The 55934-nt window shown below is 71.9% G+C and carries 55 protein-coding genes, 1 pseudogene and 3 CRISPR repeat arrays (1 of these 59 running past the window's edge); of the genes and pseudogenes, 32 read left to right on the forward strand and 24 right to left on the reverse strand.

Annotation, left to right across the window (positions count from 1 at the left end; genetic code table 11):
- The 3 genes from ACFV04_RS09450 to ACFV04_RS09460 all read right to left on the reverse strand — a co-directional run.
- The coding region (locus ACFV04_RS09450) for a Ku protein (protein WP_380527910.1) at nucleotides 1-947 on the reverse strand (947 nt) is incomplete at its 3' end.
- 222 nt (nucleotides 948-1169) lie between these two features.
- On the reverse strand, nucleotides 1170-2279 hold the full coding sequence (locus ACFV04_RS09455) for a hypothetical protein (protein WP_380527913.1): 1110 nt from the start codon (nucleotides 2277-2279) through the stop codon (nucleotides 1170-1172).
- 309 nt (nucleotides 2280-2588) lie between these two features.
- Nucleotides 2589-4109, reverse strand: coding sequence for a PIN domain-containing protein (locus ACFV04_RS09460; RefSeq protein ID WP_380527915.1), 1521 nt, complete (start codon nucleotides 4107-4109; stop codon nucleotides 2589-2591).
- Nucleotides 4110-4286: 177 nt separating this feature from the next.
- On the opposite strand from ACFV04_RS09460, the gene ACFV04_RS09465 reads away from it, so the two are divergent.
- The 6 genes from ACFV04_RS09465 (at nucleotide 4287) to ACFV04_RS09490 (ending at nucleotide 9847) form a co-directional block, all read left to right on the forward strand.
- Complete coding sequence (locus ACFV04_RS09465) at nucleotides 4287-5396, forward strand: YaaC family protein (protein WP_380527917.1); 1110 nt, start codon at nucleotides 4287-4289, stop codon at nucleotides 5394-5396.
- A 667-nt stretch (nucleotides 5397-6063) separates the two neighbouring features.
- A complete protein-coding gene (locus ACFV04_RS09470; RefSeq protein ID WP_380527920.1) occupies nucleotides 6064-6510 on the forward strand; it encodes a hypothetical protein in 447 nt (148 codons plus the stop codon).
- 466 nt (nucleotides 6511-6976) lie between these two features.
- Nucleotides 6977-7555, forward strand: a complete 579-nt coding sequence (locus tag ACFV04_RS09475) for a hypothetical protein (RefSeq protein ID WP_380527923.1) — start codon at nucleotides 6977-6979, stop codon at nucleotides 7553-7555.
- Nucleotides 7552-8043, forward strand: coding sequence for a hypothetical protein (locus tag ACFV04_RS09480; protein WP_380527925.1), 492 nt, complete (start codon nucleotides 7552-7554; stop codon nucleotides 8041-8043). The genes ACFV04_RS09475 and ACFV04_RS09480 overlap by 4 nt, the downstream gene beginning before the upstream one ends.
- A 403-nt stretch (nucleotides 8044-8446) precedes the next feature.
- Nucleotides 8447-9154 carry a hypothetical protein gene (locus ACFV04_RS09485; protein ID WP_380527928.1) on the forward strand — a complete coding sequence of 236 codons (708 nt, stop codon included), beginning with the start codon at nucleotides 8447-8449 and terminating at the stop codon, nucleotides 9152-9154.
- Between the two features lie 546 nt (nucleotides 9155-9700).
- Entirely contained in the window at nucleotides 9701-9847 is a 147-nt protein-coding gene (locus ACFV04_RS09490; protein ID WP_380527931.1) for a hypothetical protein, read from the forward strand.
- Nucleotides 9848-9859: 12 nt separating this feature from the next.
- Here the strand turns inward: ACFV04_RS09490 and ACFV04_RS09495 are convergent, their stop codons facing one another.
- Together ACFV04_RS09495 and ACFV04_RS09500 are read right to left on the reverse strand one after the other, a co-directional pair.
- Nucleotides 9860-10330, reverse strand: coding sequence for a hypothetical protein (locus tag ACFV04_RS09495; protein WP_380527934.1), 471 nt, complete (start codon nucleotides 10328-10330; stop codon nucleotides 9860-9862).
- Nucleotides 10331-10384: 54 nt separating this feature from the next.
- Complete coding sequence (locus tag ACFV04_RS09500) at nucleotides 10385-10588, reverse strand: hypothetical protein (protein ID WP_380527936.1); 204 nt, start codon at nucleotides 10586-10588, stop codon at nucleotides 10385-10387.
- Nucleotides 10589-11174: 586 nt separating this feature from the next.
- On the opposite strand from ACFV04_RS09500, the gene ACFV04_RS09505 reads away from it, so the two are divergent.
- Both ACFV04_RS09505 and ACFV04_RS09510 read left to right on the forward strand, forming a co-directional pair.
- A complete protein-coding gene (locus tag ACFV04_RS09505) occupies nucleotides 11175-13655 on the forward strand; it encodes a hypothetical protein (protein ID WP_380527938.1) in 2481 nt (826 codons plus the stop codon).
- On the forward strand, nucleotides 13652-14110 hold the full coding sequence (locus ACFV04_RS09510) for a hypothetical protein (RefSeq protein ID WP_380527941.1): 459 nt from the start codon (nucleotides 13652-13654) through the stop codon (nucleotides 14108-14110). Before ACFV04_RS09505 ends, ACFV04_RS09510 begins: the two co-directional genes overlap by 4 nt.
- Nucleotides 14111-14204: 94 nt before the next feature.
- On the opposite strand, the gene ACFV04_RS09515 is transcribed toward ACFV04_RS09510, so the two are convergent.
- The 3 genes from ACFV04_RS09515 to ACFV04_RS09525 form a co-directional block, all read right to left on the reverse strand.
- Complete coding sequence (locus ACFV04_RS09515; protein ID WP_380527944.1) at nucleotides 14205-14408, reverse strand: hypothetical protein; 204 nt, start codon at nucleotides 14406-14408, stop codon at nucleotides 14205-14207.
- Nucleotides 14329-15201, reverse strand: a complete 873-nt coding sequence (locus ACFV04_RS09520; protein ID WP_380527947.1) for a helicase associated domain-containing protein — start codon at nucleotides 15199-15201, stop codon at nucleotides 14329-14331. The genes ACFV04_RS09515 and ACFV04_RS09520 overlap by 80 nt, the downstream gene beginning before the upstream one ends.
- Before the next feature lie 284 nt (nucleotides 15202-15485).
- A complete protein-coding gene (locus ACFV04_RS09525; protein ID WP_380527950.1) occupies nucleotides 15486-15875 on the reverse strand; it encodes a hypothetical protein in 390 nt (129 codons plus the stop codon).
- A 466-nt stretch (nucleotides 15876-16341) separates the two neighbouring features.
- On the opposite strand from ACFV04_RS09525, the gene ACFV04_RS09530 reads away from it, so the two are divergent.
- The 3 genes from ACFV04_RS09530 to ACFV04_RS09540 all read left to right on the forward strand — a co-directional run bounded on the left by ACFV04_RS09530 (nucleotide 16342) and on the right by ACFV04_RS09540 (nucleotide 17855).
- The gene (locus ACFV04_RS09530) at nucleotides 16342-16815 is read left to right on the forward strand and encodes a hypothetical protein (RefSeq protein ID WP_380527952.1); all 474 of its coding nucleotides are present in this window, start codon (nucleotides 16342-16344) and stop codon (nucleotides 16813-16815) included.
- Between the two features lie 48 nt (nucleotides 16816-16863).
- Nucleotides 16864-17256, forward strand: coding sequence for a hypothetical protein (locus ACFV04_RS09535; protein ID WP_380527954.1), 393 nt, complete (start codon nucleotides 16864-16866; stop codon nucleotides 17254-17256).
- A 299-nt stretch (nucleotides 17257-17555) separates the two neighbouring features.
- On the forward strand, nucleotides 17556-17855 hold the full coding sequence (locus tag ACFV04_RS09540) for an STAS domain-containing protein (protein WP_380527957.1): 300 nt from the start codon (nucleotides 17556-17558) through the stop codon (nucleotides 17853-17855).
- Nucleotides 17856-18143: 288 nt separating this feature from the next.
- Here the strand turns inward: ACFV04_RS09540 and ACFV04_RS09545 are convergent, their stop codons facing one another.
- Both ACFV04_RS09545 and ACFV04_RS09550 read right to left on the reverse strand, forming a co-directional pair.
- Complete coding sequence (locus ACFV04_RS09545) at nucleotides 18144-18767, reverse strand: 2'-5' RNA ligase family protein (RefSeq protein WP_380527960.1); 624 nt, start codon at nucleotides 18765-18767, stop codon at nucleotides 18144-18146.
- The gene (locus ACFV04_RS09550; protein ID WP_380527963.1) at nucleotides 18760-20163 is read right to left on the reverse strand and encodes an XRE family transcriptional regulator; all 1404 of its coding nucleotides are present in this window, start codon (nucleotides 20161-20163) and stop codon (nucleotides 18760-18762) included. The genes ACFV04_RS09545 and ACFV04_RS09550 overlap by 8 nt, the downstream gene beginning before the upstream one ends.
- Nucleotides 20164-20515: 352 nt before the next feature.
- On the opposite strand from ACFV04_RS09550, the gene ACFV04_RS09555 reads away from it, so the two are divergent.
- The 6 genes from ACFV04_RS09555 to ACFV04_RS09580 all read left to right on the forward strand — a co-directional run bounded on the left by ACFV04_RS09555 (nucleotide 20516) and on the right by ACFV04_RS09580 (nucleotide 25024).
- Complete coding sequence (locus tag ACFV04_RS09555; protein ID WP_380527966.1) at nucleotides 20516-21052, forward strand: hypothetical protein; 537 nt, start codon at nucleotides 20516-20518, stop codon at nucleotides 21050-21052.
- 287 nt (nucleotides 21053-21339) lie between these two features.
- Nucleotides 21340-21840: a methyltransferase domain-containing protein gene (locus ACFV04_RS09560; RefSeq protein WP_380527968.1), complete on the forward strand. Its 501-nt coding sequence runs from the start codon at nucleotides 21340-21342 to the stop codon at nucleotides 21838-21840.
- 11 nt (nucleotides 21841-21851) lie between these two features.
- Nucleotides 21852-22103 (forward strand): hypothetical protein, encoded by a 252-nt coding sequence (locus ACFV04_RS09565; RefSeq protein WP_380527971.1) that lies wholly within the window; start codon nucleotides 21852-21854, stop codon nucleotides 22101-22103.
- Nucleotides 22104-22203: 100 nt separating this feature from the next.
- A complete protein-coding gene (gene rfbB / locus ACFV04_RS09570) occupies nucleotides 22204-23214 on the forward strand; it encodes a dTDP-glucose 4,6-dehydratase (RefSeq protein WP_380527973.1) in 1011 nt (336 codons plus the stop codon).
- A 35-nt stretch (nucleotides 23215-23249) separates the two neighbouring features.
- Nucleotides 23250-24377: a DegT/DnrJ/EryC1/StrS family aminotransferase gene (locus ACFV04_RS09575; protein WP_380527976.1), complete on the forward strand. Its 1128-nt coding sequence runs from the start codon at nucleotides 23250-23252 to the stop codon at nucleotides 24375-24377.
- A complete protein-coding gene (locus tag ACFV04_RS09580; protein WP_380527978.1) occupies nucleotides 24374-25024 on the forward strand; it encodes a formyltransferase family protein in 651 nt (216 codons plus the stop codon). Before ACFV04_RS09575 ends, ACFV04_RS09580 begins: the two co-directional genes overlap by 4 nt.
- Nucleotides 25025-25079: 55 nt before the next feature.
- On the opposite strand, the gene ACFV04_RS09585 is transcribed toward ACFV04_RS09580, so the two are convergent.
- A complete protein-coding gene (locus tag ACFV04_RS09585; RefSeq protein ID WP_380527981.1) occupies nucleotides 25080-26264 on the reverse strand; it encodes a glycosyltransferase in 1185 nt (394 codons plus the stop codon).
- A gap of 202 nt (nucleotides 26265-26466) precedes the next feature.
- Between ACFV04_RS09585 and ACFV04_RS09590 the strand changes: the two genes are divergently transcribed.
- Entirely contained in the window at nucleotides 26467-27351 is an 885-nt protein-coding gene (locus ACFV04_RS09590) for a hypothetical protein (protein ID WP_380527983.1), read from the forward strand.
- A 551-nt stretch (nucleotides 27352-27902) separates the two neighbouring features.
- On the opposite strand, the pseudogene ACFV04_RS09595 reads toward ACFV04_RS09590, so the two are convergent.
- The 8 genes and pseudogenes from ACFV04_RS09595 to ACFV04_RS09630 all read right to left on the reverse strand — a co-directional run.
- Nucleotides 27903-29375: pseudogene (locus ACFV04_RS09595) on the reverse strand (NF041680 family putative transposase); the annotation flags it as partial.
- 113 nt (nucleotides 29376-29488) lie between these two features.
- Nucleotides 29489-30205: a hypothetical protein gene (locus ACFV04_RS09600; RefSeq protein ID WP_380527985.1), complete on the reverse strand. Its 717-nt coding sequence runs from the start codon at nucleotides 30203-30205 to the stop codon at nucleotides 29489-29491.
- A gap of 30 nt (nucleotides 30206-30235) precedes the next feature.
- Nucleotides 30236-30424 carry a hypothetical protein gene (locus ACFV04_RS09605; protein WP_380527988.1) on the reverse strand — a complete coding sequence of 63 codons (189 nt, stop codon included), beginning with the start codon at nucleotides 30422-30424 and terminating at the stop codon, nucleotides 30236-30238.
- Nucleotides 30425-30516: 92 nt separating this feature from the next.
- Nucleotides 30517-31041 carry a GNAT family N-acetyltransferase gene (locus tag ACFV04_RS09610; RefSeq protein WP_380527990.1) on the reverse strand — a complete coding sequence of 175 codons (525 nt, stop codon included), beginning with the start codon at nucleotides 31039-31041 and terminating at the stop codon, nucleotides 30517-30519.
- Nucleotides 31042-31114: 73 nt separating this feature from the next.
- Nucleotides 31115-31669, reverse strand: a complete 555-nt coding sequence (locus ACFV04_RS09615; protein ID WP_380527992.1) for a GNAT family N-acetyltransferase — start codon at nucleotides 31667-31669, stop codon at nucleotides 31115-31117.
- A 9-nt stretch (nucleotides 31670-31678) separates the two neighbouring features.
- Entirely contained in the window at nucleotides 31679-32926 is a 1248-nt protein-coding gene (locus ACFV04_RS09620) for a hypothetical protein (protein ID WP_380527995.1), read from the reverse strand.
- A 386-nt stretch (nucleotides 32927-33312) separates the two neighbouring features.
- Complete coding sequence (locus ACFV04_RS09625) at nucleotides 33313-33525, reverse strand: hypothetical protein (RefSeq protein ID WP_380527997.1); 213 nt, start codon at nucleotides 33523-33525, stop codon at nucleotides 33313-33315.
- Between the two features lie 406 nt (nucleotides 33526-33931).
- Nucleotides 33932-34846, reverse strand: coding sequence for a hypothetical protein (locus ACFV04_RS09630; protein ID WP_380527999.1), 915 nt, complete (start codon nucleotides 34844-34846; stop codon nucleotides 33932-33934).
- Between the two features lie 522 nt (nucleotides 34847-35368).
- On the opposite strand from ACFV04_RS09630, the gene ACFV04_RS09635 reads away from it, so the two are divergent.
- From ACFV04_RS09635 to ACFV04_RS09695, 13 genes are all read left to right on the forward strand, one after another.
- Nucleotides 35369-35800: a 6-pyruvoyl tetrahydropterin synthase family protein gene (locus ACFV04_RS09635; protein WP_380528001.1), complete on the forward strand. Its 432-nt coding sequence runs from the start codon at nucleotides 35369-35371 to the stop codon at nucleotides 35798-35800.
- The gene (locus ACFV04_RS09640; protein ID WP_380528003.1) at nucleotides 35797-36516 is read left to right on the forward strand and encodes a 7-carboxy-7-deazaguanine synthase QueE; all 720 of its coding nucleotides are present in this window, start codon (nucleotides 35797-35799) and stop codon (nucleotides 36514-36516) included. Before ACFV04_RS09635 ends, ACFV04_RS09640 begins: the two co-directional genes overlap by 4 nt.
- A gap of 47 nt (nucleotides 36517-36563) precedes the next feature.
- Nucleotides 36564-37184 carry a GTP cyclohydrolase I gene (gene folE / locus ACFV04_RS09645; protein WP_380528005.1) on the forward strand — a complete coding sequence of 207 codons (621 nt, stop codon included), beginning with the start codon at nucleotides 36564-36566 and terminating at the stop codon, nucleotides 37182-37184.
- 36 nt (nucleotides 37185-37220) lie between these two features.
- Complete coding sequence (locus tag ACFV04_RS09650) at nucleotides 37221-37745, forward strand: phosphoribosyltransferase (RefSeq protein ID WP_380528007.1); 525 nt, start codon at nucleotides 37221-37223, stop codon at nucleotides 37743-37745.
- Entirely contained in the window at nucleotides 37742-38560 is an 819-nt protein-coding gene (locus ACFV04_RS09655) for a class I SAM-dependent methyltransferase (RefSeq protein ID WP_380528009.1), read from the forward strand. The genes ACFV04_RS09650 and ACFV04_RS09655 overlap by 4 nt, the downstream gene beginning before the upstream one ends.
- Entirely contained in the window at nucleotides 38557-39282 is a 726-nt protein-coding gene (locus tag ACFV04_RS09660) for a thymidylate kinase (protein ID WP_380528011.1), read from the forward strand. The genes ACFV04_RS09655 and ACFV04_RS09660 overlap by 4 nt, the downstream gene beginning before the upstream one ends.
- Nucleotides 39272-40336 carry a radical SAM protein gene (locus ACFV04_RS09665; protein ID WP_380528014.1) on the forward strand — a complete coding sequence of 355 codons (1065 nt, stop codon included), beginning with the start codon at nucleotides 39272-39274 and terminating at the stop codon, nucleotides 40334-40336. The genes ACFV04_RS09660 and ACFV04_RS09665 overlap by 11 nt, the downstream gene beginning before the upstream one ends.
- Nucleotides 40333-41445 carry a DegT/DnrJ/EryC1/StrS family aminotransferase gene (locus tag ACFV04_RS09670; RefSeq protein ID WP_380528016.1) on the forward strand — a complete coding sequence of 371 codons (1113 nt, stop codon included), beginning with the start codon at nucleotides 40333-40335 and terminating at the stop codon, nucleotides 41443-41445. The genes ACFV04_RS09665 and ACFV04_RS09670 overlap by 4 nt, the downstream gene beginning before the upstream one ends.
- Before the next feature lie 73 nt (nucleotides 41446-41518).
- Nucleotides 41519-42292: a dTMP kinase gene (locus ACFV04_RS09675; protein WP_380528019.1), complete on the forward strand. Its 774-nt coding sequence runs from the start codon at nucleotides 41519-41521 to the stop codon at nucleotides 42290-42292.
- Nucleotides 42289-43008 carry an HAD family hydrolase gene (locus tag ACFV04_RS09680; protein ID WP_380528021.1) on the forward strand — a complete coding sequence of 240 codons (720 nt, stop codon included), beginning with the start codon at nucleotides 42289-42291 and terminating at the stop codon, nucleotides 43006-43008. Before ACFV04_RS09675 ends, ACFV04_RS09680 begins: the two co-directional genes overlap by 4 nt.
- A 67-nt stretch (nucleotides 43009-43075) precedes the next feature.
- Complete coding sequence (locus ACFV04_RS09685) at nucleotides 43076-44005, forward strand: phosphoribosylaminoimidazolesuccinocarboxamide synthase (RefSeq protein WP_380528024.1); 930 nt, start codon at nucleotides 43076-43078, stop codon at nucleotides 44003-44005.
- A gap of 97 nt (nucleotides 44006-44102) precedes the next feature.
- A complete protein-coding gene (locus tag ACFV04_RS09690; protein ID WP_380528026.1) occupies nucleotides 44103-44768 on the forward strand; it encodes a PolC-type DNA polymerase III in 666 nt (221 codons plus the stop codon).
- A gap of 51 nt (nucleotides 44769-44819) precedes the next feature.
- Entirely contained in the window at nucleotides 44820-45455 is a 636-nt protein-coding gene (locus ACFV04_RS09695) for a disulfide bond formation protein DsbA (protein ID WP_380528029.1), read from the forward strand.
- Nucleotides 45456-45607: 152 nt separating this feature from the next.
- Here ACFV04_RS09695 and ACFV04_RS09700 read toward each other — a convergent pair whose 3' ends face one another.
- The 5 genes from ACFV04_RS09700 to ACFV04_RS09720 form a co-directional block, all read right to left on the reverse strand.
- Nucleotides 45608-46165: an NUDIX hydrolase gene (locus tag ACFV04_RS09700; protein WP_380528031.1), complete on the reverse strand. Its 558-nt coding sequence runs from the start codon at nucleotides 46163-46165 to the stop codon at nucleotides 45608-45610.
- Between the two features lie 579 nt (nucleotides 46166-46744).
- Nucleotides 46745-48235: a hypothetical protein gene (locus ACFV04_RS09705; RefSeq protein ID WP_380528034.1), complete on the reverse strand. Its 1491-nt coding sequence runs from the start codon at nucleotides 48233-48235 to the stop codon at nucleotides 46745-46747.
- A gap of 91 nt (nucleotides 48236-48326) precedes the next feature.
- Nucleotides 48327-48866, reverse strand: coding sequence for a transposase (locus tag ACFV04_RS09710; protein ID WP_380528035.1), 540 nt, complete (start codon nucleotides 48864-48866; stop codon nucleotides 48327-48329).
- 58 nt (nucleotides 48867-48924) lie between these two features.
- Complete coding sequence (locus ACFV04_RS09715; RefSeq protein WP_380528038.1) at nucleotides 48925-49368, reverse strand: winged helix-turn-helix domain-containing protein; 444 nt, start codon at nucleotides 49366-49368, stop codon at nucleotides 48925-48927.
- 87 nt (nucleotides 49369-49455) lie between these two features.
- Nucleotides 49456-49818: a hypothetical protein gene (locus ACFV04_RS09720; protein ID WP_380528041.1), complete on the reverse strand. Its 363-nt coding sequence runs from the start codon at nucleotides 49816-49818 to the stop codon at nucleotides 49456-49458.
- Nucleotides 49819-49898: 80 nt separating this feature from the next.
- A CRISPR array of direct repeats spans nucleotides 49899-50782; the repeat unit is 28 nt; unit sequence GGCTGACCCCCGCGCCTGCGGGGAGGAC.
- A 197-nt stretch (nucleotides 50783-50979) separates the two neighbouring features.
- A CRISPR array of direct repeats spans nucleotides 50980-52837; the repeat unit is 28 nt; unit sequence GGCTGACCCCCGCGCCCGCGGGGAGGAG.
- Nucleotides 52838-53036: 199 nt separating this feature from the next.
- Nucleotides 53037-54899: direct repeats of the CRISPR family, unit length 29 nt; unit sequence CGGCTGACCCCCGCGGGTGCGGGGAGGAC.
- A 304-nt stretch (nucleotides 54900-55203) separates the two neighbouring features.
- On the opposite strand from ACFV04_RS09720, the gene cas3 reads away from it, so the two are divergent.
- Nucleotides 55204-55934, forward strand: partial view of a CRISPR-associated helicase Cas3' gene (gene cas3, locus ACFV04_RS09725; protein ID WP_380528043.1) — the start only. 2092 nt of this gene lie beyond the right edge of the window; the window shows 731 of its 2823 coding nt (coding positions 1-731); it begins with the start codon at nucleotides 55204-55206; its stop codon lies beyond the right edge, outside the window.

Raw genomic sequence — 55934 nt, forward strand, 5'->3', positions numbered from 1 at the left:
GTGCCGGTGCCGGTGCCGGTGCTGGTGCTGGTGCTGGTGGCGGTGGTCTTGGTGGAGGTGCTCTTCTTGCCGCCGGTCTGCTTGGGGGAGTGGCCAGCGCGGGCGGAGGGGGCCTGACGGGCGGGCTCGGCCTGGGCGGGTTCGTCGGCGCCCTGGTCCTGGTCCTTGCGGGCGGAGTCGAGGCTGCGGCGCAGGGCGTCCATGAGGTCGATGACGTTGGTGGCCTCGGGGGCGGGGCCGGTGGAGACGGCGATCTCGCGGCCGGCGAGCTTGTCCTCGACGAGTTTCCTCACCTGTTCCTCGTAGGTGTCGTGCCACTGTTCGGGCTGCCAGTCGAGGGCGAGCATGCCGATCAGCTGCTCGGCGGTCCTGACCTCCTGCGCGGAGAGCGTGACCTTCTGCGGCAGGTTGTCGACCTCGCGGTGCGGGTCGCGGACCTCGTCGGCGAAGTGCATGGTGTGCAGTTCCAGGATGCCGTTCTCGGAGCGCACCGCGGTGAGGTACTCCTTGCCGCGCATGGCGAACATGGCCAGCCCGGCCTTCCCTGCGTGTTCCAGGGCCTTGACCAGCAGGGCGTAGACCTTCTGGTACTCCTGGCCGCGCGGGCCGAGGTAGTAGGTGCGGTCGAAGAAGATCGGGTCGACGTCGGCGAGGTCGACGAAGCCGGCGATGTCGATAGTGCGGGAGCGGCCGGGGGAGATCTGTTCGAGTTCGTCGGGTTCGACGATCACGTACTCGCCGTCGGTGACCTCGTAGCCCTTCACGATGTCCGCGAATTCCACCTCCTTGTCGGTGCGCTCGTTGACCCGCTTGTTGCGCACCCGGTCGGATGTGCCGCGCTGCAGCTGGTGGAAACGGACGTCGTGGGACTGCGTGGCGGTGTAGAGGGCCACGGGCACGGTGACCAGGCCGAACGTGAGCACTCCGGTCCACATGGGTCGGGCCATCGCAGGGCCTCCTTCGCCGAACCGGTACCTGCCACCGCTCGCCGGGGACGGGTCACCGCCAGCGTCGCCGTGCCGGAGGCGGACCGCACCCGGGGATGGGCCAGCGGGCGTCGCCGCCCTACCGGGCCACTCGGAGCCACACGGCGACGCCCTACCGGGCGCCTGTACGGCTGCCCGGTTGGCCAAACCACACAGTCCCCCGCTGCGGCCGCGGGCGGTCGGTCAGCCGGCCCGGCCGCCGTGGCCGTCGTCCTCCAGCTGCCGCAGCCGCTCGGCCGTCTTCTGCAGGGCCTGGTGTGCCTGGGCGGCCTGGGTGCGGGCGCAGTCGTGGTCGGTTTCGGCGGTGCGGAGCCGGTTGTCGGCTTGGTCGAGGGTGTCGCGGGCTTGGTCGTGGCGTTGCTGGGCGTGGAGGAGTTCGCCGGCGGTCTGGTCGGCCTCGCTCTGGGCGCTCTGGCGGGCCGATCGGGCGGTGCGTAGTTCCCTGTCGGCGGCGTCGGCCCGCTCGGCGGCTTCCCGTTCGGCTCTTTCCGCCGCGGTCACCGCCGCTTGGGCTTCTTTCCGTTCGCGTGCCCGTGCCCGTGCCCGCTCGCGTTCGGCGCGGGCACGGGCGGGCGCCGGGTCCCGGTCGTCCGGGGGCGCGGCGCAGGTGCGGTCCGGGCGCCGTTGCGCCGCCGGGCGTGCGCGACGCGCTGTCGTATCCGGGCCGGCTGCGGCGCCGGGCGGGACATCTGTCTGTCCGGCCGCTGTGCCGCCGGCCTCGCCGAGCCCCGCTGTGCCGCCGGGCCCGGTTGCGTCGGTGATGGTGCCCGGCCACAGCGGCGGGTCGAGGGCGGTGGTCAGCCGGCCCTCGGACAGGGCTCGGGCGGCGTCCGGGTCGGCGAGGGCGGCGGACAGCGTGCGGTCCAGGTCGGCGGTGGCGTTCGCGCCGAGTGGGTGACCGGCGGCTCCCGCGTCCTGGCGGGCCTGTTCGGTGAGTGCCTGCACCAGGCGGCGGCGTTGGTCGGCGAGGGCGTGCAGCTGGTCGCCGACGAGGTGGTCCTGGGCGTCGCGCAGGGCCTGGCCGAGGTCGAGGAGCTGTTCGACGGGCTCGCGGTGCTGGTGGGCGAGGAGGTTGGCGGCCCAGGCGGCGAGGGTGGGCCGGTGCAGGGCGCGGATGCGCTTGGCCAGGGGCGGGTCGGTCTTCTTGACCTCGTGGGCGCGCGCGTTGCGGGCGGCGGTGAAGTCCGGCGGCGCGAGGGCGTAGAGCGCGTCGGCGATCTCGTCGACTCGGGCGGGCTGGCCACGTTCGGACTCTACGACGTTCCCGGCCCCACGGCCCCCGCCGGCAGACACCTCGGGACGGAGCGGTGACGAGCAGCGGACCCGCTGCCCCGACGGCCGCTGCTGGACCAGCCGCCACTTCGGCCTCGCACCCCGGGCGCACGCGCTGCGCGTGGTGTGCTCCTGCGGGTGGAACGGCCCCGCCCAGCGAGTCGACCTGGACGGGACCGGGAGGTGGCCACGAGCGCAACCGCCTGCACGGAGCCCCAGCACAGCTCAGCTGCCAGATGATCGTCCTGCCGGACCCGTAAGGCCTTCCGGCTGGGCCGCTCCTTCGAGCGGCCCAGCCGCGCCCTGTCGCATGGCCGGGTCGTAGGCCGGTCAGCTCTCGCTGTCGTCCAGCGTGTGCGGTTCGTCCCGGTCGCTACCCGGCTCGGGTTCCTCGGGAGCGGCGACAGGGGCGAGTGCGGCGTGGTTGCACGCCCAGGCCTGCGGGGTCAGGGCCGAGGCCAGGTCGGTGTAGTCGGGCAGGGCAGAGGCGACGTCGATGCGGGCCCGGGCCGCCGCCCGGGAGGCAGCCAGGAACGCCTGGAGGTCGAAGCCCGGTGTCGTCCTGGCCATGTTGGCCAGCGTCCACACGGCATCAGCCCGGGCTTGCGTGGTCGCCCTGGAAGCGGCCAGGACCGCGGCGAGGTCGACGGTGGGGTGCGCGGCTGCCCTCGCGGCGTCCGCGAGCACCGAGGAGGCGTCGAACCCCGACACGGTGGCGACATCCGTCGAGCTTGCAGGCCTGCCCTGCTGCCCGGCGTTGTCGGCGGTGCCGCGCCTACCCTGGGAGACGAGTTCGCTCAGGACCTCCTTGTGGAGCGCTGCCAGGGCGTCAGCCGTGGGCTGGTCCTGCAGATCGGGAGCGGATGGATCCCCGGAGGACAGCAGCGTCGGCACGCCCTGGTCCCCGTCCCCGCCGCTGGAGAACAACAGCTTGATGTGCCAGACACAGGCGACGCCTTCCAGCCCTCGCCCGGCAGCCGCCGCGAGGCCGTACAGCAGCCAGGTCGTCTCGGCGGTGTACCAGACCTCCTGGCCGATGCGGTGGCCGACCGCCTTGCCGGTGCTCAGCAGCGTGGTGCGCGGGGCCGTGGTCCAGGCGTTCCACTCCACGGGGTCGCCGCTCGTGGTGATCCCGGCAAACCCCGGCGCGGCGCGGTGCGAGCCGAGCGCGAGGCTCCCGATCGTGGTGGCCATCGATTCCGAGCCCAGGTAGCGCTTCGCGTCCGCGTCGGCGGCTGAACCGTTGACGGGCGTGGTGAAGGCGGTCACGACCGCGTCGAAGTCCTTCAGACGCTTCAGACGGTCGGCACAGTCCCCCAGGTCCTGGTCCATGGGAAAGCGGTAGGCGGTGCCGTCACCGAAGTCCTTGGTGTTGTTCGTGACGAAGTGCACCTCCTCGTCCGCAAACTCCCGCAGGAACCCAAGGACCGTGAACCAGATCGCGGCGTCCCGCGCACCCTCCGCCCGCTTCTCGCCCTGCTTCGCCGGCGGCAGCGCAAGCGCCTCCCGGGACAACGCCTTCAACGCAGCCCCACCCGAGGTCGGCACCACCTCGAAGAGCTCCGAATACAGCGCCCGCCAGTGCTCCTGGCACGCCTCCAGCTCCAGCACCGGCTCCCCGAACGCATCCGCCGGCCGCCACGGGGCCATCTCCCGCAACGACTTGAGCGCCGACACGGTCGCCTCACGCTGCGCCATGTAGTCCTTCGCCTTGTGGGCGACAAGTTCTTCCAGGACCGTTCCCGGGATGCCGACCCTGTGCTGTCCCGATGCGCGCAGGGCGCGCACGATGTCCGCCCGCGGGCTCCTCGGATCGATGCGGTTGACGGCGTTCGTATCGAAGATGATCATGTGGGTCCCCTCCCGCTTCCTACCGGGCGACATCCTTCCGCATGTCCGCCTGCCTGCCCACAGGCCAGCCAGCAATGCCCAGTGATGGCGACCGCTGTCAGGTTCTCTGCCCGGACGACGTCGGCGGGCTGATGCACACCCGTTCCCCCTGCAGACCACGGGGAGTAGCGTCCGGCCATGGTCACCTACACCTCCTCCCAGGACGCGTGGAACGCGCTGCGCGGGGCCCGCTCAGCGCCGCCAGGTCTGGCAGTCGATCTTCTGCCGGACGGCGATTGCGGCCCGTCGCGGCGCGAGGTCTTCCGCGCGGCGCTGGAACAGGCCCAGCAGTTCTTTCAGGCGGCGGACGCGGTCGGGCCCGCGACACAGCCGCTGCCGCTGTTCTATGGCCTGAGCCAGGCAGGGCGGGCGATCGCGGCAGCCGCACGGAGCCTGCCGGGCGAGGAGTGGAAGCTCAACACACACGGCATCAGTACGGAGAACGAAGCCGCACCGCTCCTTGAGGTCCGGTCGACCACCAGCCGCCCCGACAGCCGGGGAAGTTTCACGCGTCTCTCCCGCGCTCTCAAGTCCCCGGTGTGGTGGAAGCCGAAGCAGAAGGCGGACGGGGAGGGGGGAGAAGCGAGGGAACGAGGAGACGGGGCGATGGCCTTCGCCGATTTGTGGACTTTCCTGCCCGTCAGCAGGGACATTCCGCTCTTCGATGGCGCAGCGGAGCAGTTGGCGCCGCTCATCGTCGACCACCGCAACCTGCACCCGGAACCGCACCTCCAAGGAGGCATCCGCATTGGAGGACTTCCGGCCCGAGTTCTCGACGCCCCCGACAGTGAGGCCGCACTCGATGCCTACCTTGCCCGCTTCCCCGGCACGCGAGGCCCGGACATCAGCTGGTGGCCCCGCGAGGGCGAGCAGCGCCTTGTCCGGTCCTACGAGAGGGAGGCGGACGGGTCCGGCTCGATGGCAGTGGCGTTCCACGCGCCCGACGGCCGCGCCCTCACCCGGGACGGGTACCTCGACCGCCTGCGGCCGATCACCCGGCGCCACGACGGCGACTGGTACTTCACCCCCGCGATCGGGGAATCGACGCGCGGCATCCACCCACTGATGGCCTGGTGGGCGGTCATGCACGCCCTTTCCAACCTCGTCCGGTACCAGCCGGCCGAGTGGGCCCGCCACATCGACGTCGACGAGAGCGTCCACGCGGTGCCCATCGAGCGGCTCCTGGTGGAAGCCCGACGGGTCCTGCCCATCGTGATCGCCGAGACCCTCGACGAGGTCGCCACCTGACCGGTTCGGCCCTGGCTCCTCTGTCGCCGACCGCGGAGGCCGAGCCCGCCCGCCAGGCCCGGCAGACCGCCGTCGCTGCCCGTCCGTCAGGCCCAGGATCGGAGCAGGCCGGGGATGATGAGGCGCGGTTGATCGACGCGGGTCGGCTGGGGCGCGGCGGTCATGGTGGCCGTGCTGCCTGCCGCTGCTGTGGTTCAGTGGCTGGGGGCGGCGGTGCGGCCGGTGGTGAGGGCATCGTTCATGGTCTGGGCGAGGGGTCCCGCTGACCGTCACACGCCGGGCTGCGGCGCCCGCGGATCGCGGCCCCGCAGCCCGGAGTGCTTCCTCGGCAGATTCCGTCGCCCCGGCCGTCCGGAGACGGCCGGTGGCGCCGGCAGGATCCCGGATGGCCCCGGGGAGTTGCCGGATCGGCCACCCGGGCGTTGTCCGGGTGGGTACGGTCCCAACGGGATGGCCACGCGGACGGGGTAGGACATGGGCGAGAACAGGCACGGCGCTGAGCGGATCGGCGCGCTGATCGCCGCTCGCCGCCGGGAGCTGGGACTGTCGGAGGAGGACGTCGCGCAGCGCCTGGCCGCGCGCCGGCTGCGCCCCGACGCGCACCGACGTGTGGCGCTGGGAGACGGAATACCAGGGCCGTACCCCCGGCCCCTATTACCTGCCGCACGTGGCCGCCGTCCTGGATCTGGACGAGGGTCGGCTGCGCCGCGCCCGCGCCGCCTCGAAGGCGGCCCGCGCCGCCCGGTCTACCGCCGCTGCGGCGCGGCCGGCTGCCGACGTGGTCGCCGAGTACCTTCCGCCGGACACCGCGTTCGCGCCATGCGGGACCACGACGGGGCGCACCGTCGGCCGGGCGGATGCGGAGGCCCTGCTGGCCCGGGTGCACGGCCTGCGCCTCGCGGATGACGTCCTCGCCGGACGCGATCTGGCGTCGATCGTCGCCGCCGAACTGGACGCCGCCATCACGCTGCACAACTCGACCTGCCACACCGAGGCGGTCGGCCGGCGCCTGCTCGTCGCCGTCGGCGAACTCGCCCAACTCGCCGGATGGGCCGCCAGAAGGGGCCTCCGTGATAGCCGGGTATCCGTGTGGGATGTGCGTCCGCGTCCTTGATCACGTGGGTCATCATGCCGCGTTGCCCTCTGGCTGACGGACCAGATGGCCGTCGACCTGGCGGCGACGCCCGCGAAGTGGTTCACCACCGGGGCGGCCGCCTGTCGTCCGTGACGCTCGTTCAGGTGGCTGCCCGGCCCGGCCGGTGACCGGCGGCGGGCCATTCGAAGCTGCTGTCAGGCAGGGCACTCCCCGTCGATCGCCACGAGGGCGGTGCCCTGTCCGTACGTTGCCTGCGCTGACTCATTCGGGTTCTGCGGATGCGTCAACTCCTGTGCTGGGAAGGCACTAGCATGAGCCGCCTTAGCACCGAGGAAGGGGCCGCGTGCAGGGGATCGGAGGTTTGTGGCGGATGCTTCGGGCTCCGTTCGCGAGGCGTTCGAAGCCGCTGCCGGAGCCGGCCGGCACGGACCGGGCCGCCTGGACGGACCCTGAAGCACGGCAGGCAGACTGGGACACCGAGCTCGTGAACAAGCTGTTCCACGAGGCGATAGGAGGGGACACCGCCAGGGCGGTGAGCTTGGCCCGCCAGGCTGTCCGCGAAGGCCAGGAAGGTGCCGTGGCACAACTGGCCGTGTACCTGGCCAGGGCAATCGATCTCTCCTATGCGGAGCGTCTTGCGATGGTGGCATTGGAAGCCGGTGCGACCGAGTGCCTGGACGCTGTTGTGGACGTCTTCGAAGAGCTTGGTCACAGCGATAGAGCCCAATTTCTTCTTCGCGAGAAGGCCCGACGTGTGGATTACCCGTCACCGGAGGCCTTGCTGGAGGAGTTGGAGGAGTTGGACAAGCTCCCGAGCGTGCGGGACGTGATTCTGCGCGCGGCGGACCAGGACAGGGCAAGTCCGGAGGTGCTGGCGGTAGCGAGCCCGGCCCAGGCCGACGAAGCCATCGACGAGGCTGTCGCGCCTGATCTTGCCGTGACAGCCGGAATGAGTGTGGATCTCGCCATGGCCAAACTGTTCCTCCGTCTTGGGTCGCCACCTGAGCCGACAGCGCTCGAATACGCGCCCTCATCGAGCGGCGGAGGGGGTACGACGTCGTGAGCACGGACGAGCACGACCGTTTCCGAGTCCGGCCTGCGAATAGCGAGGACGCCATGATCTCCGCGGCCATGGGGATCGCCGCACGGTGGGGCGAGGTACTCGGGCCGGAGAAGCTGGAAGTTGCCCTGAAGGCTCTCGAACCGCAGCTCAAGCGCGAGCACGCCATTGCCCTGAAGCGACTGGACATGCAGCAGGCTGACCTCGACCGGCAGGCGCAGGAGGCACGCGAGCAGCGTGCCGACCGTCGGTACTTCGCCGGGCTCATCGTCGGCGCGACCGTGGCTGTCGCGATGCTCGGCGCGGGCGTGTACGTGGCCAAGGACGCCTGGTGGCTCGCCGCTCTCCTGTGTGGGCCGAGCCTCCTGGCGCTGGCGAAGATCTTCGTGCTTCGTCGTAGCGATGCCGGGGACATGAGCGCGGTGGCCCTCACCGCACGGGGCGCGACACAGGCGGCCCAGCAAGGGCAGGCAGTTCCACCCACTCAGTAACCACCGGTGCTCCCATCCTCGCCTGGGCCGCAGCGAGCCGCGGCCCGCCGGTGCAGAGTGCCGGCGACACCGAGAAACAGCTCGTCGCAGTCCTCGACGCCCTAGCCACCGCCGAGCACCTCGTGTACCGCCCCGGTCCCGCCGCGCCGGGTCGGGACCGGCGCCCGCGTCACCACGGGGCGGAGCCGTCGCATTCGTCGTCATGACCGTTGAATCCGGCTGCTCCTGCCCGGTTACACGCCCAAGTCCGAGCCCTTGAAGACGACCTCGCCGCAGCCCGTACGAGCCTGCGCAACATGATCCGCAACGAGAACCGCACCCGGTGACCACCCACCGCAACGAGACACCGCCGAGGCCGTTAGCCTGTTGCGGGGACGCACCAATGTCGAGGGAGGGCGACCATTTGGGGACCACACTGCAGCAGCAGCTCGACGGCCTTCTGGACCGTGCGCTGCCCGACCAGAACCCGGGCCCATGCCCGGCCGATGCCACCCCACAGGCACGCTATGAACACCTGGAGGCCACCAGGCTGCACCTGAGCCAGGCCCTGGCCGCCGACCTGGCCCTGACCATGCGCATGGCCGATGATCTCCTGCCACTGCTCGCCCTCGACGACAACCTCACCAGCCAGCTCGCCTTTCCCCTGATAGCGGCGCTCGGACGCCGCCCGGTCCTGACCCACCTCATCGACCACGCCCGCACCGGCAGCTGGCCGACCCGCGCAGGCGCCTGCGCGGCCGCCTACTGGGTCAGCGTGTGGCGCCCGACCACCCGGCGCGACGAGATCATCGCCACCGCGCGCAGCGGCACTCTGCCCGTCGAACAAGCCCGCACCCTTCTACTCCAGGACCAGCAGCACCCCAACTGGCGCCCCAACGACCACATCAGCGACCTGTGGCCCCACCTCTGGAAGGCAGCAGCCGAGACCTTCGTGCACTGCCAGGACGACGAGCTGCGCCAGCGGCTCCAGACTGCCTTTCCGCTGGACGCGGACCGCTACCCGCCCGAACATAGTCCGCTGCTGGGCCAAGCCCGTCTGATCGCCGAGGACAGGTCCCACCTCTTCGACCGCCTGCTGACGCACCGCACCGGCTACGGCATCGCCATCTGATCCGCGCTGACAGCTCACTTCCAGAGCGAACCCGCAAGGCGAGGCCATGTGTGCTGCGGGTCAGGGCGGACGAGTCGCTACCGTGGCGCCGACCTCGGACACCGGAGCGGGCCCGGGTCCGGGGCCGGTTCTACAAGGCCACCCCAAGGGCCTCCAACTGCCCTGTCCAGGAGCGTTCTTTCTGATCAGGGTGGGATGGTGTGAGCTGGGTTGATCAGTTTGGCGTTCGCGGCGGATGCTCGCCTGCAAGGGGGCGGATTGCCGGGGACATGGTCAATCACCCGGCTGCGGTACGGCCGTGAGCTGGGGGTTTGTCGGGTGGGCGGGATGGGTGATCAGGTCTGGTCACGTGTAGTGAGTGGTGGTCAGGTTCGTTGAGTATTGGAATGTGCTGAGCCGGACCGGGGCTCACCAGTTGCGGGACCGCGCCGCCGCCTACCGGCGCTTCCTCGATGCCGCCGTGCTGGCTGGCCTCCACATCACCTGGCTGTCACGAGCCTGTCCGTGCCGACGCTGGGCCTCTCCGCGGAGCAGATGGACCAGGCAATGGACTTTTTCACTACCGCGCAGCGCGCCTTCGTCATCGCCGTCCGGGAAGACCTCGGCTACACCGCCCGCTGGTGGCAGCTGCTGCGCAAGCGCAAGGAGAAGCGCTACCGCCAGCGCGGGGAGTTCGAGGCCGGCCTCCGCTGACCGGGACGCGGGTCAGAAGATCGGGGCGGGGCCGTCCGGGGCGATGAACCGCGCGCCCATGTTGTCGTTCGGGTTCAGGTAGACCAGTGCGGTGAACCACAGCGCCGCCGCCTTCGGGTCGCGGCGCCGCAGCAGGTCGGCGTAGGCGAACAGCAAGCGGTGCGCGGGGCGGTTGTCGAGCTCGCTGTAGAGCAGCACGTCGGTGAACGGGAAGGGCAGCGACTGCTGGAGCACGCACACCCCGGCCCGCGCCCACTCCAGCGCGGCGTCCAGGCCCTCGGGGTCGACGTCGCCCTGGTCGTCCTCGTTGTCGCCGAAGTCGCCATCCCCTTCGCGCAGGCCCGCCAGCTCGTAGGCGATCGTGGCGTAGGCGACCAGATCCCTGGGGCGCAGCTGGCGGTCGCTGATCGTCACCGACACCTTCTCGTACGCCGCCTCGTACGCCTCGCTGCTCTCCTCGTCCGGGGTCCAGACCCGTTTCATCCGCCAGGACTGGCGCACCGGCAGCTTGGCGATCCGCTTCTCCAGCTTCGACAGCTAGTCGCCGGCCTCGCGGTGCTCGGCGTAGAAGTCGGCGGAGTCGAACTCGTTGTACTCCGGGTCCTGGATCCAGGCCAGCAGCGGCCGGTCCAGCTGCGCGAGTGCCTCGGCTGCCAGGCCGGACGGCACCAGCCACGGCAACGTGCCCTCCAGGCTCTTCTCCACGGTCTTCGGGTCCTGGCCCACGGTCCTGTCGTCCATGCCGGGGAGTCTTCAGGACGGCGCCGCACCGCGTGCCCGAAGCAGCAGAATTCACCGCCACGGAGAGCGCGGCGGTGTAGGAGAAGGCTGCCGGCCGCCACCCGCAGGTGACGGCTTCCAGCGCTTTCTCAGGGCCCCGGCAGCCTACCGCCGACCAACGCGCCAGCCCGGCCGGGACGGCCCGCTACGCCCACTCCATCCCCCGCTTCAACCCGGCTCGTAGGGTGCCTGAACAGCGAACTTGACACCCCATCAGCCGGTCCTACTAGAGTTTCCCTGCACGTCTGTAGCCCACAATCTGGGCCGCCCTGCCCCGTGCCGCCTCCGGCGGCGGGATCATGTCACTCCAGTAGGCAGCCGCCCCGGCTCAAAGGGGCGTTGGACTGCGCGGTGAGTACTTGCAGACGGCTCTTCCTGGGCGGACGACCGATCGACTGGATGCCCACAGGGGCCCCTCTTGTTTCGGTGACCTTGCGCATCCCCCGTGGAAAGGGTGGCTGCGTGTTCCGGGTGCGTGCCGCGTCCCGCTTCAGCCGGGCACGACCAGACGTACCCGGCTCTCCTGCCGGGGGAGAGACAGTGCATCATGGCACCCCGCAACCGCCCCGACGGCCCCTACCCCTACCCCACCCACCCCGACTGGGTGGCCAAGCTCTGCGAAGCGGTCGCCAACACCTGCAAGGCCGAAGGCCTGATCCCGCTTCCCGAGGCCGCCGTCAAGTACGGCCTGGCCCCCGCCCTCGGAGCCGGCGAAGCGCGGCGCGTCGTGGAGACCCAGAAGTCCGGCCTCCGGGTGCTGCGCCAGGCCGCCTTCCACATCGAGGGACGCGACACCCCCCAGGCGATGCTCTTCCTCAACGTCGAGCTACACGGCGCCGGCTCTGTGCAGTGGCTGCTCAACGACCGCACGCGCAGCAGCTGGGTCCGCCCAACCCCGGAAACCACCACCTTGCAGGCCCAGCTCGTCGCGGCCGAGATCAGCCTCACCCGTGCCAAGGCCGGCCTGGAACGCGCCAAGGAAGCCGTCCGCGGCACGAGGTCTGCCGACCAGGCCGACAAGGACGCCGCCGACACCGCGCTCAAAGCCGCCGAGCAGCACCACCAGCACGCCGACGATCAGCACAAGCAGGCCGAGCGCGCCCTCAACTACCGCCGGCCCCTGCCCCGCATCAGCGCCCACCACGAAGCCGACCGCCCCACCGCGGCCCTGACCACCGAGGTGCTCCCCACCGAGGTCGTGGCCTCCGTGCAGCAGTACGCCACCACGAAGCTTCGCGAGCGCGGACGGCTGCGCCCGTACGACCTGGAAGAGTCACTCGTCCAGGAAGGCCAGCGCGACCGCGCCACCGTCGTACTGCAGCGGATCTCGATGACGGACCCGGACGGCACCCTCAACGAAGCCTGGCGTGCGGTGCGGGTCACCGGCAACAACCGCGCCGAGTGCTGCCTGCGGATCTTCGGGCTGGAGGCCCACCAGATCATCACCGGCGTGCCCCAGCCGATGCTGCTCCTGGACGGCGAGAAGGAAGACTCCGCCCTCATCCTGCGAGGCCTCGGCGAGATCCTCCGGCGCCTTAGCGCCCGCCTGAACACCGAGTACGCCAACGAGGACCGGAACATCGACGGGATCGCCGAGCGGGCAAAGAAGATCGCCCAGGTACCGGTGAGGGTAGTCATCGGAGCCGCCGAGCCCGAGCGCCTGGAAGCATCCCTGCGAGACCTCAACGCCCACGACCACCTGCGGGGCCAACTAGCCTTCGTCGACGACGAGCGCGCCCTCGCGCTCTGGTCCAGCATCGTCAAGGCGTACCAGGACAGCGGGCTCCTCGGTCACCTCCTCCTCGACCACGCGGCCCAGGACGGCTGCCCGCCCGACGCCCAGCTCGACACGGACGCCGTCGCCGACGCACTGCTGGGATCGGGCCTACTCGACCCCCTCACCCCGCTCCTGCCCGCCACGGAGCCCGTCACTACGCAGGCACTGCGCGACGCGGCCATCCGCTGCACCACCGTCATGATGTTCCCGCCGGTCCCGCCCAGGCCCGCCAACCACATCGCCGGCACGCATCGCCAAACCGGCCGCTACTGGCCCATTGTCAGGAAGTGCCTCATGGAGGCACCGTGGAGCGTCGGCAACGGCAAGGACGGACAGAAGGTCAGGCGCCGCACCGAGGTCTGGGCGGCCGCCATCGGCCAGCTCTTCGTCCACCGCGGCAACCTCCTCGCCGTCCGGGCCGTCTTCGCGCCCAGCGACGTCCAGGAGGGCGTGCGCCCCGACCGGCGCAGCCTTGCCGACATCCTCCGTGACTGCGAGAACGGCGACCGCCAGGCATGGTCAACCCTGGTCCGCCACCACCTGCTCGCCGGCCTCGTCAACGCCCCCGAGAAGTTCATCACCTCCGGCCAAGGCTCCGAAGCAGGCGACAACCGCAAGGGAGTGCGCCGAACACCTCTCAACGCCATCGCTGCGCTCACCCGCGCCTTCGACAAGCCCGACCACCCGCACGTCACCCGCCAGCTGCTGCTGTCCTTCGCCCGCTCGGTGCTGCACGCCCCGGACGCTCCCGAGGGCGTCCTGGCCTCCCCTGCCGGCACCTTTCTCGCCCCTGACGCCCACGGCCAAGCCCGGCCGGACACGCTGGCCGACAAGGAATGGTTCGACGACCTGTTCCCCAAGTTCGCCACGACCACCGGCGAGGAGGAGGAGGCCCCGAACCTCGACGAGGACGAGGAGGAGGACGACCTCGACGAGGGCGAAGGCCCCGAATCCTCCACCTACACCCGCGACCAGTACGAGAACCAGAACGCCAGGATGGCGCGCTTGCGGCTGGAACTCATCAGCCAGCTGAAGGCCACCCGGGCCGCCTTCGACGGTGTTGCCGAGCAGACCCGGTCCCTTACGAGCGTGGCGGAGGACGCCCGGAGCGCACGGATCCTGGCAGGGGCCGAAACCGCACCGGTGGACACCATCATGCTCCACCTCCAGGACATCAAAGCCATGGACGACATGACGAAGGCATTGTCGGAGTCCCTCATGGACGCGTTCAAGGTGGTGATGGAGCTGTGAAACCGGACTGCTGCCCGGAGCCTCTCGTCGGCCCGGCTGTTGGTGAGCGGACTCTCGTCTACGCCCACGCGAGCCTGGGACCGCTGGCCATCGGCGAGTGGCCCCAGCGAATGAGCCTCCACTACCAAGAGCGGGACATCACACTCAGCGTCCTCAACGACATACTGGCCGGCCTCTACCTTGCTGTGGACCACCAGGGCCGAATCCGCTGGCTCGGCAAGGCCCACCGCAACGGAGGCGTAGCCCAACGCCTCCGAGAACACCTCGCCCACCCGGAACGCGAGCGGGTCTTTGCTCACCTCTACGTCTTCGAGACCAAGTCTGACTGCCCCACCACGGCACTCGCGTGCGCCGAAGGCATGGCCGCCGACCTTCTGGAACTCCGAGGCCGCCTCGGCCCCAGGACCTGGCCAGCAGCTACCCGGTGGAATCAGCTTGTAGCCGCAGCTGCGTAGGGTGAAACCGCTGGTCGGCCCCGCACTCCCTGCAGGGCTGACCAGCGGCGCCCCTTTGCCAGAGCGATGCCGGTCGCCGCGTGCCCGTAACCTGCTACGCCCACTCCACGCCGTGCTCGGCGAGCTGCGCGAGCTGGCCCTCGGTCAGCCCCACCCGCCTGCTTTTCTGATTGTTGAGCCAGGTGCCCAGCGCGAAATGCGACACCACCACCCGCTCCTCACCGCCAGGACCGGCCTCCACGGTCTCCAACGGCTCCTTGTGCGGGCGCCTGACGGCCGCATGCCCTTCCCGCGCCACGAACTGCGCCAGCGCCGCCAGACCCCTGGGCAAACCGGTCCGTGCGGGACACCTTCGGCTTCGCCTCGGCCGCGGCCTTCGCGGCCACCAGCTCCGGGTCGGCCTCGATGCCGATCGCCGACAGCAGGTCCCGCTGCTCCTCCTCCAGACCGGGCCAGCTGGCCCGCTGCGCCTTCACCCACCGGCCGAGCTGCTCACCCTCGAACACCGTGTCCTCGGGCATCCGGGTCCAGTCGACCAGGCCGTCGGTGTCCAGCCACCACATGCGGGCGGTGGCGTACGCGCGCTGCCAGGTGACCGGCCAGGTGGGGCACCACCACGGGTCGATCTCCTCCAACGCCCGCCGCCGCTCCGGCGCCAGCGCCCCCTGCTCGCCCGCCGGCACCTGCGCCGCGGCCCGCAGCTCCGACAACCACGTGCCGATCGCGTACCCGCCAACCGAGGCCCGCGCCGGCGCCGCCAACGACCCGCCGTGGCCCTTCGCCCAGACCCGCGCCCAGTCCAGCCCGGCCTCGAACCGGGCATCGCTCACGGACCAGATCATGCCGAGCGCGTCGAGCATCTCCACCCGGTATGGCGCCAGTTCGCCATTCGTATTCTCGCCGCGCCGGTCCGACAGCCACTTTCCGAGCGGGTAATTCCCGTTCTCCCCGACAAGTGCCGAATAGGGAACGTCAAGGCCGCCGGTCTCCTCGAACCATTTCCGCGCATGCCCGATCCCCTCACGCCACAGCTGCGTCTCGCCGACCAGCACCCGGGAGGCGATGAACAGGGCGAGCACGTTCTCGTCCACCGGCGACTGGAACCGCACCGGCAGCGTGAACGCCCCCGACCCGCCACCCCCACCAACCATGCTCTCACCAGGGCCGGAAGCAGCCTCGGCGCTGCGCCCCTAGGTCCGCTTGCCTGACTTCTGCGGCACCGCGAGGGCCGGGGCTCCTGGCCGTGACCAGCTCTAGTGGAACCGGGGCTGCACGGGCCCCCTACAGTCGGTGCATTGGCCCCAACGGGTCGTGACCCGCGCAGTCAAGATTCAGTGGCAGAAAACGACGTTGGTCAAAGTTCGGTGGCAAACGGTCAAGGTTCAGCGGCAGAGGACACGGCCGACACGGCGGCGTCCATCCTGGACAGCTCACGTTCCAGGTCGCAGAGCACCGTGCGGGGCATCGCCGCGGCCAGTGCGCAGACCGAGACCAGCGCGATCCGCTCGCCCGTCGCCAGCAGCAGCCGGCCGCCAGAGTAGGGGTTGCCGGTCACCAGGCCGGCGGTCAGGGCGTAGCGCAGCTCGTCGTCCGGCTGTCCCTCGCCGCCGGGGACGATCTCCCGGCCTGCGGTCTGTTCGATGGCGTCGGCGGCCTGTTCCAGCACCGCGCGGTGGCCCTCCGCGCTCTGCCGTTCGGCGAGTTCCCGCACCCACGCGGCGGCCCGTCGGCCCGTCTCGCCCGCCGCGGCGATCGCGTCGTTCACCGCCTGCTACCGCGCCTGCTCCCGCTCGTGGTCGGAGGGGCCCGGCTGCAGCGCGTCCTCGGGGGCGACAGTGTCCGCGTCGCGTGCGGGCAGGTCGGGCCTGGGCACCGTGGGGCTGGTGCGGAGAGCGGGAAACGGGCGCAGCACCGACCGGTAACACCACCGCTCCCTGGGGCGGCCTTCCTCCGCTGCGGGATGGGCGGCAAATCCGTTGGAGGCGTTCTTCCGGGAACCCTACGATGCGGTCATGACGGCTGGGGTGGGTGTACGTGTCGTGAAGGCGGTGTCGGGGGTCGCTGTTGCGGTTCTGCTGGCGGGGACGTCGACGGGTTGCGCAGACGGCTCGCCGTCGCCGGCCGTGGCGACGGCGGCCAGCGGTTCCGCGAGCACGGCGCCAGGCTCCCCGCGGGAGACCGCTGCGGCGGTGGCCGGCAGCCCCGCGAGTGCGGCCCCGGGTTCCCTGCGGATGACCGCTCCGCCGACTCTTCCTGGCGGCTACCGAGCCGAGAGCCCCGCCCAGGTGCGCCTCCCGGCGGGCCCGCAGCCGACCGACTATGGGAGTTTCGACGGCAGCCTGACGGCCAGGTACACCGCCGACTCCGGCGGAGTCCTGGTCATCGGCGGGGCCTGGGGCACCATCACCGATCCCGGCGCGGCGATGACGGTCGCGATCGCCGCGATGGAGTCCCCGCACGGCCGTTGGACGGTGCCGCCGGCCGACGTTGAGGCCCGGGACCCGAACGACCCGCAGGGCCGGCTCACGTGCGGAGTCTGGACCGAGGCGCTGCTCGTCAACGCCATCTGCCTCTGGGCCGACCACTACACCGCCGGTTCGGTGGACTTCCCGGCCTGGGCCGAAGGGAGTCCCGCCGTCCTCAACCCGGCCACCGCCGCCGACCGCGCCCGCCGCATCCGCGACGCGATGACGGCCCCCAAGTAGCCGCCGGACCACCCGCACACGGACGCGCACAACGAGGGGAACCGCGCAGTGGACAGCCACACGGGTCCTTACCAGGACTTCATCGAGGTACTTGCCCATCCTCATGCCGGCGCTCACCGGCAGGCCCTGACGGGGGAGCTGATCGCCGTCTACGCAGAGATGAACCACCTCCTGGCCCGCACCAAAGGGACGATGGCAACGGCGGTGTGGGCGGAGTGCGGTGACGAGCTTCTTCGGTGCACGGCGCTCTACCGCAATGCCTGGACGCGGTTCGTCGCAGGGGTCGACGACTGCCTGAACGGCGCGGACATCGTGACCTCCCCGCTGCTGGGCCGGGAGACGACGCAGGCATTCCAGGCGGCTGTGGCGGGGCTCCGGGCCGCGCTCGACGTCCTGAGGGCGGAGGCTCGTCGGCTGGACTGCGAGAGCTGGGCACACTAGCGCCACCACCCGCCACCGCACGGCCCGGATCGGTGGCAGCACGATCCAGCCCCGCAGGACGATGGGGGAGTTGGCCTTTCGCGGCCTGCCACGGGGTGTTGTGGTGGATGATCGCTGCGTGAGTGCGACGTGGTGGGAGGGGCGGTGTGGCACCCGGCTGGCGGAACTGGCGCCGGCGCTGGTGTTCTTCGGCGCGGAGTCCCCGGAGGACCCAGGCGCGGGTGAACTCGCCCGCGTCGCCGTGCTCCTGGCCGGGGACTACCTCGTCAGTGACCGGGGCTCCGGGGTCCACCGCGTGGGTGGCCTGTTGCAGCAGACTGCTGTCGCTCTGCACGCCGCCGACCGCCTGCGCGGCACCGCGGTCCCCGGTGGTCCTGCGGCCGTCCCGGCTGGTTGTGGGCCTCTCCGGTCTCGGGTTCTGCGACTCCGTCTGCCTGAACGCGCTGCTCGGCGCGCTGGCGGCCGCGCGGGCCGTTGGCGTCGAGTTGCTGCTGGCCGCTCCCGGCGCGCAGGCGCGCCGACTGCTGGAGGTCACCGGTGCCGATGAGGTGTTCACCGTCCGCCCGAGCGTGCGCGCCGCCCTCGCCACGCCAGGGTGAGCCCCCCCCGCGGACTGCCTCGCCACCGTCACGCTGCCCGGCACCGGCACCGGCACCGGCACCGGCATCGGCGCTCGCCCGCAAGCACCGCGGCTGACGCCCCGGCGCCCGCCCCGGCCGCCAGGGCGCTCGTCGGTCTCCGAGGGCGTCGCGAGGGTGCTGGAACTCACCGGAGCCGAATGGGTGTTTCCCGCCGATCCGGACGTGCCGTGGTTTGCCGGGCGCTGCCTGTCGCGGATCCGGCGTCCCTGCCGTGGCGGCCAGGGACGCCCTTGCCTTGTGCGGCCGTCACCCGCCGAGTTCCACCCGGGCCGCGGTCTCCCACTCATACATCTGCCGGTCGCGGCCCAGGACGATGAGCTCGGCCGCGGTGACGCGGGCGGTGGCCGGGTAGGTCGTGACGCTGGCGAGGGCGTCGGCGGCGGGCTGGGCCGGGCCGTCGGCGTTGGAGTAGGCGACGGAGACGTGGGGGCGGAAGCCGTCGGCCTGCTCGGGGACCTCGGGCCAGATGTCGGCGATGGCGGTGCGGATGGCCGAGCGGACGGCGTGGACGGGTTCGGCCGGGTCGACGGTGAGGAGCAGGGCCTCGGGGGTGACGATCGCCGGTCCCAGCGCGAGGTCGAACGCCGGGATCTTCGCGAGGTGGTGGGCGGCGGCGTCGGCGATGGCGCGGGCGTCGGCCTGGCTCACTTCGGCAGTGGAGCCGAGGCCTTGCATGGTGAGGTGGAGCCAGGGGTCGGGGACCAGGTCGAGGCCGGGGACGTCGGCCAGGGCGTGGCGGTAGTCGGCGGCCAGGCGGTGGACGTCGTCGGCGCCGTCGAAGGTGAGGTGCCAGGTGTACCAGCGGGTGCCCTGGCTCCAACCGGGGCGCCACCACCAGTGGTCGGCCATGCGTGCCGGAGTGTCAGTCATGGTCGCCGATCCAATCACTGTCCGGGCCCGCCAGGGAGAGGGCGAGCGTGGCTTCGCGGACGGCGGTCTGCACGACGTCCTGGAGGCGCCGTCCGGCGGTGCTGTCGCCCATGGGCGATCCGGCGGCGTCGCGGGCGAGGTCGCGCAGGCGCTGGCGCACGGGTGCCGTGCGGTGTTCGGCCGGCAGGGCGAGGACGGGGGAGAGCGCGTCAAGGACGCCGTCGGGTTCACCGGCGAGGAGGTGGGCGCCGGCGCGGGTGATGTGCAGCTGGGCGATGGTGCCCAGAGGCCGGATGTCCTGGCGCTGGAGGGCGGCCAGGCCGCGGTCGGCGTGGGAGAGCGCCCGGGCCGGGTCGTCGCTTCGCAGGTAGACAGCGGACCCGTAGTTGGCGAGCCGTCCGTCGGGGCAGGCGAAGAGCCCGCCGACCTTGTCGTGGACCGCGCTGGCGAGGTCGAGTTCCGCGGCTGCCTCGGCCTGGCTGAAGGCGTTCTTCGCCTCGCTGCGGGCGCCGGCCTCCGCCCACGCGTCGGCGGCCTGGCAGTGGAGCAGGACGGTGACGGTCCCGGGCGCCTGAAAGGCGGCGCCTCGCTCGGCGTGCTGGATGGCCGCGCGGAGCTGCCCGTCCCAGAATGCCAGCTTGGAGCGGGTGGCGGCGATCCAGGCGTGCAGGCCCGGGTCGGCGGCGGTCTCGGCGGCCGCCATGGCGGCGCGGATGTGCGTGGCGGCCTGCCGCCGATGCCCGAGATCGCTGGTCATCCAGGCCATCATCGCGGCCAGATACCCGGCGGTCGTGAACAGGTCCCGGCGCTGGGCCAGGGGCTGGTGCCCGTACAGCAGGTCCCAGACCTTGACGAGCGCTTTGTGGGTCTGCCCGAAGACCTTCAGGGGGTCCTCGGCCATCAGGTAGTCGGCGGCGAAGCCGCGGGCGTCGGCGGCGTACTGCTCCACCGAGATCGGGCCGCAGTTGGCCACCTCGGCCCACTGCGTCCACTCGGCCGACCCGTCGGCGGCGGTGCGGATGAGCTCGGTGCCGGTGAGTGGCACGTCGGGCGCCGGGGGAACAGACGCCGCCGGAGCGGCCGCGGCTGCCGGGACGCCGGTGGTCTGGTGCCGCAGCAGCCGCAGGTCGGACTCGGGCAGGGCCCGCCGGTCTTCCAGGTCGAGCAGGTCCTCCAGCGAGGCGCCGTAGAGGTCGGCGAGGACAGTGAGCACCGGCAGGGTGACCCTCCGCCCGGTCGCGGCCGGCCACCGCTCCCACTTGCCGAGCAGGGAGGCGTCCGTCGCGGGTCCGGCGGCCCCGACGGAGGAGTTGAACCGGTCGGCCCCCTCCTGGAGGGTCCAGCCGTGCGCGTGCCGCCAGGCCTCGCGCGGGCGGCACCCGAAGCGGGCGCGCATCTCGGCGGCGATCGTGGCCAGGGGGGCGCCGACGGCGAGGAGTTCGGTACGGAGGACGTCGCGGTCGGCTTTGGAGCCGGGGCTTGGGACGAGGAGGCATGAGAGCTCCCGAACGGGGTGCGGAGCGGCCTGACCACCTCACGGTAGCGACCCGGATACGCCACACGGGTCACACTCCGCGAATCCGAGGTGACGCACCGTCCGCTTTCCGCCCTGTTCCGGAGCGTTGACGCAGGTCAGTCGGCTGACGTGCTGTCCGGAAACCCCGGACACCGCTGCCCGTGACCGAACCGGGCCGTGAGCGGGACCGTAGTAGCCCGAACGCACCACCGCTTCCCCTGGGCAGGTCACCATGACGTCTACCACCATCGCCGCCGCCGTGCGGCAGGCTCCCCGCACCACCGAACCCGCTCCCCGGCGCCCCGCCTGCCGGCCGGTCGCGCTGTCCGCGCCGCTGTGGCTCGTCGCCGCCTGCGGCGAGGAGCGCATGAAGCGGCTCCTGGAATGGGTGAGCGAGCCCGACGGCCTGCTCCTGCTGCCCTGCGGGGTGACCTGGGACGTCGTGCGGATGCCCGAGGACCTGGGACTCGCTGCGCTCGACCGGCTGACCGACGACCCGACGCAGGAGACCGGCCCGATGCTGCACGACCGGACGGCCGAGCTCGTCTACATGTTCATCGACCTGGACGGCGGCATCGACTGGGCCGCGCGGTACGCGGACGTCCGGCTGCTCTCCGCCGGCGCCCACCTTGCCACGCCGTCCCCCGACCTCCCCTGGCTGAACACCCGGATCACCTGGGCATTCCTGCCGCCGACCCCGCAGCCGACCGGCCCGGCCCGCCTCGCGGCCGCGCTCGACGCACTGGCCGGCGGCCGGACCACCGCCTGACCCTCCCCCAGCTCCGCGCACGGCCGACGACGGACCCCCGATCCGGCCGGGCGCGGCCCGAGCGGGTCCCGGCCTCCGTCCCCCGCGGGGAGACGGGGCCCGCTCCTCCACCCCAAGCCCCTGCCCGCAGACCGCGCGGAGGACCGCACCAGAGGAGGCAAGGAGGTGAACCAGATGAGCGCGAAGTCGCAGGTCGCCGCCGTCCTGCCCGCTCCCGACGAGCCGGTCCCCGTTTTGCAGATCGTCTGCCCCGGCGCCCGCTCCCGCACCCGGAGGTCCCTCACCCGATGATCGACCCCACTGTTGTCGAGCGCCGCCTCGCCGCCGCGTACGACGCGTTCCACCGCGCCCGCTCACGCACCACGATCACCCATGACCTGTGCGCGCAGGCGATGGGCGACGACTATCCCGCCGACGTCGCCCCGTCCAGCAGCTGCGACCTGCCGCTGCTGCAGCTGATGACCGAACGTCTCGCCCTGCAGCCGTACCAGCACCTGGTGGACCTTGGCTGCGGCACCGGCGGCACCGGCCTGTGGCTCGCCCGTGCCACCGGCGCCGCCGTCAGGGGTGTCGACATCTCCCCGGAGGCCATCCGGCTCGCCCGCGCCCGACTGCCCGACTTCGCACCCGCCTTCGGCGAGTTCCAGGTCGGCAGCGTCCGCTACACCGGACTGAGCTACGGCCGGGCCCACGGCCTGGTGTGTGTGGACGCCCTCGGCCCGGCGGGCGACCGCGGTGCCGCGCTGCACGAGGGCGCCGGATCCTGCAGCCCGGGGCCCGTGCCGTGATCACCCGCGCCATGAGCCGCCTGTCCGGCAGCCGCTGGCGCGGGCAAGTCGAGGAAGCAGGGTTCGACGTCGAGCACGTCGACGAGCGCCCTCACGAGCCGGCGTTCTGGCACCGCCTGTACCGCCTGTGGCTCGCCCACGCCGACGACCTGCGTCGCGAGCTCGGCCAGGACCAGGCCGACAGCATGCTCTTCGAGGCCGGACGTGTGCTCCCCAACCTGGACGGTCGCCGCGCCGTCGCGCTCACCCTGCGCCGCCGCTGACCAGCACAGCGACAAGACCGCGGGCCCCTGTCCCCTCGCAGGAGGGGGCGAGGCGTTTGCTGATTCTCCCCTGCTCAACGTCGACAGGAAGGGTCCAGCCATGGAAGAAGTGCTGATCACCGGAGGTGCGGGCTTTATCGGCTCGCACTTCGCCAGGCGTCTGCTGCGCGCCCAGGACGTGACCCGGGTGACCGTGCTCGACGCCCTCACCTACGCGGGAAGCGTCGAGAACCTGGGTGAGGCGATGCTCTCGCCCAAGCTGACGTTCGCCCACGGCAACATCTGCGACGCCCAGTTGGTTGACCGGCTCGCCCGTGAGCACACCGCCATCGTCCACTTCGCCGCCGAGTCGCACGTGGACCGCTCCTTCTACGACACCGGGAACTTCCTCACCACCAACGTCCTGGGCACCCGCACCCTGCTGGAAGCCGCCCGGAAGGCCGGCGTCCGCCGCTTCGTCCACGTGTCCACCGACGAGGTGTACGGACCGCTCCTGTCGGGCCAGGCCGCCGAAACGGACCCGGTACGCCCCAGCGTCCCCTACGCCGCGTCGAAGGCCGCCAGCGACCTCGTCGCGCTTTCGTACTTCCAGACGTTCGGCGTGCCCGTGTGCGTCACCCGCTCCTCCAACAACTACGGGCCGCGCCAACACCCCGAGAAGATCATCCCGCTGTTCATCACCCACCTGCTGAAGGGCCACAAACTCACCCTCCACGGTCACGGCCAGCACGTCCGCAACTGGCTCCACGTCGAGGACAACTGCCAGGGCATCGAGCTGGTGCTGCGCAACGGCATCCCGGGCGAGGTTTACAACATCGGCGGCGGAACCGACCTGACCAGCAAGGAGCTGACCGGTCTGCTGCTGCGGATGTTCGACGCCGGATGGGATCGGGTGGAGTACATCCCTGACCGGGCCGCCAACGACCTGCGCTACGCCCTGGACTGGTCGAAGATCGCTGCTATCGGCTACAGCCCCGAGCGCGGGCTGGAGGACGGCCTCGTGGAGACCGCCGAGTGGTACCGCCGCAACCCCGACCGGTGGGCGCCGCTCCTGTGCACCACGCGGCCGGCCGTCAGGGGCCTTCCCGAGCTCATCGACCACCCGGTGTGACACGGCAACGAAGCGACGACGGAGAGGAAACCGTGTTGAACCCCACCACCACACCCGAGTACCAGCGCAACGCGACCCCGTTCCTGTACGGAGGCGAGGGCGAAGCGGTGGCCCGGGTCCTGAAGACCGGGCAGTACGGGCACACCGAGGTCACCGAGGAGTTCGAGCAGAAGGTCGCCGCGTTCCTCGGGGTGCCGGACGCGGTAGCCGTCACCTCCGGCACCGCCGCGATGCACACCGCGCTCCTGGCCGCGGGCGTTGGCCCCGGCCACGAGGTGATCGTCCCCTCGCTGACGTTCTGCGCCACCGTCCAGGCCATCGTGGCCTGCGGCGCGGCGCCCCGCTTCATCGAGGTGAACCCGGGCACCCTGTGCATCGAGCCCGCCGCCGTCCTGGAGGGCCTCACCTCCAGGACCAGTGCCGTGATGCCGGTCCTGTACGGCGGCCGGGCCGTCGACCTCACCGAGATCCGCGAGGTGCTCGACCGGCAGGGCGTCGCTGTCGTCGAGGACGCCGCCCACGCCTTCGGCTCCTACCACGGCTCCGTGCGGGTCGGGAACACGGGCGACCTGACGTGCTTCTCCTTCGGGCCGATCAAGAACCTGACGTGCGGCCAAGGCGGCATGGTCATTCCCCGCAGTCCGCAGGAAGCCGCCACGGTCCGCCGGCTACGGCTGCTCGGCGTCGTCGCATCGCAGGCGGAACGGCAGGCCGCCACCTCCTACCGCGTGGAGGGCTTCGGACTGCGCTACCAGCTCTCCTCGCTCAACGCGGCGATCGGGTTGGCACAGCTGCCCAAGTTCAAGACCACCGAGGTCAACCGCCAGGAGCTGTGGCGGTCCTACCGCGCCGCCCTACGCGACGTGCCGGCCGTGAGGCTGGTGGACGTGGATGTGGACCACTCGGTGCCGCACCTGTGCGTGGTCCGGGTCGCCGACCGCGAGGAGGTGTTCCGGCGCATGCTCGCCGCGGGCATTGCCGTTGGCGCCCACTACCCGCCCAACCACCTCCAACCCGCCTTCGCCCCGTGGCGCCGGGAGCTGCCCGTCACCGAGCAGGCCGGCCGGGAGATCCTGACGCTGCCGTTCCACCCCCACATGACCGACGACGATGTGCGCCACGTTGCTGCCGCTCTCAAGGCTGCGACCGGGAGCGGGACGTGAGGCGGGCGGCGGTCCTCGCGAAGGGCGCCCTGGCCGCGCACGCCTGCGAGACGATCGCCGCGCTGCCCGGGACCGTCCTGGACACGGTGATCCCGAACGCGGTCGAGCCGGACTGGGACGTCCGCCTGTCCGACTACGCCGCGGAACACCTGCCCGAGGCCCGGATCCTGCGCTCGGGTGACTGGCGGGACCTGGAGCCCGGGCGCTGCGACCTGGTGTTCAGCGTCCTCTACGACAAGATCATCGGCCCGGAGCTCATCGACGCCACCAGCCGCATCATCAACTGCCACCCCGGCCGCCTGCCCGGCTACCGCGGTGTGCGGCCGGTCAACTGGGCACTGCGCAACCGCGAGTACCTACACGGCATCACGATCCACGTCATCGACGCGGGCATCGACTCCGGCCCGATCCTCGCCGAAGCGGTCTTCTCCATCTGGCCCGACGAGGACGAGGTACGCGACGTCTGGGACCGGTGCATGCGCCACGGGCGGCTGCTCATCTCGGACACGCTGCCCCGCCTGGACCAGATCGTGCCCCGGCCGCAAGAGGCCGCCGGAGCGGTGACCCACTTCAGCCGGGACAACGCCGCCCTCAGCGACCGGAGCGACTGGACGCGCGAATTGTCCGCCGGCCGCCCTGGTGCGTGAGGACACTGGGGCTCGAGGCGCATCCGTGCCCCGGGCCCTGCTCCGTGGCCGCCTGTCAGTGCGCGACGGCGGAGAAGAGCACGTCCACGAGCCGGTCGGCAGCGTCCGGCCGGCCGTGAGCGCGCGCCCGCTCCGCCATGGCCGCGCGACGCTCGGCGTCGACCACGAGCGGGCCCACCGCCTCCCGGAGCCGATCAGCGGTCACATCCCCCAGCAGAGCGATCGCTGCGCCGGCGTCCTGCAAGTGACCTGCGTTGTGGGCCTGCTCGTTTCCGGCCGAACTCGCGAGCGGGATGAGAACCGCGGCCTTGCCGAGAGCGGCCAGCTCCGCGATCGTTCCAGCGCCGCTGCGGGAGACCACGACATCGGCCAGCGCCAGGACGTCAGGCAGTTCGGCGCCGACGAACCCGGTCAGCAGGTAGCGGGCTGCGGCGTCTGCGGGAAGGCCCGCTGAACGGGCCCGCAGAGCATCCACGTTAGCCGGACCGCACTGGTGGATCACGTTGGCACCAGCCAGCAGCCACGGCAGAACGTCCGCCACCAGGTTGTTGATCTGCTCCGAGCCCTGCGCGCCACCGGTGACGTACACAGTCGGCAGATCGCGGCGGAATCCGTGCAGCCCGAGCGCCTGGATCGCCTTGTCCCCATCACCGGTCAGCACCTCGGGCCGCACCGGGTTGCCGGTGACGACCGCGCTCCCCCGGGACGCCTCCGGCAGCAGCGGGACGGTGGACTCGGAGGACACCGCGATGCGGGCAGCCCGTCCCGCGAGCGTCCGGTTGGCCAGGCCCAGGCGCACCGTCTGCTCGTGGACGACGAGCGGGCGACGACACAGCGAAGCGGCGATGCCCACCGGCACGGCAACGTAACCGCCCGTGGCCAGCACCACGTCGGGGTCGAAGCGGGAGACCACGGCGCGGGCCTGCACGACCCCGAGCGGGACCCGCGCCATGTCCCGCACATTCGCGGGAGAGACCATCTTGAGCGGGTTCCGGTGGCGTCGGATCTTCCCCGTGGCAACCGCGGCGAACTCGATGCCCTCGCCCGCCGCCACCCTGGACTCCAGGCTGTCCGCCGTGCCTACCCACAGGACGTCCAGCGCCCGGCCGACAGAGGCGAGCCTCGCCCGCGCCGTGCGGACCGCAGTCAGCGCCGGATAGGTGTGACCGCCGGTTCCTCCTCCAGTAACGACGAGCCGCAAAGCCCGCTGCGGAAGACGGTCGACGGCATCGCTACTCACAGGAAGACTCCCAACGTCTTGGGTGGCGGAACAGAGCGGACGATAGCAGGACACTTCAACGCCGAACTCCACGTGCAGATCGGATACTTCACTCCAACGAGACGCCCGAGCGTTGGCTGTCTTGCTCAGAGGTCGCCCCGGGCTGGTTCCTCGCCAGGTGGTGTCTGTGGCCCGCGCTACCATGCGGCGATTTGGAGGCCTGATGAGTTTCACCGTTCCGCCGCCGCCCCTCGATATTGCGGACCATTTCCCGGACCTGGTTCCGCATGCCCGGTCCACCACTCTGCTGTACCCGCGTGCAGGTGCCCCGGGTCGGTGGGAGAGCTCGCTTGGTGGAGCGCTGTTGTGGCCGGCTGACGAGCCGTGGCCGACGTGTGCCGCGCCGGACCACTACAACCCTGCGCGCGGATGCGCGGTGGTCGGGCCGGAGCCCGTGGCCATGGTCTCCGTGGTTCAACTCTTTGCCAAGGATGTTCCAGCGCTGGCATTTCCGGCTGGGACCGATGTGCTCCAGGTGCTCTGGTGCCCGCTGGTCCACTCCGAGTACGACCAGTGGTCGCCTGTGCCTGCCTTGCGTTGGCGGTCCGCCGCGGAAGCCGCGTCCGGGCAGCTGCGGGGGGAGGCGCCGAAGCCGTACGAGTTCGATGACGAGTACGTGCCTCGGCCTTGCGCTGTTCACCCGACTGAGGCCGTTGAGTACCCGAATTGGGACCTGCCGGACGATCTGGTCAAGCGCGTCGGGGAGTGGAGCGATGAGGTTGAGGAGGCCACGGGCATCTCCTACTTCGACGCGTTCACCACCAGGCAGAGCAAGGTCGGCGGTTATCCGGGCTGGACCCAGGAGCCGAGGTGGCCCGAGTGCGTCTGCGGCGGACGGATGGAGCACCTCCTGACGATCTCGGCGAGCGAGTCGTGCGGCCGATGGCTGCCGGTCGAGGAGCGGACGAGTCCAGGCTCCGGCTGGGAGGTGTCCGATGCCCGGCAGGGCGGCAGCCACGGGATGGTCATGGGTGACGCCGGTGGTGTCTACGTCTTCGTCTGCCGTGCCTGCCCCGACTGGCCCACGATCCACCGGTATGACTGCTGATTCCTGTGTGCTGGCAGAAGGCCGAGGCAAGGAGCGGTACACATGAACTCCCGCGAGGCGGCGGCGGTCGACGAGCCGCTCGGCGGCGCCCCGCGGCGTGGCTGTCGGTCGCCGAGGTGAGTGGAGCGCACCCGCTCGGTCAGCACCAGGACGGCGGTGCGCACCTGCTCCACCGACTCGGGCAGCGCGCCGGTCAGCCGCCGTGTCTCGGCCTCGCCGACCGGGACGGCCGGCTCCTGTGTCGCCGCTCGCCCGTACCCTCCCCCTGCCCGCCCGCACCCGCGTGAACCCGGGCGCCGGGCGGGCAGGAGCGGTGTCACCGGCCGGCCAGGACCGTCGGCGTCGCCTGCGCGGCCAGGGCCAGGGCGTTGTCGATGACCGCGCACAGTTCGGGCAGCTCGCGCGCCGGGTCGGTCAGCACCTTGACGGGCATCGCGGCGACCAGCGCGCACACCGCCGCGAGCGTGACCCGCTCCCCGGGCGCCAGCAGCGGCCGGCCGTCGGCGTAGGGGTTGCCGGTCACCAGGCCCGCTGACAAGGCGTAGCGCAGCTCCGGTGCGGCGTGGTTTGGTGCCGACCTTGTGGTGAGCCGGTTGGCGGTAGGCCTCGCCGGTGGCCAGGAGCAGGCCCACCTCGTAGCGGTTCGCGGGACGGCGATTCTTCGAGCCGGGCGGGCGACCTGGGCCGGGCCGGGAGGGTTTCGGCACTGCGGCGGGAGTTGAGGTTCTGCCGTGCAGGTGTCGGAACCCGCGCCGCACCCGGGCGGGGGTGAGCCTGTTCGGTTCGGCCGGCTTCTCCCACGGCCGTCGCAAGTCGGTTGCCAGAGAGCGGGCGAGGCGGAGCTGGGTGTAGGCGGTGACGATCAGCCAGGTCCAGCGGTCCGCCGCTTCGGCTTCCCGCAGTCTCGGAGTGGTCCAGCCGAGTGTCTGCTTGATCATCCTGAAGAAGTGCTCGATGTCGAACCTGCGCAAGAAGGCCTGCCAGGCCAGATCGGTCTTCACAGAGTCGGCTGCGGGCCGTGACCACCACAGCCACAGCGGCTTGGGGTCGCCGCCGCTGGGCAGGTGGTCGACCTGGAGGCGGATGACGGTGCCCTCGATGACCGGGAGCTGGCCAGGGTGATCCCGCCAGGCGGCGCGCCCTTGCAGCTCCGGATGGAGCCTGTCCCAGCTCTGGGCATGCGCGGTGCCGTAGCGGGTGGTCTCGGACTTCGTCTCCGCATCCGGGGCGCCCCAGGTCCGGCTGCCCTTGAAGATGAACTCGCCACCGTGCTTGGGCGGCCGCCCGCCGGCCGGGTTGGCCAGAGCGAACTCCGCACGGGTCGGTGCCGGGCGGCGCATCACCCGGTCCGAGCGCAGACGTCCCAGAATCTCCACGGGCAGGTCGCGTAGCAGGTAGGCCAGCCGCATCACGTCGTAGCCGGCGTCGGCCACGATCAACACCGGCGGTTCGCCCGGGCTCCACTGGCCGGCGGCGACCAGGCGCTCGACCAGGTCACGCAGCTGTGCGGCGGTGACGGCAGCCAGGTCATCGCCGGGCCGCAGCCGCACCGCGTCCAGCGGGGCGACCCACGAGGTCCGGCCCGATTCCAGGGCGACGACCCATGAGTAGGGCCAGCCTGGGATCATCTGGTGCTTGGCGTCGCCGCGGCCGTAGGTGTGGCAGAACGATCGGGCGTCGCTGGTGGCGGCGTCGGGCCGCAGCCACGGCGAGACGTCCGCAGCGAGCACGAGGCGGCCGTCGGCGGCGCGGGGCAGCGGCAGCCCGGCCAGCTCGGCCCGCAGCCGTTCGACGTCCAGGCGGCCCCGGTTCAGCGCACCATAGAGGGCGCCGTGGCCGCGCCGGTACTCAGGAGCCAGCGCCAGGCCGACCAGGGTCTTCACCGGCCCGTCGGTGCACAGCACCGCGTCGGTGAGCTCGAACAGCGCGTCACGCCGACCGGTCAGGCAGTCGTAGAAGACCCCCCGGAAGCGTGACAGTTCCGCGAACGGCTCGCACTGCGCGCCCTGTTCCACCACGGTCACCAGCACGGCCTTCGCGTCGAGCCCTGAACCTCTTGGAGGTCCAGAATCATGCGGGGCCGGGTCCGCTGTCCTGGAAATCCCCGTGTGGGTGATCTGTGCTCGCTGTCGGACCGCTACTGCGGCAGGCAAGGATCCTCGGCCGTCGGCCTTCTCCGATCGCCCTCGGGGGTGAAGGTCAACGATCCGCGGAACGAGCCGGCGCCGAACCGCACTGCGAGGAGCAACGGTTGCGCATGCTCGGGCGGCCACGGTTCGGCCGCCGGTTCGCTGCCGTTCCATAGGTGGAAGACCACCATCGGCTGCTGCGGATCCTCCGAGAGGTAGCCGAGCGTCTTCCCGTACAGGGGATTGTTCCCTCCGAACACCACAGAGGGAGGGCCGAACTCCGCCGTCACGTCAGCCCAGGTGCGGTCAACTGCGGCCCACCCCCGGACTCGGTCTGTGACGGCCTCGTACTCCTCCGTTGTGAGAACTCGATCGGGCTTGAGCCAGCCGCGTCGCTGCGCGAACTCCGCGTACACCGATGCAACTTCGGAGCAGTCAGCCTGCGCGGGGAAGTCGTCCTGGAAGGCCCCGCTGGGGCCGATGGGGGTCCAGAGCCCCCGCTCTTCCCAACTCTGCTTCAGCTGGTTCCACGCCTCGGGCTGGCGCTCGACGAACAGCAGGTGGTCAATCAGGATCCGGAAAGCCACCTCGCCCCCGTACATCCCAGGCCGGCGCAGGGCGAGGTTGAGCTGATCAATGAGGTGATCATGGATTTCCTCAGCAGCGGCAAGCGAAGTAGGAAGCGTCACGCACACAGTCTTCCGTAGGAAGATCAGCTCGATCACCCGTTCCACTGAAGAAGACAAGTGGATAAATCACAAGCTGAGGCGTTCCCCGACTTCGCGGATCGCCTCTGCCAGGTCTCGGTAGGAGTCCGCGTGGCGCAGCGGCAGGCGCTCGGCGAGTTCGCCGATCCAGGTGGCCGCAGCTGCGGTGGATGCCTGTACGAGAGCGAGGTTCGGGTCGCGGCGGACCGGCGGCGGAGTGGTGATGGAAGTGGTCACGGTTGGTCAACTGTGAGCGGGCGCTCGGGGGATTGGTCTGTTCGGATGTTCGGCAGCCGGCCAGCTGCTTCTGGGGAGCTACCGGGGGAGGGTCACATGGAAGGTGTGAGGGTGTAGAGGACCTGGCTCTGGCCGTACTCGACGAGGTGCTCGGTGGCGAGGAGGCCGAGTTTCTCCAGCAGCCGTCGGGAGCGGATGTTCGCGGCCTGGGTGACCGCGATCAGCTGATGGCCGGGGGCCGCCTGAGTGCCCCAGGTGAGCGCGGTTCCCACAGCCTCTGACGCATACCCCCGGCCTGCGTAGGCGGGGAGGAACTCGTACGAGATCTCGGCCCGGCCTGCGGCACGGTGGTCTGGGTCGAGCGTCACCCGGCCCACCGCCTGGCCGCCCTCCGTGAGGACGACGGTGAAGTGGCCGCGCTGGTTCGCGGCGGCGGCCAGGCGCCGGTCGAGGCGGTCAGCAGGAACGGGGCCGCCCAGGAAGTGCCGGACTGTCGGGTCGGTCCACAAGGTACGGAGCAGTGGGGAGTCCGCGGTCTCCACCGGGCGCAGCAACAGCCGAGGGGTGGGGAGTTCGGTCGGCCAGTGGGGGTGGATCCACTTCGGGTCGGCGGTCATGCTGCTCCCCGCGGGGGGTGGTTGATGCTCCGAGATGTCGGGCCGATACCTGCTCGGTCCGGGACGGCGCCGGTCACGCGGGTGCCCGGAGCAGGAGGAGGTCGAGCACGGGTCCGTCCGGGCGGGGGCGGTAGGGTCCGGCGTACTGGTAACCCAGGCGATCGTAGAGCCGACGGGCAGGGTCGTTGCCCGGCATCGCGAGCAGTGACACCCATTCGGTGCGCAGCGCCTCCAGCAGCGCGATGTGGAGGCGGGTGCCGACGCCTTGGCCCTGCCAGCTGGGGCGGACGGCGAGTTCGCAGATGCCGGCGAGGGAGTCGGTGTCGCGGGCCTCGGGGGTGATGGCGGGCAAGAGCTGTTCGCCGTACCAGTAGGCGGGGGAGCAGCGGAAGCCGTAGCTGAAACCGACGATCTGCCCGGCCGCGAAGGCGGCGATGAGGGTGAAATCCTCGTGCCGTGCGTGTCCGCTGATCTGGCGGCGCAGGGACTCGGGAGTGAACCCGGCGCGGGCGACGTCGTCGTGGCCGGCGTGGGCCTCGGCCCAGACGTCGGCCAGCGTGTCGAGCAGGATGGCGGCGTCGCTGGGACCATAGCGCCGGACGACGAGCGGCGTGTCAGGGGTGTTCATAGGGGCCTCTCAGGCTGCGGGGACGACGGCGCGGTGGGCGTCCAGGTAGTGGGCGACGCACGGCACCGTCCGGTGCGCGCGCAGGGTGCTGGCGAGGTCGCGTAGCGAGCGGACGAGGCGCCCGGAGCGGACGTCGGGCAGGTAGGTCAGCGTGCGGTGGGCTGCGTCGACGGCGGCGTCGAGGTCCGGCTTGGCCTTACGGGCGTGGTGGGCGGCGATGTCGGCGGTGTACAGGGCGCGGTTGCGCGGGTGGCCGTCGGCGAAGAGCATCACGGCCTGCTCGGCGCCGGCTGCGGCGCGGTCGTGCTGCCCGAGGTCGGCCCGGCACAGGGACTCCAGTCCGGCCAGTTCGGCGGGCACGAAGAAGGCGAGCCAGTCCGGGTCGCAGTCGCGGGGTCCCTTGGCGTAGAGGTCGTAGGCCCGAACCAGCGCCTGCTCGGTGAGCGGCCGGTCACCTTGGAGGGCCCATCCGCGGGCCTCGCGCATTGCGAGCAGGGACATCCAGCGGGGCGAGCCGAGCCCTGCGGCCGCTCGCTGTGCCACCTGGGCGTTGGTGACAGCCTCTCGGGGCCGGCCTGTGGCGTGGGCCAGCAGGGACAGGCAGGCCCAGGCGTGGGCCTCAAGGCCCGGGTCGTCGGCTTGGCGGGCGCTGGCGAGGGCCTCGGTGTAGAGGGAGCGGGCGTCGGAAGGGCGTTCGGCGTCGAGGGCGAGCCAGCCGGCGGCCACCGAGAGCATGCCCGTGGCGGTGTGGAGCTGACGGCCCAGTTTTTCGCTGTAGCGGCCGTCCGCGAGCCAGGTGTGGGCGGTCTGGAGCGCGGTGGCGGCCCGCCCGGCGAGGTCGGCGGAGCCGTGGTCGCGGTCCTCGGCGTACAGCTCCTGCTCGGTCCGCGCGAGCTCGTCGAGGTGGTCGCGGCCCACGGCCGGACGGGAGGTGCCGGGATCCGGGACGGTGACGGCGAGCACGGCCGCCCCGGCGCCCAGGAGGATGCTGCGTCGGCGCATGTCGTCCTCTCCATCGGTGCGTCGTTCATCGGCGTCCGGCGTCGCCTTCGTTCTTGCCCGGCGGCCGGGACGTGTAAAGCCGAGCTCCTCCGCCGTGCGGTCGGTCACCCGGTGCAGAAGCCGGCGGTACCGGGCCTGCGGCCAGGCGGAGTCGCCGTCCTCCCAGGTCGCGATCGTCCGGGTTACCAGGAGGACCGGGTCACCGAGCTTGACCGATTCGGACACCAGGAACTCGGCGGCCTCCCTCCTGCTCATGTCCCACTCGACCTCGCGGAGCCTGCGGAACGTGCTGTTCGGTTGGCCCACGACCGCCCCCTCGGAGTCCACGAGCACCGTGCCTACACCCAGACGGTAGCGATGCGGGCACTCTCCGCGACAGAGTCGCCGTACTGGAAATTCGGATGACACCGCGTTTTTCATCCAAATTTCCAGCCGTCTGACATCGCCTCATCGCCACCGCCACCGGTTACCTGGATCCACCGCAGTCCGGGAAACCCGTACTGCTGGCGAGTCCTCGTCAGACCTCGTGCGCTCCACCCCGGATGAGGACGCCGGGCCCACGGTCGCATCCGGACCCGGCCGCCTCAGCAGTCGCTCCCCGCCTCACCTTTCCCGAGAAGGGACTGGCATGCCCACATCACTCAGGATTTCGAGCCAGTTCCGCCGACGACACCGACCGCCGCCCGCTGCGCCTGCTGGTCGACGGCCTCGACGGGTCCGGCAAGACGACCTTGGTCGACACCCTGCTTGCGCTGCTCGGTGAGCAGGGTGCCCCCGCCTGCCGCCACCGCGGCAGGCTCGCCGCCCGCCACCCGCTGGAGCACGCGCTCGACCGGCTGCCCGTGCCCTGGCATCGCTCCAGCCACCTCACTGCCGCGCACCTGGTCGGCGGCTTCACGCTCGACGCGGTCATCGCTCCGACGAACCTACCGTCAGGACGACGGTGGAACCGCCGTCGTGATCCAGAAGACCTACGTCGACCGCACGGTGGCCGCCGATCTGGCTATGGGCCTCTACCTGCCCGCCGTGCTCGCTCTGTGGGCGGCGTCGGCCAGGACGGCCAGGGCCGCCTCGTCCTGGCTCCACGGACGTGCTCACCGGACCGCAATTCGGCTGTCCAGCGCTGTCGCCGGGCTCGCGCACACCGCTGCTGCTCACTCCAGTGCTGCCGAGCCCTGTTCTGGATTCCGGCGCCGTTCCATGATCAGGAGGACCGATGCCCAACACCCAACGGCGCGTCGTTCTGCTCCCCTTGCCGCCTCACGCGGCCGCGGCGCACATCTCGGTGATGGCGGAGTCGAGCCGGGCCGACCCCACCGCGGAGGCCAGACCGACGGCGACCGCGGCATGGTGGCGGGCCTCGTCCACGTCGCCCTGCCGGAACAGGACGGTGGCCAGGCGCGCCGCGCCCATCGCCCTAGCCCGGGGCTGGGACGTCTCGGAAACGCCTGCTGTGCGCCGCAGTTGGGGAACGAGGTCGGGCGCGAGGTGGCCGGTGGTGACCGACAGCCGGTACAGGGCGTACCCGAGATCGGAACGCAGCTTGGCCGGCGTCAGCGTCTGCAGCCAGTCCTCCCGCGCGCTGTCGTCGGCGCGGGAGGCGTGGTCTTCGGCCGCGGCGACGGAGCGCATCACGCCGCGGATGTTGCCCTGGAGCGCGAGTGCCTGCGCGGTGACGGCGGAGACCATCGCCAGTACGGCGGGCGGGTGCGGGCCGACGGCGGACGCGGTGAGCGCCAACGCCCGCTCGGCGGCGCCCTCGTGGACGGCCTGCCGGGCGGCATTGGTCGCGATGTGGCAGTACGCCAGGGCGTCGTCGGCTTCCCGGGCGGCGTCGAGGGCCAGGTCGAACGCGTTCGCGGCGCCGCTCTCCCCGGCGTCAAAGCTGGTCCAGGCGTACAGCCCGGCCAGCCGCGCCACCGCGCCGCTCCACGCGGTGCGGACGGACGGCATCATCGAGGCGGAGCCGAGGTCGACTGCCCGCCGCAGTTCCAGGCCCGCAAAGTGCCGGGTCGTGCGGCCGCCGGAGCGGCGATCCCACTCCTCCAGCGCGGCGGTGTGGCGAGCGATGCCGTGCACGTCGTCGGCTCCGAGCCGGCTCGGAGCCGGGATGGTCTCGGGCAGGACGGCCGCTGCGCCGAGCGACAGGAAGGTTCGGCGTTGCGTCGGACTCACCTCACGGGTCTGAGTGCGCGGCCGACGTGTGCTGACGAGGCCGAGCTCCGCGTTGGTCTCGACTTTGAAGACCGCCCGAAGCGCCTGCCGAACCTCATCCCTCGGCCATCTGATGCGACCGCATTCAAGGCGGCTGACGGTGGTGGCGTCAAAGCTCCCGGGATCCAGCCCTTGCTCTCGGCACCAGTCCTGTACACGGGCGGCCACCAGCTCCTGGGTCCAGCCCCGTAGGCGCCTGGCCTGCTGTAAGGCCGTGTTCTCCATCGTCCTGCCCCCTCACCTGGACGTCCGCGAAGGGCAATGAGCCTACTCGGTGCCCGTAACTTGCCCACCTAACTTGCCCTGCCCAATCCACCTGATCGGGTGTCAGATTGTGCTCCGCCAGATTGAACGCCGAACCCGTGAGCGATTGCCGAGGGCTGCTCACCGGCCGGACCACGACCGGCGCGCCCTGCCCGGTCCGAACGGCTCGGCCTTCCCGAGCGCTGTTCCACGCGGCCCACTGCCGCCCGTCCCGAGGAGATGATGGTCCTGTCCACCGCCCTGCCTGCCGTCGAAATGCCGTCCGGTAAATTCCGCATCGGCAAGTCGTTCACCTTTGAGGCCGGCCACCGGCTGACGGGGCTGCCGCCCGAGCACCAGTGCTCCCGGCAGCACGGGCACAGCTACACCGTCGAGGTCGAGCTGGCCGCGTCCGCAGACGAGCTCGTCGATCCGGGCTTCGTCACCGACTTCGCCGACCTCAAGCCGTTCAAGGCCTTCCTGGACGGCGAGTTGGACCACCGCAACCTCCACGAGGTCCTGCCTGTGGAGCCGACGTCCGAACGCCTCGCCCAGTACCTGGCCGGCTGGTTCATCCAGCACGTCCAGCCGGGAATCCCGGCGCGCCTGGCCGCCATCCGGGTCCGCGAGACCGCGAGCAGCTGGGCCCGCTTCGAGGTGGCCGCCCCATGAGCGGGCAGACCCGGCACGGTGACGAGGTGCTGGTGGCCGAGCGCTTCGGCGTCGAGGTGCCCACCTTCCAGGGCGAGGGGCCCAGTTGCGGCCAGCCGGCCCTGTTCATCCGTCTCTCGCGCTGCAACCTGACCTGCACGGGCTGCGACACCAAGCAGACGTGGGACTGGAGCCAGTACAAGCCGGCCGAGGTGTCCGCTTGGGTGAAGGTGGCGGAGCTGGTGCGGTGGGCGCTGTCCTCGCCGGTCGAGCTGGTCGTGATCACCGGCGGTGAGCCGCTGATCCAGCAGCGGCGGCTGCTGCCCCTGGTGCGCGAGCTGCTCGCGGTCGGCCGGCGGATCGAATTCGAGACCAACGGCACCCTCGCGCCACATGCCGGGCTGCTGGTCGACGGCGTCCGGTTCAACGTCTCGCCGAAGCTGGAGAGCTTCGGCGCGGACGAGAGCCGCAGCATCGTCCCGGAGGCGCTGGCCGCGTTCGCCGCCAGCGGCAGGGCGGCGTTCAAGTTCGTCGCCACGGGGCCGGCCGACCTCGGCCGGATCGCCGACCTCGTCGAGGAACACCGGCTCGCCCCGGTGTGGGTGATGCCGGAGGGCACGACCGCGGAGGCCGTCATCGCGACGACCCGCGCCATCGCTGACCAGGTCGCCGCGAGCCGGTGGTGTCTGACCACCCGCCTGCACACCCTCGCGTTCGAGAACGCCAGCGGCCGCTGAGCCGCCCGCCTGTGCACCACCGCCCCGTTCCGAGATGAGGACGCACTATGACGAGTACCGACCTCGCCGACAGCCCGACCACCCTCGGACCGGCCCTGCCCGGGGCGAGGGTCGACACCGCCCGCGTCGAGTCCCTGGTCTCCGATCTCCTGGTCGCGCTCGGCGAAGACCCCGCCCGCGAAGGCCTGCTCGACACCCCGAAGCGGGTCGCCGCCTGGTGGTCCTCCTTCCTGTCGCCCGAGCCTGCGAACGCGGCGTGCTTCCCCGAGCCGTACCTGGAGGGCCAGATGATCCTCGTGGACGGCGTCAGCGTCTGGTCACTGTGCGAGCACCACCTGCTGCCGATGAACCTCAGGGTCGCCGCTGCCTACGTGCCGGGCGAGGAGGTGGTCGGCCTGTCGAAGTTCGGCCGGATCGCGCAGTACTACGCCGGCCGGCTCCAGGTCCAGGAGCGCTTCACCGCGCAGGTCGCCGACCACCTCGCCGCGGTGGTCGGTAGCGAGGACATCGCCGTGTACGTCGAGGGCCTGCACCTGTGCATGAGCATGCGCGGCGTGCGGATGGAGGCCGCCCGCACCACGACCGTGCGCATCCGGGGGCGCTTCGGGAGCGACCCCGTGCTCAGCCAGCAATTTCTCACCACCGCCGCCCGGGGCCGCGCGGCCTGATCGGCCGGCCGCCCACCTACCAAGGAGGTGTATCCGATGGCCACGCCACCGACGGCGCCCGCGCGCGACGCCGCCCCACCCACCCCCCTCCACCTGACCTGGGACGACATAGGCTCCGCCGTGCAGGTGCTCGCCGAGCGGGTGATCGCCGACGGGCTGCCGCAGGCCGTGGTGGGCATCATGCGCGGGGGCATGGTCCCGGCCGTGTGGCTCGCCCACCGCCTCGGGCTCCGCGACGTGCGCGCCGTCGAGGTCGTCCGCACCACCGGAGACGGCGTCAACGCGGCAAAGACCCCGCTGCCGGACGTCCGCAACCCCGCCTCGCTCGGCGACTTGCAGGGTCTGGACGTGCTCCTCGTCGACGACATCGCCGGCTCCGGCGTCACCCTCGCCCACACCGCGGACATGCTCCGCGACCTCGGCGCCGCCCGCGTGCGCACCGCAGTCCTCGCCGTGAACCGGGCCAACTGGGAGCAGGAAGCCCCGCCCGGAGACGCCGTCGACCACATCGCCGCCCTCTACGACACCTGGATCGTCTTCCCCTGGGAGGGAACCGCATGACCCCCGAACTGACCGAGCAGCACCGCACCCGGCCCGGCACCCCGATGATCGGCGTGTACAGCACCAACCAGATGGACGACTTCTACGGCGCGCTCGCCAACGGCGAGGCGAAGCCGTCGGGGCTGATGAACCTGATGCAGCACCTCATCGCCGCCGAGCGGTGCCCGGAGGGCGCCAACGTCCTGGACGTGTGCTGCGGGCGCGGCCTGGCCCTGCCGCTGCTGCACCGCTACGCCCCGAACATCGCCCGCTACGTCGGCCTCGACATCAGCCCGGACAACCTCGACGAGGCCCGCACCCGGCTGGAGACCCTGCGCAGGCACTACGGCACGGCGTTCCCCATCGACTTCCTCCAGTGCGACGTCTCCGAGTCGTGGCCGGAGCTGCCGCCGTTCGACGTCGCGATCTACACCTCGGCGTTGGAGCACCTGCCCTACGAACTCGGCGTCAAGAGCCTGGCCGCCACCGGCGCCGCGCTCGCCGGCGGCGGCGTGCTGTACCTGTCCACGCCGCAGGCGTTCGGGCCGCCGCCGCGCCCGCTGCAGTACCGGGTCCACGTCTACGAGTGGTCGCGCGAGGAGGTCGAGCGCGCCGTCGCGGACGCCGGCCTGGTCGTCGAGGACGTGATGGGGCTGCTGCCGCCCTCCGCCGACGAGGTCGCCGCCGAGCTCGAAGAGCGCTTCGGCAGCGGCGCGGTCGACTGGTACCGCCACCTGGCCGCCCGGGTGCCGACGGCGCTGCTGGACACGGTGTCGTCCGTGTCCGTGGCCAACCGGGCGACGGAGCTGCTGTTCGTGTGCCGGAGGCCGGCGTGAGCACCGCCGCCCTCCCCCGCCCCCGCCGCAGCGCCCCCGGCGGGGTGCCCCGGCCCCTGTGGGTGAGCGTCGAAGGCGTCAACGGGGTCGGGAAGACTACCGCGGTGCGCGCGGTGGCCGCGGCGCTCGGCCCGCGGTGCCTGCACCTGGAGGAGCTGACCGACCAGCGGGCCGACTCCCTGCCCGGCCAGGTCATCGCCGCCCTCGCCGCGACCGGCGACGTGTGCCTGCGCACCGGGCACCCGGTCGCGGAGACGCTGGCGCTGCTCGCGCTGAAGTTCCGCGAGTCCGAGCGCCTGGCCGCCGCACAGCCGGACGGCGTGGAGCTCGTCCTGGAGGACCGCGGCGTGGACAGCGTGGCTGTGTGCCAGGCGGCGATCCTGCACGCCGAGCACGCCGCCACGCCCGCCGTGGCGATCGCCGAGCGGATCCTGACCACCGCCCGCCGATGGCGGCCGATGCCCGATGCCACCGTGCTGCTGGTCGGCGACAGCGAGGTGTGCACGGCCCGCTTCGCCGAACGCATCGGCCGTGCCGTCCCGCCCGACGCCCGGGCCGTGATCGAGCACACCGGCCGGCTCTACCGGCAGCTCGCCGCCGCCGAGCCCGACCGGTACACGCTGATCGACGTGAGCGGGTGCGGCCCCGAGGAAGCCGCGAAGGCCGTCGAGGACGCCGTCCGCGCCGCCGGAGCCCACCGGGAGGCCGCCCGTGTGGCCTGACACCGAGACCCGGCAGCCGCGGGAGCGCGACATCACCCTGCTGTGGGCTCTGCGTTCCCCGTGCTCCTTCGGCTGCCCGCACTGCTACTTCGGCGAGCTGGATCCGGACAAGCAGGGACCGCCCAAGGAGGTGGGCCTGCTCTCTCACATCCCCGTGCGCGACCTCGACCGCACCTTCCTGGAGGCGTTCGCGCGCAGTCTGGCCGACTCGCCGGTCGAGCGGGTCGTCCTCGCGGGCGGCGAGCCGCTGGACTGGCTGCCCACCCTCAGTGTGATCAAGACGATCAAGGAAGCCGGGTGCGAGGTCGTCATCGCCACCAACGGCGTGCCCCTCACCCGGCCCGGCATCGCCCGCAGGCTTGTCGAACTCGGCGTCGACGGCGTCTCGGTGTCCCTCGACAGCGCGGACGCGGCCGTCAACGACGATCTGCGGCCCTCCCGCTCGGGCCGCGTCGGCCACCGCGAGGTCCTGGCCGGCATCCGCACCCTCCTGGGCGAGCGGGGCGACGGTGCGGGCCCGCGCGTCGGGATCTACACCGTCGTCATCCGCGAGCGCCCCCAGGAGATCACCGACGTCGCCCGCCTCGCCGCCGAGATCGGCGTCGACTACTACGTCCCGCAGCCCATCTCCCTGCCCCGCGACCACAAGCTCTTCGCCGAACGATGCCACACCGCCGCCGACGTCCCCTCGGTCGAAGAGCAGCTGCTGCACCTCCAGCAGGACCCCGGCGGCCTCACCCTGCCCGGGCCCGCCTACGTCCAGCAGTTCCTCGAATCGATCACCACCCAGGACAGCGGCCGCATCGAGCGCTGCTTCGGCGGGGCGCAGCTGTTCTTCATCCAGCCCGACGGCTCGGTATGGGACTGCCCCTCCGACCGGCGGATCGCCGCGATGCCGCCAGCGGCGCGGCGCTCGATCGTCGGCACCGACGCGCGGACCCTGTTCTCCGGCCGCCCCGCGTGCACGGACTGCTCCCACTTCTCCCGGGACTGCGTCAACATGGGGCCACTCGTGCTCGGCATGCCCCGTCTCCTGGGCCGGGCGGGGACATGAGCGACCTGCCCCCGCTGCCGGCGGCGGACTCCCTGGGCGTCGGGGTGCTGGCGACGCTGGCCGACATGCCCGACCCGGCCCGCGCCGCCCGCGCCGAAGCCTTCGAACGCGACGTGACCGGCGCGCTCGGCACCCGGTACGCGATCGCGGTGAACTCCGGGACGGCGGCGCTGCACGCCGCGCTGTTCGCGGCCGGCGTCCAGCCGGGCGACGAGGTCCTGGTGCCGGCGCTCACCGTCGTCATGACCGCCGCGCCCGTCGTCCAGCTCGGCGCCAGGCCGGTGTTCGTCGACAGCGACCCCGCCACGCTCGATGTGAACTACGCGGACGCCGCCGCCAAGGTCACGGACAAGACCAGGGCGATCGTCCCGGTGCACCTGTGGGGGCGGATGGGCGACCCGGCGGCCCTGGCCTCCTTCGCTTCCCGCTTCGGCCTGGCCGTGGTGGAGGACGCCGCCCAGGCCGCCGGGACCTCGCGCGCCGGCATCGCGGCCGGCACCGGCGGCATGGCCGGGTGCTTCAGCATGAAGGACGGCAAGATCCTCTGGAGCGGGGAGGGCGGCTTCGTCCTGACCGACGATGCCGGCCTCGCCGCCCGGGCCAGGGCCTTTCGCGGGCACTGGCTCACGCCGCCGCCAGGCCACCGCCCCCAGCAGCAGCTCGCGGTCAACGCCCGCCTGGCCGAGCCCCTCGCTGCACTCGCCCACGCCAACCTGCACCGCCTCTCGGCCCTGTTGGAGCGCCGCCGCGCCCAGAGCACGTACCTGCTGGAGGCCCTGGCCGGCGCCCGCGGCCTCACCCCGATCCGGCCAGCCACCGACGAGACGTGGAACCACTACTCCCCGCTCCTGACGATCGGCCTGCCGCGCCCGCGCGCGTTCGCCGAACACCTCGCCCGGCACGGGGTGCCGAACTCCACCGGCACCTTCCACCTGATCCCGTGCGACACGCGCCCCATGTTCACCGCCGGCGCCCAGCCGCCTTGCCGCGGCGCCGCCCAGATCCTGGAGCGCACCCTGGCCGTCGTCCTCACCGACCGCGACGACGAAGAGGTCCTCGACCGCTACGCCGCCGCCATCACCAGCGCCAGCGCCACATGGAGCGGCTGACCGCACCCCGAAGCCAGGGCCCGCCGCCGCACCCGCCGCGGCGGGCCCGCCATCCCCGATGGGACACCGCAGCATGAACACCACACCGCAACGAGGGCGTTGCCGCCGAGGCCCGCTGATCTCCGCCGAGGGCCTCAACGGCGTCGGCAAGACCTACCTCACCAACCGCGCCGTCGAGACCCTCGACGACAAGCCGGTGATGCTCGACGAGTTCTCCCAGCGCGCCGACGGCCGCCCCGGCCTCGGCGAGGCGCTGCTGAGCGCGCTGCGCCAGGCCAGCATCGGCGACCCGTTCCTGCGCGGCGGCACTCCGATGACCGAGGCCCTGCTCCTGATGGCCATCAAGCGGCACGACCTGGACACCGTCCTGCCCGACCTGGCCCGCGGCCGGGCTGTCGTCGAAGGCCGCAGCGTGGACACCACCGCCGTGTGCCAGGCCCTGCTCCTACACCCCGACGACCCGGACGCCGCCCTGCGCACCGCGACGGACCTGCTGGAACTCGCCGCCTCCTGGCGGCCGCTGCCCGACCTCACCATCCTCGTCACCGACGACCCCTGCGAAGCACTCGCCCGCGCCCAGCGGCGCGACCGGTGCGTCTTCACCGACGAGCAGGCCCGGTTCATGCGCGAGGCGTCCGATCTCTTCGAACGTCTCGCCGCCACCGATCCCGTCCGCTACCGGGTCGTGGACCGCCGCCACGTCGACGAGTACGAAGCAGCCGACCGGATCCGCACCTGGATCCGTGACGCCGGCGGCGACCTGGAATGCCTGCCCGAGCCCTGGCAGGGCACCGCCGCCGCATGCCTGTGCTGCCACCGGCGTGCCGCCACAGCGGCCGTGGCATGAGCACGGGGAGCCAGGAGCCGACCTGCCCGGGCGGGTGCGGCTGCGTGCCCGCGCTCGACAAGGGCACCGGCGCCCTGATTCTCGACTTCGACGGCACCCTCGCCGACACCCGGCAAGGACATGAGGACGCGCTGCGCGCCGCCCTGAAGCCCTACGGCGTCGTTCTCGACCCCACCTGGTATGCCCAGCACATCGGGCTGTCCATCTGCGACCTGCTGGCGGTGCTGCCCGGCGGCCGGCCGCTGCCCCACGACGAGGTCATCGCGCGCAGCCGCGCCCACCTGCTGGCCGAGGTCCACACGATCATGCCCATCGCGTGCACCGCGGAACTCCTGCGGCGGGCGCGGGCCGCCGGCCTGCCGTGCGCCGTAGCCTCCGGCGCCAGCAGGCAACTCGTCGGCCCAGGACTCGACGCGCTGGGCTTGCGCGGCGCGTTCGAGGCCGTCGTCGCGCGCGAGGACGCCGTCCGCGGCAAGCCGGACCCGGAACTATTCCTCACCGCCGCCCGCCAGCTGGGTATCGCGCCGGGGCGCTGCCTGGCGGTCGACGACGCGCCTGACGGGGTCGCCGCCGCCCGCGCGGCGGGCATGCAGGTGCTCACCATGGCCAGGGCTCACCTGGCCCCGGTGAGCAGCGCCCCGGCGGGGCTCTGGGACTGCGTCTCCCGGTCCACCGACGCAGCAGGACCGCTCCCGGCCCACGACCCGATCCGGTGATGGCACCACGCCGTCCGTCCCAAGGAGCACCATGCCTGTCCTGCACTCGACTAAGAATCTGACCGTCTTGCGACGGCCGACCGCCACGAGCGAAGGCGTCGGCGAGTTCGAGTACACCGACCACTACAGCGTCTTCCACCACGGCCCGATGCCCGACTCGATCCCCGGCAAGGGCGAAGCCGCCTGCCGCATGGTGGTCTTCAACTTCGAGCTGCTGGAGGCGGCCGGCGTGCGCACGCACTTCCGCCGCCAGAGCGCCCCGAATCGGATCGAGGTCACCCTCGCCCGCCTCCCGGAGACGCTCGACCACCCGCCCACCCCGCAGTTGGGCAACTACCTCCTGCCGCTACAGGTCCTCTTCCGCAACGAGCTCCCTCCCGGGAGCTCCGTCCACCGCCGGCTGGCCTCCGGCGACCTGAGCCCTGCCGACATCGGCCTCGACACGGTTCCCGCCGTCGGCGAGCGGCTCCCGCGGCCGACCATCGAGTACGCGACGACCCGCGAGCCGGTCAACCGCTTCCTCACCCCCGCCGACGCCCAGTACCTCTCCGGTCTCGACGACCTCCTCTTCCGCACCCTGCGCGAGACCACCGCCACCGTCAACACCGTGCTGACCGACCACGCGACCAGCGTTGGGCTGAACCACTGCGACGGCAAGGTTGAGTACCTGGTAACAGGCGATCAGGAACTCGTGCTCGCCGACAGCCCCGGCACGCCGGACGAGAGCCGCCTGATGTTCGACGGTGTGCATTGCGGCAAGCAGATCCTGCGCGACTGGTATGTGCGCTCCGGCAACGAGGTCCCGGTCGGCCGGCTGATCGCCGACGGCGTCCCCCGCAACCGGTGGCCCCGGCCCGCATCCCTGCCGCCCGCCTTCGTCCCCGTGATGACAGACCTGTACCAGGCCCTGTGCGAGACCTGGACAGGCGAGCGCCGATGGAGCGCGCCCGGCCTGGCTGCCGCGACCCGGGCCGTCCTCGTTCTCACCGACGAGTGATCGGGAACTGGACTGGCGATCGCGGCGGCATGCTAGTTCCGGTGCGGGACCCTGCTTGGCAGACACCAGCCGAGGAAGTCGAGGGATTGGTGAACACATGGCTCTGACCGACGATTCGGGCTTCCGGGCGACGACGTTCGTGGTCATCGACTTCGAGACGACGACCCCCTCCGGCCATCCGGCCCAGCCCATCGAGGTCGCGGCGCTCGCCCTGCGCCTGCACGACGGCGCCTGGACGTTGACCGGCCGCAGCACGTCCCTGATCCGGCCGCCCGCGTTCGCGCCGGTTACTCCCGCCGACACCGCCCAGACCGGCCTGACCGCCGAGCAGCTCGCCAACGCCCCCACTCCGGCCAAGGCCCTCGGCGCGCTGGACCGCCGCCTCACCCCCGGCACCCCCTACCTGCTGGTGGCCCAGCACGCCGCCACCGAGGCGAACGTCATCCACCACCAGGCCGAGCACTGCCCGACGCTGGCCCGCACCAACCTCATCGACACCATCCCGCTGGCCAAGCACCTCGCCCCCGGCCTGCCGAACTACAAGCTCGACACGCTCATGGTGCACTTCGGCATCCCGCACCCGCCTGACCGCCACCGGGCGCCCGCCGACGTCGACGTCACCGCGCAGCTCTTCCTCCACCTCATCGCCGCCGCCGACCGCGACCCGCGCCTGGACAGCCTCGCGGCCCTGTTCAAGACCGCCGGGCGCACCGCCAAGGCCAACCAGCCGGTCCAGGCGGGGCTGTTCGACGTCGACGCCTGACCCCAGACACGCCACCCGAACGACCGACTTGAGAAAGGACGGTGCTCACCGATGCCGCACGACGAGGAGCAGCCCCGCGTCGAGGTGCCCTTCTGGTTCGACCCGCTGTGCCCGTGGGCGTGGGTCACCTCGCGCTGGCTTCTGGAAGTCGAGAAGGTCCGCACGGTCCGCGCCGACTGGCGGATCATGTCGCTGGCCTACCTCAACCTGGTCCAGCGCGAGGGCAAGGACCTCAGCGACGACTACCGGGCACTGATGGAGAGCGCCTGGGGCCCGGTGCGGGTGTGCGCCGCCGCCGCCGAGCACGCCAGCCCCGCGATCCTCGGCCCGCTGTACACCGCCATCGGCACCCGGCTGCACAACCAGCGCCGCCGCAATGACCCCACCGTGATCCCCGAAGCGCTCGCCGAGACGAACCTTCCCGCCGCCCTGGCCGCAGCCGCCACCAGCACCGACTTCGACCCGCTCATCATCGCCTCCCACCACGAGGCATTCGACGAGGTCGGCCTCGACGTCGGCACCCCCGTCGTCCGCATCGCCGGCACCGCCCTGTTCGGCCCCGTACTCCGCAAAGCTCCCCGTGGTGAGGCCGCCGGGAAGCTCTGGGACGGCCTGGCCCTGGTTGCGGCAACGGACGGCTTCTTCGAACTCAAGCGGACCCGGGACTCCAAACCGATCTTCGAGTGAGTGAGGCCGCAGCGAACCCTCCGCCGCCCCGGCGCCAGACAGCGGACGCCGCCGAGCGACGGTGTGCACGGCCGCTTGCAGCCCTCCGCACCGCACCACGGGCCACTCCGCGGAACCGGGCACGGCCAGGGCGCCGGAACGTCACCCCCGACTCAGAGAACCTGGGCCGGTACGCCGACCGCCCGAGCGATGCGCTCGCCGACCAGCCTCACGGCCAGGTCCACCGAGTACCAGGCCGCGCCGGTCACCTCCGACTCCTGGATGAGCCCGATCTCGGCGCGCTCAGTCGAGAAGGCGTACCCAAAGTCCAGGTGGTAGTGCTCCGGCTCGTCCTTCTCGGGCCGCGCCGGCACCAGGCCGTATTCGACGTAGACCGGCACCGGCGACAGCGCCACGATCTTGCGCTCGTCGATCCCGGTCTCCTCCGTCAGCTCACGCAGCGCCGCCTCGGGCAACGTGGCGTCGGTCGGCTCAAGATGGCCGCCCGGCTGCAACGTGATCCCGTAGGCAAGGTGGTCGATGAGCAGAACCTCGGAACCACAGACGAGGAGCGCGCCGACCGTCACATGCATCGGGAAGCTGCGCCGGGACGCGAACCCGGAACCCCTGCCAAGGAGCCGCACCGGCTCGGCCAGCGCTTCGGCCTCGACCGGGAACCGTTCGAGGTACGACGACAGCGTCCCCGCGATGGTGGCATCACTGATGGCCACGGTTCACCCCCGATCCCACCAGGGAGAGGAACTCCCACCGACCAACTGCTCGGATACGGGCAGCGAGCACGTGCACATCAGCTCCAGCGGGGCGTGGCGTACGAGGGCCGCACTCTACAAGCCTGATCAAACCGGGTACGGACCAACGCGCCCGCCCGGATCGCTCTCACCTGATCGAGTGCCTGGCACGGAACCAGGGCGCACCACCCCAAGGAGGTGGGCCGCTGCACGTTCCGGCCGACCCGACTCACCGTACCGCTGGCGGACGATCCCGGCTGTCACTCCTGAGAGGGAGTCCCGATCGCACTCACCACGACGTGTTGTCTGAAGCGCAAGTCCGTTGTCTGTAAGAGATGTTGGAGCACCACCTGCCCAGCTCCGCACGTGAAGGAGCCCATCGATTGAGCAAGCCGTCGGGGTGAATCCGGGACGGGTTCACCGGAAGGGGACCGCCTGCCGGGCCCATGTCGGCGCCGGCGAGTTGGAGCCGGGAAAGCCCCCGGGCCGTCCGCTGGCGCCCGTTGCCGTCAACGCTAGTGCCTGGGAACGGCGTGTGATGCCCGGGCCCGGCAGGCGGTGTCAGGCCGGACGGCCGGACGGCGAGGGCTTGGAGAACGGCAGCTCCTCCCAGGCCTGGGCCAGGACCGGGTTCTCCCCGAGGACGCGGTCGTTGAGGCTGGCCCGGATCGACCAGCCCCCGGGGGAGCGGGACCCGGTGAGCAGCAGGTCCGAGATGGTGGTGTCGGTGATGGTGACGGCGTCTTCCAGTTCGCTGGCTGCGGCGACAGCCACCGGGAACGAGGCGGTCGGCAGGACGCTGCGGAACTCGGGGCTGTTGACCAGGTGGTAGGGCTCCATTGTGAGAACCGTCCCGAGGATGGGGCGGTCGGAGGGGATGTGCGCGAAGGCCGGGTGGTGGCCGGTGATGCGGTCGGCAGACTTCTGGAGCTGACCGACGGCCTTGGCAAGCTTGCCCTCGATCTCTGTCGCCCAGTCCACCGGGCCGAGCCGCAGCGGGGCGGTGGGTCGGGCCGACTTGACCTCGACCAGGAGCACCAGGTCGGGGAGAACCACGAACCAGTCGATCGACTTGACCTTGTTCTTCTTCTCGTCCCTGTACTCCACCTCGGGGTGGACTACGGCCCCGTCGATCAGGCGCAGCTGGCGGCCGACGTACTGTTCGAACAGGTCGCCGAGGTCGTCGGCGAAGGCCTGCCGGTGTGCCTCGAAGCCGGAGTAGTACAGCCCGAACGGCGACACCTTCGCGAGCGCGGCCGCCGGAACGGGCAGGAGGTAGCCGGGCCCGAAGTCGGCAAGCGCCGGCCGGGCCCGCAGCGGGTTGAAGCCGAAGCGGCGCAGCGCCGGGTCGAGTGGCAGCACCCCTGCGGCTGCCGCCTGCGCCTGGTCTCGCAGCGTCCGCGTGGTGGTAGCGAAGTGGGCGTCGATCACCTCGGCCAGGGCTTCGGGGGTGGTCAGCCGGGTGAAACCGCCGAGGTCGCCCGCCATCCACTGCGGGTCGAACCGCCCCGCCCGCGCCTTGGACGCGGCCCACAGCAGCTGGGCGACGCCGACGTAGTCGCCGAGCGGGCAGCCGAACAGCCGCTCGTCCCAGCCCGGGGTGATGGCCTTCAGCTTGCCGGGCTCGGCGGCGGTGGTGTGCTGGAGCAGGGCGACGGGGCGCGCGAGCTCGCCGAACTCGTGCTCCTGCCAGACGAACTGCTGCCCGGCCATCCTCAGCAGGAAGCCCTCCAGGTGCTGACCGGAGGGCTGATGGCGCATCGGCTCGTCCAGCGCGAAGTACAGCTGCAGGATCTCCTCCAGGTCGCCCGCCCGAGCGGCCTTGGTCCGGTTCTCGTTGCCGCGCAGCAGCGACACCGAGGCGGCGTCGAGCAGCGACCACGGGTTGTACAGGCTGGCCGCCAGGCTGCGCCGGTAGTCGTGGTCGCTCATCGGCGGCAGCGCGGCGCCGGTGGCCGCGATCAGCGGAATCAGGGAGCTCGGCGCGTGGCGGCGGATGCGCTTGACGTAGGCGCGGTCGGGGACGGGGTGGTTCTCGGTGAACAGCGGCATGGTCGGGTCGGACGTCCTTGTGAGGGTCAGCGGGTGGGATCGGCAAGTGCGGGACGGCCCAGGACGTACCGGTCGCCGGTTACTGAGGTTTTCAGGGTGGAGTCGGTGGGGTGAGTGGAAGGCCGGTCCCCGTGAGGCAGCCGTCTATGAGGGCGGGTCGAAGTTGGATGTGCCGCAGTCCGCGTCGGAGGGTGCGGGTGAGATGATCCGGATCGGTGAAAGCGGTGTTCGCCGTCGGGCCGCGACGCAGGAGTGACCAGATGCCCTCGACCGGATTGAGGTCCGGTGCATATGAGGGCAGTTGGAAGACGGTGAGCCAGTCGTGCTCCGCCACGTACTGCTTCATGCCGACAGCCAGGTGAGTGTTGAGATTGTCCCAGACCAGGACGATCGGGCCGCCGAGCTGAATGTGTGCCCGGACGGCGAGGTCGCGGTAATCGGTCCAGGCGAAGCTCTTGCGGGCTCCCTTGAGCGGCATGTGGAAGCCGGGCCGATAGATCACCCTGCTCTGCTCGCCGGGCTTGTAGCAGCACAGCGCGGCCACCGAGATCCGGCGCCGGGAACGTCCCCGGACCCGGACCACGGGCGTGTGCCCGCGCCGGCCCCAGGTGCGGGCGCGCGGCGGCGTCATCGCGAATCCTGCCTCGTCCTCGAAGACGACCCAGGCCCCGAGCGCCGCCGCGGTGCTTCTACCCGCGGCCACACTCCCCCGCAAGCGGGGGTACCCCCACCTGCTTCCACAGCTCCACGACGCGCTCGTCCCGCTCGAGTGCCCGGCGGGCCGGGGCCTGCCAGGACCAGCCGTGCCGCTTCAGCAACCGCCACACGGTCGCGATCGACAGTCGCACCCGGAACCGTCGGCCGATCACCGCCTGGACCCGGACCAGCGTCCAGCGCTGGTCCTCGAAGCCATGGGCGGCCGGCCCCTTGCCCAACTCCGCTTCCAACTCGGCGAACTGTGCCGCCGACAACTTCGGCACGCTCGCCGGACCCGCCGAGCGCAGGGCAACCGCACCGCCCTCGCGCCAGGCCCGCCGCCAACGCTCCACCGACCGCTCGCTGACCCGCAGCTCCCGGGCGATCACCGACGTCTTCCCGCCCGCCTCGAACCGGACCCCGGCCTCCAGCCGCACCTGTTCACGAAACGCCCGCCGCTCAGCGGTCAGGCCCCACCCTGCGCGTACCGCATACCACCGGCATACCGCAGGGATCACTACTTGTCACCACCGACAACAGAACGAAAACCTCAGTAGCCGGGTGAAGCCGGGGTGCTCGCGCATCGCGGCCTTCAACCTGGTTGCGGGGACACGGGTGCCGTCGGCGGCCAGCGCGTCCCGCAGCTGCTCGGGGGTCAGGGCGGTCCGGGTGCGGGCGAGGTGGCAAGCGGCGAGCTGCTCGGTGGTCGCCTCACCCGGGGCCTCGACCACCACAAGGCGGTCGCGGGTGAGGGCATGGTCCTCGCTGGCCGCGGCGAACTGCTCCAGCATCGGCGCGGCCTTCTCCCGAAGGGAGATCGCGCCTGCCCGCCACCGGGCGCCGTCCAGCAGGCCCTGGTGGCGGCAGACCAGAACCGCCAGGGCCACCACGGCGCCCGCGAGGACCGGGTGGCGTGCCGCGGCGCGCCCCGCCCACGCGGCGGCCTGCCAGGCGAGACGAGCGGCGACGGCTGACCCCCGCGCCTGCGGGGAGGACGGGCACCCACGAGCCCAGCGCCGCAGCCGCCGAGGCTGACCCCCGCGCCTGCGGGGAGGACCAGGGCGAGGAGTGGGACAGGGCTCTCGCTGGCGGCTGACCCCCGCGCCTGCGGGGAGGACTCGGGTCGTCTGGCCGCTGATCGACACGGTGAGGGCTGACCCCCGCGCCTGCGGGGAGGACGCCGACGTGACCGCACCACACCCGTCAACCTCCGGCTGACCCCCGCGCCTGCGGGGAGGACGTCAGCGCCGAGCCGGACACGGTGGTCAGGGTCGGCTGACCCCCGCGCCTGCGGGGAGGACCGACCCGCTCCCCCTTCTGGGCGGCATGAGCGCGGCTGACCCCCGCGCCTGCGGGGAGGACGTCCTCGTCGTCGGCCTGGGCCTGTTCATCTACGGCTGACCCCCGCGCCTGCGGGGAGGACGGCGGGCCCTACGTCGGCGTGCTGCTCGCGCTCGGCTGACCCCCGCGCCTGCGGGGAGGACATCGCAAGGTCGATCTTCTGGGTGTGACTGGCCGGCTGACCCCCGCGCCTGCGGGGAGGACGTCCTCAGGGCTGCTCACCGGCCGGACCCGCCCTGGCTGACCCCCGCGCCTGCGGGGAGGACAGCCGGCGGACGCACGTAGTCGCGGTAGACGTCGGCTGACCCCCGCGCCTGCGGGGAGGACGGTCGGTCAAGGGGCCGGGCCGACGGCGACAACGGCTGACCCCCGCGCCTGCGGGGAGGACGTCCTCGGTACGATCCATCACGGATCGCCCTCCGGCTGACCCCCGCGCCTGCGGGGAGGAGCGGTCAGCGCGTTCTTCTCGGCGTCGGTGACGCGGCTGACCCCCGCGCCTGCGGGGAGGAGCCTTTCTGAACTGCGACGCAACGGGGTCTTTGCTTTTTCTTGACTGCGCAGCATGTTGTGATGTCAAGCTTCGACTTTCATCGTGTCACGGCGCATGTCCCGTCGTCCTGTTCAAAGCCGAGGCTGCCCCCTACGCCCCGCCAAGTCACAGACTGGTCGATCGACGCGAGGAGCTCCTGGTCGAGGTGCGTCTACTGCGGCTGACCCCCGCGGGTGCGGGGAGGACCGTACCTCGGGGCCCGGCTGGTCACCCTCACCGGGCTGACCCCCGCGGGTGCGGGGAGGAGGTGCAGCCGCTGTACGGCGCGCGGGGCCCCCTCGGCTGACCCCCGCGCCCGCGGGGAGGAGCGGGCGACCGCCGCATCCACGGACCGGATGTCCGGCTGACCCCCGCGCCCGCGGGGAGGAGGAACCGGGGCTCGGATACAGCACGGCGAACGTCGGCTGACCCCCGCGCCCACGGGGAGGAGTCCGAGCCCGGTCACCCTTCCGGGGTATCCGGCGGCTGACCCCCGCGCCCGCGGGGAGGAGCTGTGCGCCATGGCCGCCACCGCCGCCGGCGTCGGCTGACCCCCGCGCCCGCGGGGAGGAGCTCGGCGTCACCCGCTGAACACCCCCCACCACGGGCTGACCCCCGCGCCCGCGGGGAGGAGAGCACCCCCAGGGCGTCGGCCCCGGTGCCGTGGGGCTGACCCCCGCGCCCGCGGGGAGGAGACGCAGTGGGTGACCACGGCCAAGCAACGCCGCGGCTGACCCCCGCGCCCGCGGGGAGGAGGCCGTCACCAGCGTCTTGACCCCGGTGATCACCGGCTGACCCCCGCGGGTGCGGGGAGGATGGCGCGTTGCGCACCGCCACGTGGTAGACGTGCGGCTGACCCCCGCGGGTGCGGGGAGGAGGGCGTGCTCAGCACCACCACGCCACCAGGGTTCGGCTGACCCCCGCGGGTGCGGGGAGGAGGTTCCTGCAGGGTGTCCAGCAGCATATCTGCCTGGCTGACCCCGCGGGTGCGGGGAGGAGTTCGGCCGGACGTGCGTCTCCCAGATCGACGCCGGCTGACCCCCGCGGGTGCGGGGAGGAGCGTCACCGGTGCCCTCGAACCGGGGCTTGGTGCGGCTGACCCCCGCGGGTGCGGGGAGGAGCCCGGCGTCCCGCACCAGCGCGCCAGCCTCCGCGGCTGACCCCCGCGGGTGCGGGGAGGAGACGATCAGCCGCAGCGTGGTCGTGCGCCGGGACGGCTGACCCCCGCGGGTGCGGGGAGGAGGAGGAAGCGGGCGGTCCAGGCGTCGGTGTCCGCGGCTGACCCCCGCGGGTGCGGGGAGGAGTGAGCGAGGATGCTGACGACGGCCATGTCGATCGGCTGACCCCCGCGGGTGCGGGGAGGACCTCCGGAACACGAAACTGCTCGCCGTCGACTCCGGCTGACCCCCGCGCCTGCGGGGAGGACGGATTGGCGGCGGTGCGCTGCGCCGGGACCGTCGGCTGACCCCCGCGGGTGCGGGGAGGACAGGAACGTGGCCCCGGTGCCCGCCTGATCGTCCGGCTGACCCCCGCGCCTGCGGGGAGGACGCGGCACCGACGCCGCCGAACGCCTGGACCGCCGGCTGACCCCCGCGCCTGCGGGGAGGACACGGCGCGGCCGATCAGCCAGGCCGAGGTCAGCGGCTGACCCCCGCGCCTGCGGGGAGGACGTCGAGACCGGCAAGCGCATCCCGACCCTCGACGGCTGACCCCCGCGCCTGCGGGGAGGACACGCGCGCTCCGCATCCGGCCCACTTTTCAGGCGGCTGACCCCCGCGCCTGCGGGGAGGACTCCCCGGCCCACCCGGCCGGCACCCGGTCGGCCGGCTGACCCCCGCGCCTGCGGGGAGGACAGGTACTCGAACGGGAAGCCGATCTGCTTCAGCGGCTGACCCCCGCGCCTGCGGGGAGGACTACCGCGTCCGCACCCTGGCCGGCGCCCGTATCGGCTGACCCCCGCGCCTGCGGGGAGGACTTGTCGATGACCACCCAGCGGTACCCCCGCAGCGGCTGACCCCCGCGCCTGCGGGGAGGACCCTTTCTGAACTGCGGCGCAGCGGGGTCTTTGCTTTTTCTTGACTGCGCAGCATGTTGTGATGTCAAGGTTCGACTTTCATCGTGTCACGGCGCATGTCCCGTCGTCCGGTTCAAAGCCGAGGCTGACCCCCCTACGCCCCGCCAAGTCACAGACTGGTCGATCGACGCGAGGAGCTCCTGGTCGAGGTGCGTCTACTGCGGCTGGCCCCCGCGGGTGCGGGGAGGAGGCACGCTGACGGGGCAGGCGGATCGGCGTGTGCGGCTGACCCCCGCGGGTACGGGGAGGAGATGCCGATCGCGCCGGTGACCGAGTTCCACAGCGGCTGACCCCCGTGGGTGCGGGGAGGACCGCCCCTGGTCGATGTCCCCCTTCAACACGACTGGCTGACCCCCCGCGCGTGCGGGGAGGACCCCGAGGCTGGGTTGCGGCTGCCGCTCTCGTACGGCTGACCCCGCGGGTACGGGGAGGACTTCACCAAGGACGGGTTCGGCATGAAGGGCGACGGCTGACCCCCGCGGGTGCGGGAAGGACCGCTGGGACACGCCCAGCTGCCCGGCCAGCGCCGGCTGACCCCCGCGGGTGCGGGGAGGACGTGACGATGCTGCACAGCAGTGCCGCCGCGATCGGCTGACCCCCGCGGGTGCGGGGAGGACCCGAGGAAGGAGGCCACGACCTGCACCTCCCACGGCTGACCCCCGCGGGTGCGGGGAGGACTGGAGGAGGAGTTCGCGCTGGGTGTCCCAGTTCGGCTGACCCCCGCGGGTGCGGGGAGGACGCCGCCGCCGTACCCGTCCTCGACGTGACGGCCGGCTGACCCCCGCGGGTGCGGGGAGGACTTGCCGGTGACGCCGGCGGTCGCCTCATCGAGCGGCTGACCCCCGCGGGTGCGGGGAGGACTCGCCCTCGGCGGCTGGCTCCTCTACGAACTGCGGCTGACCCCCGCGGGTGCGGGGAGGACGCGAGCGCGACGCCCATGATCTGCCGAGCGCGCGGCTGACCCCCGCGGGTGCGGGGAGGACGATCGTCCACGGCGATCCGGGCATCCCATGCGGGGCTGACCCCCGCGGGTGCGGGGAGGACTCCCGAGATACAAGTAGTTCTCTCGGCGGTTCCGGCTGACCCCCGCGGGTGCGGGGAGGACGGCGGGGGCGATGGTGCCCCCGTCCTCGGCGAGGAGCGGCTGACCCCCGCGGGTGCGGGGAGGACTCGGTGAGCCGCTGAACGTCCTCGGCGAGGAGCGGCTGACCCCCGCGGGTGCGGGGAGGACAGGGAAGGCCCGGTGATGTGCCCGAGTGGCCGCGGCTGACCCCCGCGGGTGCGGGGAGGACACGGTGCCGACCAGCGGCAGGAAGGAGATCGGCGGCTGACCCCCGCGGGTGCGGGGAGGACGCCGGCGCTCCGGCCGACGAGACCAGCCAGCACGGCTGACCCCCGCGGGTGCGGGGAGGACGCGTCGGACACCTGCTGACGGAGCGTGTTCAACGGCTGACCCCCGCGGGTGCGGGGAGGACCCCCCTACGACATCGAACAGCGCACCCTCCACCGGCTGACCCCCGCGGGTGCGGGGAGGACCCGCCGTGGGGGAAGCGGTCGTCGGTGGTCAGCGGCTGACCCCCGCGGGTGCGGGGAGGACGGCCCGGTGAAGGCTGCAAGCTCCCAAGCATCCGGCTGACCCCCGCGGGTGCGGGGAGGACCTGCCGTACCTCCTCTTCGCCCATTTCGGCCCCGGCTGACCCCCGCGGGTGCGGGGAGGACACCTCCGTGCCCCGATCGCGCACCGCGTCCGGCGGCTGACCCCCGCGGGTGCGGGGAGGACACCCCAGGTCGTCAGCGGGTGGCGGCGAGGAACGGCTGACCCCCGCGGGTGCGGGGAGGACCTCCTCGGCCTGCTCCTCACCGGTCTTGAGGTCGGCTGACCCCCGCGGGTGCGGGGAGGACGCCGTTGGCGACCGCCCAGCCGATCCACTCGGCGGCTGACCCCCGCGGGTGCGGGGAGGACATCACCTGCCCGTTCGCGTCAAGGATCGGGGTCGGCTGACCCCCGCGGGTGCGGGGAGGACACTTCCTGAGCTGCGACGCAACAGGGGCTTTGCGATTTCTTGACCGTGCTTCGGGGCGGGATGTGATTGGCAGGGCATTTGTTCTGGTGTCAAGGTGCGGCCCTCATCGTGTCACGGCGCACGCGTCGTCGTCGGGTCCAGACTCGGGGTAGGCCCTGCATCCACCGGGAGGAGGCAGACGGCAGTGTCCTCGTGGGCATCAGTCGGCTGGCCACTGCGGGTGCGGGGAGGACCTCGCCTGGTCAGGAGGTCGTGGCGACTGCTGCTGGGTGGATTGTCGGTGACGACTGATAGACCATCAGTCATGTTTGACAGCAGTCGTGGTGGGGTCGCGGGTTCGGTCGAGCCGGATGCCCGGTTGTGGGGTAAGCACGACGGCCTGCCTGGTCCGTATCCGGTGATCTGCCATCTCCTGGACACCGCCGCTGTGGCCGGTGCGTTGTGGGATGCGGTTCTAGGCGAACGGGTCCGCGGGCGGATTGCGGAGGCGGTCGGGAGCTCGGAGGAGGACGCCCGGCGGCTCGTGATGCTGTGGGCGGGTCTGCACGATGTCGGGAAGATCACGCCACGGTTCCAGGGGCAGGTGAAGGGCGAGTTCGCGAAGCTGGCGGGGGAGCCCGGCTACGCGGAGGACGACCCGGCCGCGCGGCGTGCCGGGTTTCTGGCGCATGAGACGGCGACGCACTGGGGGCTGGTGGAGTTCTTCGAGCTGTGCGGCTATCCGGTGGGCAGGCTCGTCAGGCGGTCGCCCGCGCATCAGATCGCCCAGCTGCTAGGTGGCCACCACGGCTGCTTCGCCGAATCGCTGCTGGCCAAGGAGGTCGCGAACCCCTCCGGCCACCAGCCCGGGCTGGGGACAGCCCCGGGGTGGCGGGGACAGCGGCTTGCTCACGCGTTCGCGGTCCGGCGGACGGTGGGGGCGGACAAGGCGCTCGAGTCGGTGCTGCCGGGACCGTTGGCCGTGGTGATCGCGGGAGTGGTTGTGGTGGCGGACTGGCTGGCCAGCCAGGTCGATCTGATCGAGCCGAGGATGCC

The sequence above is a fragment of the Kitasatospora sp. NPDC059599 genome, from assembly GCF_042735125.1.
GTDB lineage: Bacteria > Actinomycetota > Actinomycetes > Streptomycetales > Streptomycetaceae > Kitasatospora.

What these genes read in the sequence shown, in the direction of transcription:
- ACFV04_RS09460 (WP_380527915.1), bottom strand. Translation starts at nt 4,109, where the DNA reads ATGATCATCTTCGATACGAACGCCGTCAACCGCATCGATCCGAGGAGC.
- ACFV04_RS09465 (WP_380527917.1), top strand. Translation starts at nt 4,287, where the DNA reads ATGGTCACCTACACCTCCTCCCAGGACGCGTGGAACGCGCTGCGCGGG.
- ACFV04_RS09490 (WP_380527931.1), top strand. Translation starts at nt 9,701, where the DNA reads ATGGACTTTTTCACTACCGCGCAGCGCGCCTTCGTCATCGCCGTCCGG.
- ACFV04_RS09495 (WP_380527934.1), bottom strand. Translation starts at nt 10,330, where the DNA reads ATGAAACGGGTCTGGACCCCGGACGAGGAGAGCAGCGAGGCGTACGAG.
- ACFV04_RS09500 (WP_380527936.1), bottom strand. Translation starts at nt 10,588, where the DNA reads ATGGACGACAGGACCGTGGGCCAGGACCCGAAGACCGTGGAGAAGAGC.
- ACFV04_RS09505 (WP_380527938.1), top strand. Translation starts at nt 11,175, where the DNA reads ATGGCACCCCGCAACCGCCCCGACGGCCCCTACCCCTACCCCACCCAC.
- ACFV04_RS09530 (WP_380527952.1), top strand. Translation starts at nt 16,342, where the DNA reads ATGACCGCTCCGCCGACTCTTCCTGGCGGCTACCGAGCCGAGAGCCCC.
- ACFV04_RS09545 (WP_380527960.1), bottom strand. Translation starts at nt 18,767, where the DNA reads ATGACTGACACTCCGGCACGCATGGCCGACCACTGGTGGTGGCGCCCC.
- ACFV04_RS09550 (WP_380527963.1), bottom strand. Translation starts at nt 20,163, where the DNA reads ATGCGCGCCCGCTTCGGGTGCCGCCCGCGCGAGGCCTGGCGGCACGCG.
- ACFV04_RS09555 (WP_380527966.1), top strand. Translation starts at nt 20,516, where the DNA reads ATGACGTCTACCACCATCGCCGCCGCCGTGCGGCAGGCTCCCCGCACC.
- ACFV04_RS09560 (WP_380527968.1), top strand. Translation starts at nt 21,340, where the DNA reads ATGATCGACCCCACTGTTGTCGAGCGCCGCCTCGCCGCCGCGTACGAC.
- ACFV04_RS09565 (WP_380527971.1), top strand. Translation starts at nt 21,852, where the DNA reads ATGAGCCGCCTGTCCGGCAGCCGCTGGCGCGGGCAAGTCGAGGAAGCA.
- rfbB (WP_380527973.1), top strand. Translation starts at nt 22,204, where the DNA reads ATGGAAGAAGTGCTGATCACCGGAGGTGCGGGCTTTATCGGCTCGCAC.
- ACFV04_RS09590 (WP_380527983.1), top strand. Translation starts at nt 26,467, where the DNA reads ATGAGTTTCACCGTTCCGCCGCCGCCCCTCGATATTGCGGACCATTTC.
- ACFV04_RS09610 (WP_380527990.1), bottom strand. Translation starts at nt 31,041, where the DNA reads ATGACCGCCGACCCGAAGTGGATCCACCCCCACTGGCCGACCGAACTC.
- ACFV04_RS09615 (WP_380527992.1), bottom strand. Translation starts at nt 31,669, where the DNA reads ATGAACACCCCTGACACGCCGCTCGTCGTCCGGCGCTATGGTCCCAGC.
- ACFV04_RS09620 (WP_380527995.1), bottom strand. Translation starts at nt 32,926, where the DNA reads ATGAGCAGGAGGGAGGCCGCCGAGTTCCTGGTGTCCGAATCGGTCAAG.
- ACFV04_RS09625 (WP_380527997.1), bottom strand. Translation starts at nt 33,525, where the DNA reads ATGCCAGGGCACGGGCAGCCGGTCGAGCGCGTGCTCCAGCGGGTGGCG.
- ACFV04_RS09635 (WP_380528001.1), top strand. Translation starts at nt 35,369, where the DNA reads ATGATGGTCCTGTCCACCGCCCTGCCTGCCGTCGAAATGCCGTCCGGT.
- ACFV04_RS09640 (WP_380528003.1), top strand. Translation starts at nt 35,797, where the DNA reads ATGAGCGGGCAGACCCGGCACGGTGACGAGGTGCTGGTGGCCGAGCGC.
- folE (WP_380528005.1), top strand. Translation starts at nt 36,564, where the DNA reads ATGACGAGTACCGACCTCGCCGACAGCCCGACCACCCTCGGACCGGCC.
- ACFV04_RS09650 (WP_380528007.1), top strand. Translation starts at nt 37,221, where the DNA reads ATGGCCACGCCACCGACGGCGCCCGCGCGCGACGCCGCCCCACCCACC.
- ACFV04_RS09655 (WP_380528009.1), top strand. Translation starts at nt 37,742, where the DNA reads ATGACCCCCGAACTGACCGAGCAGCACCGCACCCGGCCCGGCACCCCG.
- ACFV04_RS09670 (WP_380528016.1), top strand. Translation starts at nt 40,333, where the DNA reads ATGAGCGACCTGCCCCCGCTGCCGGCGGCGGACTCCCTGGGCGTCGGG.
- ACFV04_RS09675 (WP_380528019.1), top strand. Translation starts at nt 41,519, where the DNA reads ATGAACACCACACCGCAACGAGGGCGTTGCCGCCGAGGCCCGCTGATC.
- ACFV04_RS09680 (WP_380528021.1), top strand. Translation starts at nt 42,289, where the DNA reads ATGAGCACGGGGAGCCAGGAGCCGACCTGCCCGGGCGGGTGCGGCTGC.
- ACFV04_RS09690 (WP_380528026.1), top strand. Translation starts at nt 44,103, where the DNA reads ATGGCTCTGACCGACGATTCGGGCTTCCGGGCGACGACGTTCGTGGTC.
- ACFV04_RS09695 (WP_380528029.1), top strand. Translation starts at nt 44,820, where the DNA reads ATGCCGCACGACGAGGAGCAGCCCCGCGTCGAGGTGCCCTTCTGGTTC.
- ACFV04_RS09705 (WP_380528034.1), bottom strand. Translation starts at nt 48,235, where the DNA reads ATGCCGCTGTTCACCGAGAACCACCCCGTCCCCGACCGCGCCTACGTC.
- ACFV04_RS09710 (WP_380528035.1), bottom strand. Translation starts at nt 48,866, where the DNA reads ATGACGCCGCCGCGCGCCCGCACCTGGGGCCGGCGCGGGCACACGCCC.